Origin of the sequence: Mesorhizobium sp. M8A.F.Ca.ET.208.01.1.1 (genome assembly GCF_004791315.1) — a bacterium.
Lineage (GTDB): Bacteria > Pseudomonadota > Alphaproteobacteria > Rhizobiales > Rhizobiaceae > Mesorhizobium.
This window is the reverse complement of record NZ_SRUT01000002.1, coordinates 508,886-566,556: the sequence shown is the minus strand read 5'-3', so window position 1 is coordinate 566,556 and position 57,671 is coordinate 508,886. Positions and strand designations below refer to the sequence as shown.

Annotated in this window: 50 protein-coding genes (1 of these 50 cut by a window edge); 34 read left to right on the top strand and 16 right to left on the bottom strand. The window is 63.8% G+C overall.

Annotation, left to right across the window (positions count from 1 at the left end; genetic code table 11):
- The 5 genes from EN851_RS13230 to gndA form a co-directional block, all read left to right on the top strand.
- Positions 1–298 carry the 3' portion of a DUF2946 family protein gene (locus tag EN851_RS13230; RefSeq protein ID WP_135915244.1) on the top strand. 59 nt of this gene lie to the left of the window's left edge, so the window shows 298 of its 357 coding nt (coding positions 60–357); its start codon lies off the left edge, out of view; the stop codon is at positions 296–298.
- A 96-nt stretch (positions 299–394) separates the two neighbouring features.
- The gene (locus EN851_RS13225; protein ID WP_135914963.1) at positions 395–937 is read left to right on the top strand and encodes a copper chaperone PCu(A)C; all 543 of its coding nucleotides are present in this window, start codon (positions 395–397) and stop codon (positions 935–937) included.
- A 39-nt stretch (positions 938–976) separates the two neighbouring features.
- Positions 977–1,495 (top strand): YcnI family protein, encoded by a 519-nt coding sequence (locus EN851_RS13220; protein ID WP_135929388.1) that lies wholly within the window; start codon positions 977–979, stop codon positions 1,493–1,495.
- 127 nt (positions 1,496–1,622) lie between these two features.
- The gene (locus EN851_RS13215; protein WP_135929604.1) at positions 1,623–3,182 is read left to right on the top strand and encodes a copper resistance CopC/CopD family protein; all 1,560 of its coding nucleotides are present in this window, start codon (positions 1,623–1,625) and stop codon (positions 3,180–3,182) included.
- A gap of 151 nt (positions 3,183–3,333) precedes the next feature.
- Positions 3,334–4,761, top strand: a complete 1,428-nt coding sequence (gene gndA / locus EN851_RS13210) for an NADP-dependent phosphogluconate dehydrogenase (protein WP_135929387.1) — start codon at positions 3,334–3,336, stop codon at positions 4,759–4,761.
- Here the strand turns inward: gndA and EN851_RS13205 are convergent.
- Positions 4,758–5,810, bottom strand: a complete 1,053-nt coding sequence (locus tag EN851_RS13205) for a LacI family transcriptional regulator (protein WP_127872343.1) — start codon at positions 5,808–5,810, stop codon at positions 4,758–4,760. The two genes, gndA and EN851_RS13205, sit on opposite strands and share 4 nt — an antisense overlap.
- Before the next feature lie 409 nt (positions 5,811–6,219).
- Between EN851_RS13205 and EN851_RS13200 the strand changes: the two genes are divergently transcribed.
- The 7 genes from EN851_RS13200 to mgrA all read left to right on the top strand — a co-directional run bounded on the left by EN851_RS13200 (position 6,220) and on the right by mgrA (position 13,605).
- Positions 6,220–7,458, top strand: coding sequence for an ABC transporter substrate-binding protein (locus tag EN851_RS13200; RefSeq protein WP_135929386.1), 1,239 nt, complete (start codon positions 6,220–6,222; stop codon positions 7,456–7,458).
- An 86-nt stretch (positions 7,459–7,544) separates the two neighbouring features.
- Complete coding sequence (locus EN851_RS13195) at positions 7,545–8,438, top strand: sugar ABC transporter permease (protein ID WP_135929385.1); 894 nt, start codon at positions 7,545–7,547, stop codon at positions 8,436–8,438.
- Complete coding sequence (locus tag EN851_RS13190) at positions 8,431–9,366, top strand: carbohydrate ABC transporter permease (RefSeq protein WP_127277058.1); 936 nt, start codon at positions 8,431–8,433, stop codon at positions 9,364–9,366. Before EN851_RS13195 ends, EN851_RS13190 begins: the two co-directional genes overlap by 8 nt.
- 5 nt (positions 9,367–9,371) lie before the next feature.
- The gene (locus EN851_RS13185; RefSeq protein ID WP_135929603.1) at positions 9,372–10,469 is read left to right on the top strand and encodes an ABC transporter ATP-binding protein; all 1,098 of its coding nucleotides are present in this window, start codon (positions 9,372–9,374) and stop codon (positions 10,467–10,469) included.
- Between the two features lie 55 nt (positions 10,470–10,524).
- Positions 10,525–11,271, top strand: coding sequence for a sugar phosphate isomerase/epimerase (locus EN851_RS13180; RefSeq protein WP_127277060.1), 747 nt, complete (start codon positions 10,525–10,527; stop codon positions 11,269–11,271).
- 11 nt (positions 11,272–11,282) lie between these two features.
- Positions 11,283–12,425: a Gfo/Idh/MocA family oxidoreductase gene (locus EN851_RS13175; RefSeq protein WP_127872346.1), complete on the top strand. Its 1,143-nt coding sequence runs from the start codon at positions 11,283–11,285 to the stop codon at positions 12,423–12,425.
- A gap of 133 nt (positions 12,426–12,558) precedes the next feature.
- Positions 12,559–13,605, top strand: a complete 1,047-nt coding sequence (mgrA, locus tag EN851_RS13170) for an L-glyceraldehyde 3-phosphate reductase (RefSeq protein WP_135914973.1) — start codon at positions 12,559–12,561, stop codon at positions 13,603–13,605.
- Between the two features lie 75 nt (positions 13,606–13,680).
- Here the strand turns inward: mgrA and EN851_RS13165 are convergent, their stop codons facing one another.
- Entirely contained in the window at positions 13,681–14,778 is a 1,098-nt protein-coding gene (locus EN851_RS13165) for a trypsin-like serine protease (protein ID WP_127280604.1), read from the bottom strand.
- 401 nt (positions 14,779–15,179) lie between these two features.
- Here EN851_RS13165 and EN851_RS13160 point away from each other — a divergent pair, with 401 nt between their 5' ends.
- The gene (locus EN851_RS13160; RefSeq protein WP_135929384.1) at positions 15,180–16,268 is read left to right on the top strand and encodes a serine protease; all 1,089 of its coding nucleotides are present in this window, start codon (positions 15,180–15,182) and stop codon (positions 16,266–16,268) included.
- A 152-nt stretch (positions 16,269–16,420) separates the two neighbouring features.
- Positions 16,421–18,241, top strand: a complete 1,821-nt coding sequence (locus tag EN851_RS13155) for a hypothetical protein (RefSeq protein ID WP_135929383.1) — start codon at positions 16,421–16,423, stop codon at positions 18,239–18,241.
- A gap of 39 nt (positions 18,242–18,280) precedes the next feature.
- Here the strand turns inward: EN851_RS13155 and amrB are convergent, their stop codons facing one another.
- The 5 genes from amrB to EN851_RS13125 all read right to left on the bottom strand — a co-directional run bounded on the left by amrB (position 18,281) and on the right by EN851_RS13125 (position 26,569).
- On the bottom strand, positions 18,281–19,936 hold the full coding sequence (amrB, locus tag EN851_RS13150) for an AmmeMemoRadiSam system protein B (protein ID WP_245520739.1): 1,656 nt from the start codon (positions 19,934–19,936) through the stop codon (positions 18,281–18,283).
- Positions 19,937–20,145: 209 nt separating this feature from the next.
- The gene (locus EN851_RS13140; RefSeq protein WP_245520738.1) at positions 20,146–23,157 is read right to left on the bottom strand and encodes a caspase family protein; all 3,012 of its coding nucleotides are present in this window, start codon (positions 23,155–23,157) and stop codon (positions 20,146–20,148) included.
- 11 nt (positions 23,158–23,168) lie between these two features.
- The gene (locus tag EN851_RS13135) at positions 23,169–23,876 is read right to left on the bottom strand and encodes a hypothetical protein (RefSeq protein WP_127281257.1); all 708 of its coding nucleotides are present in this window, start codon (positions 23,874–23,876) and stop codon (positions 23,169–23,171) included.
- The gene (locus EN851_RS13130) at positions 23,873–24,253 is read right to left on the bottom strand and encodes a hypothetical protein (RefSeq protein ID WP_135929381.1); all 381 of its coding nucleotides are present in this window, start codon (positions 24,251–24,253) and stop codon (positions 23,873–23,875) included. The genes EN851_RS13135 and EN851_RS13130 overlap by 4 nt, the downstream gene beginning before the upstream one ends.
- Positions 24,254–24,367: 114 nt before the next feature.
- Positions 24,368–26,569 carry a caspase family protein gene (locus EN851_RS13125; RefSeq protein WP_135929380.1) on the bottom strand — a complete coding sequence of 734 codons (2,202 nt, stop codon included), beginning with the start codon at positions 26,567–26,569 and terminating at the stop codon, positions 24,368–24,370.
- 243 nt (positions 26,570–26,812) lie between these two features.
- Between EN851_RS13125 and EN851_RS13120 the strand changes: the two genes are divergently transcribed.
- Entirely contained in the window at positions 26,813–27,217 is a 405-nt protein-coding gene (locus EN851_RS13120; protein WP_135929379.1) for a Fur family transcriptional regulator, read from the top strand.
- A gap of 7 nt (positions 27,218–27,224) precedes the next feature.
- Here the strand turns inward: EN851_RS13120 and polA are convergent, their stop codons facing one another.
- Entirely contained in the window at positions 27,225–30,179 is a 2,955-nt protein-coding gene (gene polA, locus EN851_RS13115; protein WP_189521842.1) for a DNA polymerase I, read from the bottom strand.
- 432 nt (positions 30,180–30,611) lie between these two features.
- Between polA and EN851_RS13110 the strand changes: the two genes are divergently transcribed.
- The 6 genes from EN851_RS13110 to EN851_RS13085 all read left to right on the top strand — a co-directional run bounded on the left by EN851_RS13110 (position 30,612) and on the right by EN851_RS13085 (position 34,773).
- Entirely contained in the window at positions 30,612–32,003 is a 1,392-nt protein-coding gene (locus tag EN851_RS13110) for a M20/M25/M40 family metallo-hydrolase (protein ID WP_189521841.1), read from the top strand.
- Positions 32,004–32,153: 150 nt separating this feature from the next.
- Positions 32,154–32,774: a ribonuclease D gene (locus tag EN851_RS13105; protein ID WP_127277487.1), complete on the top strand. Its 621-nt coding sequence runs from the start codon at positions 32,154–32,156 to the stop codon at positions 32,772–32,774.
- 12 nt (positions 32,775–32,786) lie between these two features.
- Entirely contained in the window at positions 32,787–32,990 is a 204-nt protein-coding gene (locus tag EN851_RS13100; RefSeq protein WP_135881418.1) for a hypothetical protein, read from the top strand.
- A gap of 110 nt (positions 32,991–33,100) precedes the next feature.
- Positions 33,101–33,355 carry a GlsB/YeaQ/YmgE family stress response membrane protein gene (locus EN851_RS13095; RefSeq protein WP_127277483.1) on the top strand — a complete coding sequence of 85 codons (255 nt, stop codon included), beginning with the start codon at positions 33,101–33,103 and terminating at the stop codon, positions 33,353–33,355.
- A 25-nt stretch (positions 33,356–33,380) separates the two neighbouring features.
- On the top strand, positions 33,381–33,527 hold the full coding sequence (locus EN851_RS13090; protein WP_135914977.1) for a hypothetical protein: 147 nt from the start codon (positions 33,381–33,383) through the stop codon (positions 33,525–33,527).
- A gap of 238 nt (positions 33,528–33,765) precedes the next feature.
- Entirely contained in the window at positions 33,766–34,773 is a 1,008-nt protein-coding gene (locus EN851_RS13085) for a hypothetical protein (RefSeq protein WP_135929377.1), read from the top strand.
- 42 nt (positions 34,774–34,815) lie between these two features.
- On the opposite strand, the gene EN851_RS13080 is transcribed toward EN851_RS13085, so the two are convergent.
- Positions 34,816–35,355, bottom strand: a complete 540-nt coding sequence (locus EN851_RS13080; protein WP_135929376.1) for an inorganic diphosphatase — start codon at positions 35,353–35,355, stop codon at positions 34,816–34,818.
- 91 nt (positions 35,356–35,446) lie between these two features.
- Here EN851_RS13080 and EN851_RS13075 point away from each other — a divergent pair, with 91 nt between their 5' ends.
- The 3 genes from EN851_RS13075 to EN851_RS13065 all read left to right on the top strand — a co-directional run bounded on the left by EN851_RS13075 (position 35,447) and on the right by EN851_RS13065 (position 38,953).
- The gene (locus EN851_RS13075; RefSeq protein WP_127277475.1) at positions 35,447–35,656 is read left to right on the top strand and encodes a hypothetical protein; all 210 of its coding nucleotides are present in this window, start codon (positions 35,447–35,449) and stop codon (positions 35,654–35,656) included.
- Between the two features lie 207 nt (positions 35,657–35,863).
- Positions 35,864–38,137 (top strand): transglycosylase domain-containing protein, encoded by a 2,274-nt coding sequence (locus EN851_RS13070; RefSeq protein WP_135929375.1) that lies wholly within the window; start codon positions 35,864–35,866, stop codon positions 38,135–38,137.
- Positions 38,138–38,200: 63 nt separating this feature from the next.
- Positions 38,201–38,953 carry an SDR family oxidoreductase gene (locus tag EN851_RS13065; RefSeq protein WP_127870014.1) on the top strand — a complete coding sequence of 251 codons (753 nt, stop codon included), beginning with the start codon at positions 38,201–38,203 and terminating at the stop codon, positions 38,951–38,953.
- A 21-nt stretch (positions 38,954–38,974) separates the two neighbouring features.
- Here the strand turns inward: EN851_RS13065 and EN851_RS13060 are convergent, their stop codons facing one another.
- Positions 38,975–39,895, bottom strand: a complete 921-nt coding sequence (locus tag EN851_RS13060; RefSeq protein WP_127870013.1) for a zinc-binding dehydrogenase — start codon at positions 39,893–39,895, stop codon at positions 38,975–38,977.
- A gap of 96 nt (positions 39,896–39,991) precedes the next feature.
- Between EN851_RS13060 and EN851_RS13055 the strand changes: the two genes are divergently transcribed.
- Entirely contained in the window at positions 39,992–40,801 is an 810-nt protein-coding gene (locus EN851_RS13055; protein WP_135929374.1) for a helix-turn-helix transcriptional regulator, read from the top strand.
- A 24-nt stretch (positions 40,802–40,825) separates the two neighbouring features.
- Here the strand turns inward: EN851_RS13055 and EN851_RS13050 are convergent, their stop codons facing one another.
- On the bottom strand, positions 40,826–42,610 hold the full coding sequence (locus EN851_RS13050) for a cation:proton antiporter (protein ID WP_127870011.1): 1,785 nt from the start codon (positions 42,608–42,610) through the stop codon (positions 40,826–40,828).
- 205 nt (positions 42,611–42,815) lie between these two features.
- Entirely contained in the window at positions 42,816–43,265 is a 450-nt protein-coding gene (locus tag EN851_RS13045) for a host attachment protein (RefSeq protein ID WP_135865771.1), read from the bottom strand.
- A 380-nt stretch (positions 43,266–43,645) separates the two neighbouring features.
- On the opposite strand from EN851_RS13045, the gene cysG reads away from it, so the two are divergent.
- From cysG to EN851_RS13010, 7 genes are all read left to right on the top strand, one after another.
- Positions 43,646–45,088: a siroheme synthase CysG gene (gene cysG / locus EN851_RS13040; RefSeq protein WP_135865768.1), complete on the top strand. Its 1,443-nt coding sequence runs from the start codon at positions 43,646–43,648 to the stop codon at positions 45,086–45,088.
- Complete coding sequence (locus EN851_RS13035) at positions 45,085–45,378, top strand: DUF2849 domain-containing protein (RefSeq protein WP_135929373.1); 294 nt, start codon at positions 45,085–45,087, stop codon at positions 45,376–45,378. Before cysG ends, EN851_RS13035 begins: the two co-directional genes overlap by 4 nt.
- Before the next feature lie 47 nt (positions 45,379–45,425).
- Positions 45,426–47,096, top strand: coding sequence for a nitrite/sulfite reductase (locus EN851_RS13030; RefSeq protein ID WP_127870008.1), 1,671 nt, complete (start codon positions 45,426–45,428; stop codon positions 47,094–47,096).
- A complete protein-coding gene (locus EN851_RS13025; RefSeq protein ID WP_135929372.1) occupies positions 47,071–47,835 on the top strand; it encodes a phosphoadenylyl-sulfate reductase in 765 nt (254 codons plus the stop codon). Before EN851_RS13030 ends, EN851_RS13025 begins: the two co-directional genes overlap by 26 nt.
- Positions 47,836–48,005: 170 nt before the next feature.
- Positions 48,006–48,539, top strand: a complete 534-nt coding sequence (locus EN851_RS13020; protein WP_135929371.1) for a DUF934 domain-containing protein — start codon at positions 48,006–48,008, stop codon at positions 48,537–48,539.
- A 97-nt stretch (positions 48,540–48,636) separates the two neighbouring features.
- A complete protein-coding gene (locus tag EN851_RS13015) occupies positions 48,637–50,244 on the top strand; it encodes a GMC family oxidoreductase N-terminal domain-containing protein (protein WP_135929370.1) in 1,608 nt (535 codons plus the stop codon).
- A 192-nt stretch (positions 50,245–50,436) separates the two neighbouring features.
- A complete protein-coding gene (locus EN851_RS13010; protein ID WP_127280673.1) occupies positions 50,437–51,057 on the top strand; it encodes a DJ-1/PfpI family protein in 621 nt (206 codons plus the stop codon).
- A 185-nt stretch (positions 51,058–51,242) separates the two neighbouring features.
- Here EN851_RS13010 and EN851_RS13005 read toward each other — a convergent pair whose 3' ends face one another.
- Complete coding sequence (locus EN851_RS13005) at positions 51,243–52,265, bottom strand: fatty acid desaturase (protein WP_135929369.1); 1,023 nt, start codon at positions 52,263–52,265, stop codon at positions 51,243–51,245.
- Positions 52,266–52,356: 91 nt separating this feature from the next.
- Positions 52,357–52,554, bottom strand: coding sequence for a hypothetical protein (locus EN851_RS13000; protein WP_127280461.1), 198 nt, complete (start codon positions 52,552–52,554; stop codon positions 52,357–52,359).
- Between the two features lie 227 nt (positions 52,555–52,781).
- On the opposite strand from EN851_RS13000, the gene grpE reads away from it, so the two are divergent.
- Both grpE and EN851_RS12990 read left to right on the top strand, forming a co-directional pair.
- Positions 52,782–53,414 (top strand): nucleotide exchange factor GrpE, encoded by a 633-nt coding sequence (gene grpE / locus EN851_RS12995; protein WP_127280462.1) that lies wholly within the window; start codon positions 52,782–52,784, stop codon positions 53,412–53,414.
- Positions 53,415–53,519: 105 nt separating this feature from the next.
- Positions 53,520–54,152: a trimeric intracellular cation channel family protein gene (locus tag EN851_RS12990; RefSeq protein WP_135929368.1), complete on the top strand. Its 633-nt coding sequence runs from the start codon at positions 53,520–53,522 to the stop codon at positions 54,150–54,152.
- Positions 54,153–54,253: 101 nt separating this feature from the next.
- Here the strand turns inward: EN851_RS12990 and EN851_RS12985 are convergent, their stop codons facing one another.
- Entirely contained in the window at positions 54,254–55,129 is an 876-nt protein-coding gene (locus EN851_RS12985; RefSeq protein WP_167531310.1) for a GNAT family N-acetyltransferase, read from the bottom strand.
- 242 nt (positions 55,130–55,371) lie between these two features.
- Positions 55,372–57,663, bottom strand: a complete 2,292-nt coding sequence (locus tag EN851_RS12980; RefSeq protein ID WP_135929367.1) for a PAS domain-containing hybrid sensor histidine kinase/response regulator — start codon at positions 57,661–57,663, stop codon at positions 55,372–55,374.
- Positions 57,664–57,671: the final 8 nt, after the last annotated feature.

The following is a 57,671-nucleotide window of genomic DNA, read 5'->3' as shown; positions in this document are numbered from 1 at the left end:
CGCCCTCAGCACCGCGCCGAGTGCCGCGCAGCTCGATGCCTTCGGCAACGTCATCTGTACCCACGACGGCGCCTCCCAGCTTCCCGGCGGCGACCAGCATCCGTCCCACCTGCCGGCCTGCTGCACACTTGGCTGCGGCATGTTTTCGCCGGCCTATGCGCCGCCGCCCGATGCCGGGCTTGCACTTGCGTCCCTTTCCTTCGAGGCCGTCGCCTTCGTCTTCCCGGCGACCACGCATCTCGACTTCGCCCGCGAACGCTCCCCGTCGAACCCGCGCGCGCCGCCGCTGGCGGGTTAAGCCTGCTTGCTTGCGGAACCTTTCGCGAGCGTACTCATCCAAGATCAAAACCATTCGCGACCGGCGACGGCGCGATCATCACGTCATGGAGCAACCATGTCCCATTCTTTCCGTATGTCGGCGGGCATCGCGTTCGGCCGCACCCTGTCTCGCTTCAAAGCCGATCTTGGCATCATCACATTGGCCTTTTCCCTGTTGTTCGTTGGCGCCCAGGCCGTACCGGCGCATGAATTCAAGGTCGGCGATCTCGAAATCGTACACCCCTGGTCGCGCGCCACGCCGGCTGGCGCCAAGGTGGCCGGCGGCTATTTCACCATCGTCAACAAGGGCAGTACACCGGACCGGCTGCTGTCGATCTCCTCCGACGTCTCCGAAAAGGCCGAACTGCATCAAATGGGGGTCACGGACGGCGTCATGACCATGCGGCCAGTGGACGGTGGCTTGGAAATCCCGGCAGGCGGCAAGGTCGCGCTCGCGCCTGGAGGCTATCACCTAATGTTCATCGGCCTGAAGCGGCAACCCAAGCAGGGCGAAAAGTTCGCCGCCACGCTGACCTTCGAGAAGGCCGGTACGGTCAGCGTCGAGTTCGCCGTCGAGGGCATGGGCGAAATGGGTGGCATGGACGACCACGCCAATTGATCGTGCCGATCCACCTATTTTGACATCAGAGGGACCCTCATGATCAGATATCTTTTGGCGGCCGGCGCGTTTCTCGTGCTGGGGACAAATGCCGCCTTCGCGCACATCACGCTCGAGACCCAGGAGGCGGCGGTCGGCTCGACCTACAAGGCAGTGCTGCGCGTGCCGCATGGTTGCGACGGCAAGGCGACGACCGCCGTACGCGTGCAGATCCCGGAAGGGGTGATTGCGGTCAAGCCGATGCCCAAGCCTGGCTGGACACTGCAGACCAAGAAGGGCAAGTACGAGAAGTCGTACCTGCTCTTCGGCGAGGCGGTGGCCGACGGGGTGAAGGAAGTCGACTGGAGCGGCGGCAATCTGCCGGATGAATTTTACGACGAGTTCGCCTTCCGGGCGACGCTGACGGCGGATTTGCCCGCCGGCCAGAAACTCTACTTCCCGGTGGTGCAGGAATGCGGCGATGCCGCCGCCCGCTGGATCGAGATTCCGGCGGCCGGACAGGATGAGGACGCGCTTGAGAACCCGGCGCCCGGCATCAAGCTCACGCCGAAGAAATGATTTTCTGGCGGCGCGCCCTGTCGGCAAGGTGCGCCGTCAATTCCATGGCGACAGCATGAACGCGAGATCCCCACTTCAAAGGCCCGCAACGACCAGCAAGCGATTCGGCTGGCCCGGTCTTTTCGCGATGGTCATCGCGTTCATCGTCATGGCCTCGACAAGCCAGGCCTTTGCCCATGCGGCGCTGATCAAGACCGACCCGGCCGACGGCGCCGTGCTGGCACAGGCGCCGGCGCGGTTCTCGCTGACCTTCAGCGAGCCGGTTGCGCCGCTGGTGCTGACACTGGTGAGGCCCGACGGCACGCCAGTTGCGCTGACATCCTTCCGCCTCAGCGACCAGACGGTCGAGATCGACAATGCGCAGGCGCTCAAATCGGGCACGCATGTGCTGAGCTGGCGTGTCATTTCCGCCGACGGCCATCCGGTCGGCGGCTCGCTCTTGTTTTCCATCGGCGCGCCAAGCGAGCCGCCGGCCGTCTCCGAAGCGATCGACTGGCCGCTGCGGTCGGCGATCTGGATCGGCAAGGTCCTTCTCTATGCAGGGCTTTTCCTCGGCATTGGCGGCGCTTTCGCCCTTGCCTGGCTGGCTGGCGATGGCCGCGCCGGTCAGCGCTTTGTTGCCGGGACGATTCTGTGCGGACTGGTGGCGGCGCCGCTATCGCTGGGCTTGCAAGGCCTCGATGCGCTTGGAGCGCCGCTCTCCCATCTGGCGCAGCCGGTTGTCTGGCGCACCGGTCTCGGCACCAGCTTCGGCTGGACGGTGCTGATCGCTCTGATCGCGCTGGGTCTCGGCCTGCTTTCGCTGGCCGGACCGCGCGCGGCTGCCAGGCCGCTTGCCCTTGCCGGGCTGGCGGGTGTGGGCGCGGCACTTGCCGCAAGCGGCCACGCCAGTGCCGCTGAGCCGCAATGGCTGACACGGCCGCTGGTCTTCGTGCATGGCGCCGGTATCGCTTTTTGGGCCGGCGCTCTGGTGCCGCTCGGTCTCGCGCTGAAGCGTCAAGCGGCCGGTGCCGTCGAATTCCTGCGCCGCTTCTCATGGGCCATCCTGCCTGTGGTCGCCTTGCTTGCCGCGGCGGGCGTCGTGTTGGCCGTGATCCAGGTGCGGACGCCCTTGGCGCTGATCGACACCGCCTATGGCCGGCTGCTGCTGGTCAAGCTCGCGCTGTTGGTCTTCCTGTTCACGCTTGCCGCCGTCAATCGCTGGAAGCTCACCGCTTCGGCCGAGGCGGGCGCGACCGAGGTGCAACGCAGGCTCACCCGCTCGGTCGGCGTCGAAGTGCTGATCGTGCTGGCGATCTTCGGTGTCGCCGCGGGCTGGCGCTTTACACCGCCGCCGCGGGCGCTGGCGATCGCGGCGGCGCAACCGGTTTCGGTCCACATCCACGCGCTGCAGGCGATGGCCGATCTCAGCATCGCGCCTGGCCACGCCGGCCGGGTTTCCGCCTCGATGATCATCATGACCGGAGATTTCGGACCGCTCGATGCCAAGGAAGTGACGCTGGTGCTGTCGAAGCCCGACTCCGGCATCGAGCCGCTGAAGCGCGCGGCAACCAAGCCCGGCGACGGCAGCTGGCGTGTCGACAATCTCGTCATTCCAGTGCCCGGCCGCTGGACGGCGCGCATCGACATCCTGGTCTCGGACTTCGACGTGGTGAAGATCGAGGCGCCGATCGACATCAGGCCGTAACTCACGGATGTGATACCATTGTCGAACGGGAAACGTCTGCGTGCGGCTATAACACAATTCGGCGAGGCGGTTGACGCGGCCCGAAACGCTCGTCAATCATCGCCCGCAAAACACGGCCTCAACAAAGCGATCCGAAAGCAGGGAAGAAACGATGGAAAAAGCCGAAATCGGCCTGATCGGCCTTGGCACGATGGGTTCCAACCTGGCGCTGAACATCGCCGAACACGGGCACCGCATCGCCGTCTTCAACCGCACCAAGGCACGCACCGACGCCTTCGTGGAGAATGCCGGTGCGCTCAGGAACATGGTCGTCCCCTGTTACAGCCTGGAAGAGCTTGCCGCGGCGATCCGGCCACCGCGCCCGATCATCATCATGGTGCTGGCCGGCAAGCCGGTGGACGAGCAGATCGAGGCGCTGCGCGGCGTGCTGTCGGCCAACGACATCGTCATCGACGCCGGCAATGCCAACTTCCGCGACACGATGCGGCGCTTCTCGGAACTGTCCGGCTCGGGTTTGACCTTTATCGGCATGGGTGTCTCGGGCGGCGAGGAGGGCGCGCGCCATGGACCGTCGATCATGGTCGGCGGCACCGAGGACTCGTGGAAGCGCGTCGAGAAGGTACTGACCGCCATCTCCGCCAAGTTCAAGGACGAGCCCTGTGCCGCCTGGCTCGGCACCGACGGCGCCGGGCATTTCGTCAAGACCATCCACAACGGCATCGAATATGCCGACATGCAGATGATTGCCGAGATCTACGGCATCCTGCGCGATGGCCTGGGCATGGGGCCGAAGGATATCGGCACGGTATTTTCCAACTGGAACAAGGGCCGGCTCAATTCCTACCTGATCGAGATCACCGCCAAGGTGCTCGCCGCCGACGATCCGAAGACCGGCAAGCCGGTGGTCGACATCATCCTCGATCGCGCCGGCCAGAAGGGCACCGGCAAGTGGTCCGTCATCGAGGCGCAGCAGCTCGGCATTCCGGCGACCGCGATCGAGGCGGCGGTGGCGGCGCGCGTGCTGTCGTCGATCAAGGACGAAAGGCAGGCAGCCGAAAAGGCCTATGGCAATATCGGCGTGACGAAAATTTCGGGCGACAAGGACACGCTGCTGAAAGACCTCGAACTGGCGCTATTCGCCGGCAAGATTGCTGCTTACGCGCAGGGCTTTGCCGTGATGGCCGGCGCCTCGAAGGAGTTCAACTGGAACCTGCCGATGCCGACCATCGCCAAGATCTGGCGCGCCGGCTGCATCATCCGCTCGCAAATGCTCGACACAATGGCCGAGGCCTTCAGCAGTGGCGGCGCTTCGACCAACCTGCTGATGGCGCCGGCTTTCATCAGCTTGATGCAGGAGGCGCATCCGTCGCTGCGGCGCATCGTGGCGAGGGCTTCCGAAGCCGGGACGCCGGTGCCGGCGCTGTCTTCAGCGCTTGCCTATTTCGACAGCTATCGCCAGGGCCGCGGCACCTCGAACCTGATCCAGGCGCAGCGCGACTTCTTCGGTGCGCATGGTTTCGAGCGCATCGGCGAGCAGGGTGCGTTCCACGGCCCTTGGGGCAGCGGCGCGGCGCGTTAGTCGCCTGAGCGCCGATAGGCCACAACGCCCTTCGGCTCGCTCAGGCTCTGCAGCGAGCCGGGCGCGGTGCCGCCGATCCAGCCGAGCACCGAGCGCGCAAGCTCGGAGCCGGCCAGCCGGAAATCTTCGTTGACGACCAGCAATTCATGCCGGAACAGATGCAGCAGATCCGACGACTGCTTCGACACCACGTCGACGTCGCGGCCGAGCTTGAAGCCGGCATCCTCTATACCGGCGACGATGGCGAGCGTCGCGGCGGCGGCGCTGCTGATAATGCCGTCCGGTCTGATATCGCGCCGCATCAGCTGCGCGGTCCTCATCCTGATCTGTTCGATCGAATGGTCGATCGAGATGGTGTTGAACGGCACCTCGCTGGCGCCGACTTCGCTCAGCGCGTCGGCAAAGCCGTCGACCGTATGGCGGTAGTAGCTCAAACCGGCCGGCGGCGTCACCAAAGCGAGCCGGCGGCGGCCCATGCCGGCGAGATGGCGCACGGCCTCAGCCGCGAAGGCGTAGTTGTCGAAATCATGGTAGGGATGAACCAGCCCCATATCGGTGCGGCCATGCGTGGCGAAGGGTATGCCGCGCTCCAGCATGTAGCGGGCGCGGGGATCGTTCGGCTGCGTGCGCGAGATGATGACGCCGTCGGCCGAACCGGTCTCCACGAGATAGCGCACCGGATCCAGCGGATCCTGCGAGCGCGAATAGGGTGTGACGATCAGGTGATAGGGCGTATCGGCGATGACTTCGGTGACGCCATAGATGATGTCGGAGACGAAGCTCATGATCTCCTGCTCGGTGTTGAGCACGAGGCTGATGACATTGGTCTTGCCGGTCCTGAGGCGCACGCCGGCGCGGTTGGGCCGGTAGCCGATCTGCTTGGCGACGAGCTGGACGCGACGCCTGGTCTCGGCGCCGATCTCCGGGGCATCCTTCAGGGCGCGCGATACGGTGGTGACGCCGAGCCCGGTCATGAAGGCAAGCGTCTTCAGCGTCGGCCGTTCTTGCGCCGACGCCTCTTCGGTTTTTTTCGTCCGCTGTTTGTCCATTCTTCCCGCCCGTCAGGCGCATAGCAGCCGCAGGCCGGGTCGGCAATCGCCGCAATCCGCAATCCGGCGTGATTTCAGGCCTTGCGTGGCTGCAATATACTGAAACGTTACAGATTGCCAATCTCGGCTTGTCGTCCGCCAGTATGGCTGCGGATATCTGGCGGGCAAATTCTCTTGGGAATCCAAGGCGAAATGCCGTCTTCGCGGCGACTTTGCCGAGTTTTACAGGAAAATTGACCGTTTGGCACTGCAATCCCGGCGTGTTGCGATGCACCACACGCGGCGGGCTCCAAGAATTTATTCGCGCTTCGAAAAAATGTAAGGTCACCCGCACGGCCGGGGTTGCACCATCGGCGCAATTGCCGTATCGAAAATCTGTAACGTTTCAGATTTCTGGGAGGAAGCCGAAATGCGATACAAATTCCTGACCGCTGCCTTTGCCGCGACAGTTGCGCTCAACGTTGCCGGGCCGGCGGCCGCGACCGATCTGGAAGTCACCCATTGGTGGACCTCCGGTGGCGAGGCGGCGGCGGTCGCCGAACTCGCCAAGGCATTCGACGCCACAGGCAATCACTGGGTCGACGGTGCCATCGCCGGGTCCGGCGGTACGGCGCGGCCGATCATGATCAGCCGCATCACGGGCGGCGATCCGATGGGAGCCACCCAATTCAATCATGGCCGGCAGGCGGAAGAACTGGTGCAGGCCGGCCTGATGCGCGACCTCACCGATGTCGCCACCAAGGGCAAATGGACGGAAGTGGTGCGGCCCAAGAGCCTGCTCGACAGTTGCACGATCGGCGGCAAGATCTATTGCGTGCCGGTCAACATCCATTCCTGGCAATGGCTGTGGCTGTCGAACGCGGCCTTCGAGAAGGCCGGCGTGCCGGTGCCGAAGAACTGGAATGAATATGTGGCCGCGGCCCCGGCGCTGGAGAAGGCAGGCATCGTGCCGCTCGCGGTCGGTGGGCAGGCCTGGCAGGCATCGGGCGCCTTCGACGTGCTGCTTGCCGCGGTCGGCGGAACCGACACCTTCCTCAAGGTCTACAAGGACAAGGACGCCAAGTTCGCAGCCGGTCCCGAAGTCGCCAAGGTCTTCAAGGCGGCCGACGATGCGCGCAAGATGGCCAAGAACACCAATGTGCAGGACTGGAACCAGGCCACCAACATGGTCATCACCGGCAAGGCCGGCGGCCAGATCATGGGCGACTGGGCACAAGGCGAGTTCCAGGTCGCCGGCAAGACCGCCGGCAAGGACTATACCTGTCTTCCCGGCCTTGGCCTGAACGAGGTCATCGCCACGGGCGGCGACGCCTTCTATTTCCCGCTGCTCAAGGATGCCGACAAGGCCAAGGCGCAGGAAGTACTGGCCGAAACCCTGCTCGATCCCAAGACCCAGGTCGCCTTCAACCTCAAGAAGGGCTCGCTGCCGGTGCGCGGCGACGTCGACCTCGACGCGGCCAATGACTGCATGAAGAAGGGCCTCGCCATCCTGGCCAAGGGCGCGGTCATCCCGTGGACGGACCAGCTGCTCTCGCAGGACAGCCAGAAGCAGAAGGAGGACCTGTTCTCGGAGTTCTTCGCCAAGCCCGACATGACCCTCGAAGAGGCGCAGAAGCGCTTCGCCGACATCATCGCTTCCGCCGATTGATCTCAGGCGCCCCCCGCCAGCTCCCGGCCCCTGTCCATCGAGGGTCGGGAGCGTGAGGCTCTCATTGTCCCAGCGAGGCTGCCGAGATGAGCAACAGCGAACGCCCCAACCGGCTTTTCCGCAATCTCAACGCGAAAATCGCCTCGATCCCGATGGTGCTCACCGCCGTGGTGGTGTTCGTCGGCGGCACGGCATGGACGGTGCTTTATTCCTTCACCAATTCGAAGCTCCTGCCGCGGTTGAATTTCGTCGGGCTCGACCAGTATTACCGGCTTTGGGCGACGCCGCGCTGGCTGATCTCGATCGAGAATCTCTTGATCTACGGCGTGATCTCACTGGTGTTCTCGCTGGTGATCGGGTTTCTGCTGGCAGCCCTGCTCGACCAGAAGATCCGTTTCGAGGACACGTTCCGCACCATCTTCCTCTACCCCTTCGCACTGTCTTTCATCGTCACCGGCCTTGTCTGGCAGTGGCTGCTCAATCCGGATTTCGGCGTCCAGGGAGTGGTGCGAAGCCTGGGCTGGACCAGCTTCGACTTCAATCCGCTCTACAATTCCAGCATCGTCATCTACGGCATATCGATCGCCGCGCTTTGGCAAGGCACGGGACTGATCATGTGCCTGATGCTGGCGGGCCTGCGCGGCATCGACGAGGATATCTGGAAGGCCGCACGGGTGGACGGGATACCCATGTGGAAGACCTATCTCTTCATCATCATCCCGATGATGCGGCCGGTTTTCATCACCACGCTGGTGATCATCGCGTCCGGCATCGTCAAGGTCTACGACCTCGTCGTTGCGCAGACCAGCGGCGGTCCCGGCATCGCCTCCGAAGTGCCGGCAAAATATGTCTACGACTACATGTTCTTCGCCCAGAATCTCGGTCAGGGCTTTGCCGCCTCGACCATGATGCTGCTGTCGGTGATGATCGTCATCGTGCCGTGGGCCCATCTCGAATTCGGAGGCCGCAAGCGTGTCTGACCATGCCGTCTCCTTGTCCGCCACGTCGTCAAACCCGCAAGCCGGCGTCTCCGGACCGAGCGGACCGAAGCCGCGACACGTGTTCTCGCGCCGCAACATTTTCCTCTACGGTACGCTCATCGTCGTGGCGCTCTACTACCTCCTGCCGCTCTATGTGATGGTCGTCACCTCGCTCAAGGGCATGCCGGAAATCCGCCTCGGCAACATCTTCTCGCCGCCGCTCGAGATCACCTTCGAGCCCTGGGTCAAGGCGTGGTCGCAGGCCTGCACCGGCCTCAATTGCGACGGGCTTTCGCGCGGTTTCTGGAACTCGGTGCGCATCACCGTTCCCTCGGTGATCCTGTCGATCGCCATCGCCTCGGTGAACGGCTACGCGCTGGCCAACTGGCGCTTCAAGGGCGCCGACACATTCTTCGTCATCCTGATCGTCGGCGCCTTCATTCCCTATCAGGTGATGATCTATCCGATCGTCATCATCCTGCGCGAGATCGGCCTCTATGGCAGCCTTACAGGCCTGGTGATCGTGCATTCCATTTTCGGCATGCCGATCCTGACGCTTCTGTTCCGCAATTATTTCACCTCGATGCCGGAGGAGCTGTTCCGGGCGGCGCGCGTCGACGGCGCCGGCTTCTGGGGCATCTACCTGCGCATCATGCTGCCGATGTCGCTGCCGATCTTCGTCGTCGCCATCATCCTGCAGGTGACCGGCATCTGGAACGACTTCCTGTTCGGCGTCGTCTACACCCGTCCCGACACCTATCCGATGACGGTGCAGCTCAACAACATCGTCAACTCGGTGCAGGGCGTGAAGGAATACAACGTCAACATGGCCGCCACCATCCTGACCGGCCTGGTGCCGCTGGTCGTCTATTTCATTTCCGGCAAATTGTTCGTGCGCGGCATTGCCGCCGGCGCGGTGAAAGGGTGATGGCGATGGCGGCGAACGGCACCAGCGTTTCGATCCAGGACTTGTCGCTGAACTTCGGCGCGGTCTCGGTGCTGCAGACGCTCAACCTCGATGTCGCCGAAGGCGAGTTCATCGTGCTGCTCGGACCTTCCGGCTGCGGCAAGTCGACCTTGCTCAACTGCATTGCCGGCCTGCTCGACATTTCGGAAGGCCGCATCTTCATCAAGGGCAAGAACGTCACCTGGGAAGAGCCCAAGGACCGCGGCATCGGCATGGTTTTCCAGTCCTATGCGCTCTATCCGCAGATGACGGTGGAGAAGAACCTGTCCTTCGGGCTGCGTGTCGCCGGCATCGCCAAGGACGAAATCGCCAAGCGCATCGCGCGTGCCGCCGAGATCCTGCAGATCGAGCCGCTTTTGCAGCGCAAGCCGGCGGCACTCTCGGGCGGCCAGCGCCAGCGCGTGGCGATCGGGCGGGCGCTGGTGCGCGATGTCGATGTCTTCCTGTTCGACGAACCGCTGTCCAATCTCGATGCCAAGCTGCGTTCGGAGTTGCGCGTCGAGATCAAGCTTCTGCACCGCAAGCTGCAGAACACGATGATCTACGTCACCCACGACCAGATCGAGGCGATGACGCTGGCCGATCGCATCGCGGTGATGAAGGGCGGTGTCATCCAGCAGCTCGACGCGCCGCAGACCATCTACAACCGTCCGGTCAACCGGTTCGTTGCAGGGTTCCTCGGCTCGCCGGCGATGAATTTCGTCGAGGGGCAGCTGGAGGCTGGCACGACGGCGGTGTTCAAGACCGGGGATTTGACCATACCGCTCGATCGCTACGGCTTCGACGGCGCCGGCACCAAGAGCGGGCCTTGCGTGTTCGGGATCCGGCCGGAGCACGTTGCCTTTGGCGAGGCCGCGAACTCCATGCCCTTTGCCACCGATGCCGCCGTGGAAATCGTCGAGCCGATGGGCTCCGATACGCTGGTGTGGACGAAACTCGGCGTGCGCAATTTCTCCTTCCGGGTCGAGGCGGAAAAGACGCTGCGCAACGGCGATCCGATCCGGATCGGCTTTGATCCCGCTCGCGCCTCGCTGTTCGATACCCCCTCCGGCAACCGCATGTAGCTCCCAAGAAGACCATCCTCCCAAAGACAATCCCCAAGCAGAACGGACAGAGACGATGAACTGGTCATTCCAACTTTATAGCGCCCGCAATTTCTTGCCTTGGACCGATGTGCTCGAAATGCTCGGCAAGCTCGGTTACGCCGAGGTCGAAGGCTTCGGCGGCGTCTATGACGATCCCAAGGCCTTCCGCGCCGAACTCGACAAGAACGGCCTTGCCATGCCGACCGGGCATTTTTCCATCGATGCGCTGGAGAAGGATTTCGACGGCGTGCGCCGGATCGCCGAAACGCTCGGCGTCAAGCTCTTGATCTGCCCCTATCTGATGGCGGAGGACAGGCCATCCGATACCGCCGGCTGGCGCGGCTTCGGCGAGCGCCTGGCCAAGGTCGGCGAGGTGGCCTCGAAGGCCGGCTATGGTTTTGCCTGGCACAACCATGATTTCGAGTTCAAGGCGCTCGCCGACGGCTCGCTGCCGCAGGATCATATCCTGTCCTCCGCCCCCGACATTGGCTGGGAAATGGACGTTGCCTGGGTGGTGCGCGGCGGCGCCGACCCGCTGCCCTGGATCGAAAAGCACGGCAAGCGCATCGTCGCCGTGCATGTCAAGGACATGGCGAAGCCGGGTGAGGGGCTGGATGAGGATGGCTGGTCGGATGTCGGCCACGGCACGATCGACTGGGCGGACCTGATCAAGGTGTTGCGGGCCAAGAGCGCGGCGAAATACTTTGTCATGGAACAGGACAATCCCAACGACATCGAGCGCTTCGCCCGCCGCTCGATCGCAACCGTCAAGAGCTACTAGGAACAACCACCATGGCAAAGAAACTGGGTATTGGCGTCATCGGCTGCGGCAACATCTCGAAGGCGTATTTCTCGCTGGCGCCGCTGTTTCGCGGCATCGAGATGCGCGCCTGCGCCGACATCAACATGGACGCGGCCAGGGCACGGGCGAAGGAATTCAAGCTCCGTGCCGAAACCGTCGAGGATCTGCTCAAGGCCGACGATATCGACATCATCGTCAACCTGACCATTCCGGCCGTGCACTACGAGGTGTCGAAGCAGGTGCTCGATGCCGGCAAGCACGTCTATTCGGAAAAGCCGTTCGTGCTGTCGCTCAAGGAGGGCCAGGACCTCAAGACGCGGGCCGAGAAGAAGGGGCTGCGCATCGGCTCGGCGCCGGACACGTTTCTCGGCGGCGCGCACCAGTTGGTGCGTGAGCTGATCGACGAGGGAAAGCTCGGCAGGATCACCAGCGGCACCTGCCATGTCATGGGCCATGGCATGGAACACTGGCACCCCAATCCGGACTTCTTCTTCCAGCCGGGTGCCGGGCCGGTGCTCGACATCGGACCGTACTACATCACCAATCTCATCCAGCTGATCGGGCCGGTGAAGCAGGTGGCGGCTTTCGCGACGACCCCCGCCAAGGAGCGGACCATCAGTTCCAAGCCGCGAGCGGGTGAAAAGATCCCTGTCAACACGCCGACCACCATTCACGGCCTGCTCGAATTCGAGAACGGCGCCGTGGTGACACTGAACACAAGCTGGGACGTCTGGGCTCACGGCCACGCACCGATGGAGCTTTATGGCGAGGCCGGAACGGTGTTCGTGCCGGATCCGAACTTCTTCGGCGGCGACGTGCGCTTCACCGAAGAGGGCAAACCGGTCAAGAAGCAGCCGAAATGGAAGCATCCGCTGGGCATCCCCAATGAGATGCACGGCCAAGGCATGATGGCCAATTACCGCACGGCGGGCTTGGCCGACATGGCGCTGGCGATCGCCGAAGGGCGGCCGCACCGCTGCTCGATGGAACTCGCGCTGCATGCCGTCGATGTCATGACCGGCCTCCTGCGCTCCGGCGAAACCGGCAAGTTCGTCGCCATGCAGACCACATGCGAGCGTCCGGCCGCGCTTGGCGTCAAGCAAGCCAAGGATCTCCTGGCCAAGAAGAAGTAGTCGCGGAGATTATCGATAATTTTGCTTGCCCCCTCTCCCCGTTCCTCCGGGGAGGGGGTAAAGGATGGCGTACGGGCACGTTCATCGCCTCTGCGATGACGGTGCCCTGTCCGTTCAGATTCGAGGATTTCCCATGCCCTATATCGCCGCTGAAAACCGCTACGAAAACATGATCTACAACCGCTGCGGGCGGTCCGGCCTCAAGCTGCCGGCGATCTCGCTCGGGCTGTGGCACAATTTCGGCGACGACACGCCGCATCGGACCAAGCAGGCCATCGTCCGCAAGGCTTTCGACCTCGGCATCACCCATTTCGACCTCGCCAACAATTATGGTCCGCCGCCCGGCTCGGCGGAGACCGCTTTCGGCGAGATACTGCGCACCGATTTTTCCGCCTATCGCGACGAGCTGATCATCTCGACCAAGGCCGGCTACGAGATGTGGGCCGGTCCCTACGGCGAATGGGGCGGGCGCAAATACGTACTGGCCAGCCTCGACCAGAGCCTGAAGCGGATGGGGCTCGACTATGTCGACATCTTTTATTCGCACCGTTTCGATCCCGACACGCCGCTCGAAGAAACCATGGGCGCGCTCGACCATGCGGTGCGTTCGGGCAAGGCGCTCTATGCCGGCATCTCGTCCTACAATTCGCAGCGCACCCGCGAGGCCGCCGACATATTGAGGCAATTGGGCACGCCCTGTGTCATCCACCAGCCGAGCTATTCGATGTTGAACCGCTGGGTCGAGGAAGACGGGCTGCTCGACACGCTCGAAGGGCTCGGCGTCGGCTCCATCGTGTTTTCGCCGCTGGCGCAAGGCATGCTGACCGATAAATATCTCGGCGGCATTCCCGATGGCAGCCGGGCCTCCCAGGGCAAGTCGCTGAAGACGGCTTTCATCAACGACCGCACCATTGCGAACATCAAGTCGCTCAACGCGATCGCCGGCAAACGCGGCCAGACGCTGGCGCAGATGGCGCTGGCATGGGTGTTGCGCAAGGGCAAGGTGACGTCGGCGCTGATAGGCGCCAGCCGGCCCGAGCAGGTCGAGGATTGCGTCGGCGCGCTCAAGGTGCTCGATTTCAGCGACGCCGAATTGGCCGAGATCGATACTTACGCGCGCGAGTCCGACATCAATCTGTGGGCGGCCTCCGCCGAGCGCAAAGGTCCGCCAAGGAAATAGGCTCGCTCGGTAAGCCGGCAAACAAAAACGGCGGGATGTTCCCGCCGTTTCCCGTGGCAATCCGAAGCGGTCGCTTCAGGGCGACTTTGGCTTCTGGGCGGTACCGAGCCCAGCCTTGGGCTTTTCGGGCGCCGGGGCGGATGTCTTCATCTTGGCCTCGATCCAGCCGGTGTAGTTGGCCAGCCGCGTGTAGATGCCATAGGCGTCCTTGTGGCCGCAGGCAGCGCTGCCATCGGCCGGGCCTTCGCCCCAACTGACGACGCCGACCTGGATCGGGCCGCCGGCGCCGGTCATGAACAGCGGTCCGCCGCTGTCGCCATTGCAGGCGTCACGCACGCCGCTCGTGGTGCCGGCACAGATCATGTTGCTGGTCAGCGGATCGGTCATGTCGGCGGCAATCGCATTGGCCGCGGCATCGATGCCCTTTTCCGAATAGCGCATGCGGTGCGACAGGTCTCCGAGAGCCGCTTTCAGGTCATGCGCATAGATGGCCTTGATGCCGCTGTTGCAGGCGCTGTTTGGCTGCAGATCGAGATCGGCGACCATCAGCGTGGTCGGGAAGGTGCCGTCCTGCATCTTGCCCCAGCCGGTGACGGTGGTCTTGCCGGTGTCTGGTGTCGCGTCATGGGTAAGCTTGATGGTCGGCGCATCGGCCGGGTCGGCGAGCCGAAGCAGGCCGAGATCGTTGTCGAGCGTCTGTTCGCTGTAGCCTTCGTTGACGATGACTTCGACAACCTTGTGCCGCTTGCCTTCGCTGAGATCCGTGGCACCGGTCAGCACGGTGACGGAATCGGGCGAGATCGGGCGACCCTTGTCGTTGAGGCAGTGCGCAGCCGTCAGCACCCATTGCGGCGCGATCAGGCTGCCGCCGCAAAACTGCGCGTTGGCCTGAGAGGCCGGATTCTCGTCCAGCCTGGCGGTGGTGAGGAGTGCCACCTGGAAAGGATAGGCGCCCTTTTCAGCCTGATTGCCGCCATAGACGCGATCGGTGCCGTCGGGGTTCTCCGCCGCTGCCTTGGCCCTGGCATCGGTCACCCGCTGCATCGGCGAAACGGCCGCTTCCGGCCGGACGGCGGCCTCGTCCGCCTGGCCGGCGTTGATGAATGCAACGGCAGCGGCGATGCCAAGCAGCGATGCGGCAACGACCTGCCCGAACCGATTTGTGATGTGCACCCGAACCCCCTCCTGAGACAATTCTCCCGCGCGGATCGACGCCGGGCATTGTGCAACCAGAGGCCGCCGGTTCGGCGATCCGGACACGCACCCTATCGAACGGCGCGCGATCGGTCACAAAACCGAATCCCACTTTTGCTAACCGTGCCCGCGAGCAGAACCCGCACAAAACTCTATAGCCCCCCACGGGCTACGTGGAACCGATTTATCATTGCCAATCTTGGATTATTTTAGGCAGTATGTCGCGGCAGGGTCTTAGGCGGGGGCTTTAGATTGACCGAGGCAAACAACGATCCGGTACGTTCGCCGATAGCCTTTGCCGATTTTTCAGCACCACCACGATCTCGACAATATTTCTGTATTTTGATCCAGTCCTTGCTGACTTTTGGGAGAGTCTCACCATGACAAAACTGACAAAGCTTATGATTGCGTCTGCATTGCTTTCCACCGCAATGTCGGCAGTCCCTGCTTTCGCCGCCGATCCTGGCTCCGCCAGTGCCGGCAATGGCGAAAGCATGCGGGACGTGACTTCGGGCGACTACAAGCCCGGGCGGGCCAAGCCGATCGCGCCGCCGACGCTGACTGACGAAGACAACCGCGCCGCGCCGATCACCGACGAGAAAGCGGCTGTCAAATCCTATGGCATCGTCGGACGTTCAGCCGATGGCAAGGAGATCAAGATCGAACCGAGCGAAGCGCTGCGGGAGATCATCATCAAGGAACTGAATGCGCCGGCCAATGGCGCCGAGGGCGGCCCGCGCAAGACCGAGGATCCTGACCTTGGCGAAGGCGAAGCCGGACGTCAGGTTTTCGGCACCGACGATCGTGAGCAGGTCAAGAACACCAAGACCTATCCGTTCTCGGCAATCGGCTATCTCGAAGCCAAGTCGAAGACCGGCTATGGCAGCTGTTCGGCAACGTTGATCGGCCCGCGCACCGTGCTCACCGCCGCGCACTGTCTCTACAGCCACGAGGACAAGGACTGGCTGTCCGACTACCTGTTCGTGCCGGGCCTCAATGGCAGCACCGCCGATGACGCTCCGTTCGGCGCCTTCGAATACGAAAGCGCCTATGTGCTGCAGGGCTTCATCGACAACTACCAGGGCTATTACGGTTCGGTGATCCCGTGGGATCTCGGCATCATCACGCTGAAGCAGGATGTCGGCACCAATCTCGGCTGGCTGGGCTACGCCAACTATGACGATCTCGGCGACTTCACCGCCAACCTCGTCGGCTATCCCGGCGACAAGCCGATGGGTACGATGTGGAAGGCGAGCTGCGAAGTCCATGCCGAAAACATCGCTCCGGAGTATTTCCAGTACGACTGCGATACGTTCCCGGGGTCGAGCGGCAGCTCGGTCTATGCGTATGACAACAACTCCAAGCAGCGCATCATCACCGGCGTCAACGTGGCGGAAAGCCCCGAAGCGAACACGGCGGTACGCCTGAACGCCGCCAACATCCAGTGGATCAACAGCCTGTACAAATAACACTCGTACTCGCAGTTACCGGTAAAGGCGGCGGATCAATCCCGCCGCCTTTTTTTCATGCCGACCCTCCGCGCGGCTTCTCTTGCGCGAGGCAGGCGCCCCGACTACGCTTGATCCCCCAAGGGGTTGGGCATCCAAAGGGGGCTTGGAGCATGGCGCGGGCAAGGGCAGTGCTGGGGATCGCGGCCGCGTTGATGCTGGCCACGCCGATGCTTTCACCGGCTTTCGCCGACACGGCCCCCGGTGCCTGGGCAGAGCGCGTGCAGATCCTCTACCAGAGCGACACGCGCTCGGTGCTGCGCAGGGCGGTGCGAGTATGGGATTTCCATCCGGAGAAGAATCTCGATTTCACCTGGGAGCCGGCGGCGGGCCAGTCTCCCGACCGGACGATCGCGCAGGACGGGACGATCAACGGCAAGGGCAGGCTGGTCTGGCACGTGCGTGGCTCGGCGAGCTACGACCCAAAGACCGTTTATTCCAGTTATTTCGGCGATATCAGAAACGGCAGGCCCGACGGGCAGGGCCGGCTCGAATTGCGCTCGGGTGAGGCTTTCGAGGGGCATTGGTTCGCTGGAGACCTCGACGGAAAGGGCATCCATGTCGATGCCGAGGGCAACCGCTATGAAGGGCAATTCGTCAGGGGCGTTCCGAGCGGCGAAGGCAGGTTGCTGTCGAAGACGGGCGAAATATTCGTCGGCTCATTTGTTGATGGCCTGAAGGATGGCAAGGGCCAGACCCGGCTCGCCGGCGGCACGGTCTACAGCTCTCAATGGGTGATGGGCAAGGAGGTTGGCGGCTCGCGTCCCGACGTGTTGGCCGACGCCAGGGTGGGCGGCCTGCTCAAGGCACAGGCCGGCGGCGGCGATGCCGACAGGGTGGAGATCGGCGTGGTGGTCGACCAGCGCATGACGCAGCAGGCCGACATGAGATACCAGCATCTGGTGCGCGACGAGGACATCGCGATCTATCCGGAGGACAACCTCTACAATGATGCCTGGAACGGCACAGGGCAGGTCAACACGACCAATGTCTATGAGGGCCGGGATTGGGAGGATACGCCGGCCTTTGCCGAGGTCGATCTCAACACCACGGACAAGTCCAAGATCAAGCTCGACAGCCTGGAAATGAAGGTAGCGGCCAGCGACGCCTATCGCAAGCCGATGCTGTCGATCTCGGAACATTTCGGCTGCATCGGTTTCCGGCCGGATTTCTCGATCGTCAACAATGGCTGGGGCGACGCCAAGGACATGAAGATGTCGATCCAGTTCACCACTGTGGACGAGGAAGGCAACCCGACCGGTCAGCCGAGCCGCATGTTCACAAAAGATGTCGGCGGCTTCGGCGACGGCGTCGACGTGTCGATCAAGAGCGTGCTCGACGAGGCCGGCGTCGATACGGCCAGTCTGGAAACGGGACGTTTCCCCTGTCCCTCGGTCGACAGTCTCAATGTCTGCCGCAGCCAGCTCACCAACAAGATCAAGTTCGGCGAGGTCGGCGATTATCTCGGCAATTTCAACCAGGCGATGACGCTGAACGCGATCGGCAAGTTCGACTATTCCTGGACCGACGATCAGGGCAATGTCACCCGGCAGAGCGAGCCGTTTCGCGCCCAGATGACAATGGCGGTTTTCGAGGTTCCCGAATCGATGGCCGAATGCGGCGACGGCGGTGGCGGCAGCCCCGAAGCGATGCGCTACCAGAACATCGAGTTCCCGATCGGCAAGCACGACTACACTTTTCCCATGCCGGTGCGCGGCAACAAGACTATCAGTGCCTACACTGCGCGGCTGAAAATGTGGTCGGCGATGTCGTCGATCCACCGCTTCAGCATCGCCGCGCACTTCGCCGACGGCAGCGTGCGCGAGAGCAAGCCGGTGAGCTTCTTCTATTTCCGGCCGCAGCAGTCGCTGTTCGAAACCAAGACCGAACCGACGGCGTGCTATCTGCCGCGTAGCATGGCCGGCTGCGGCTAGAGGGGTATATGTCGATATTCAGGTGAGGGCCTAGGGCGGCTACTTGCGTCCCATCTCGAAATAGTTGGGCAGCGGGATGAGCCTTGTGAAGACCGTGCCTTGCGGGAAGACGCGCAGTTCCAGCATCGACCCCGACGAGCGCTCGGCGCCCTGGTCGAACAGGAAATTGCCGAGCGAATAGACCTCCGCCACGTCGCCGCCGGCAAGCGGGGCGATTGTCTCGCTCGACACATGCGGATGGCCGCCGACGATGACTGACGCGCCGCGCAATCGCATCTCGTCGGCGAGCCTGTCTTCGCGCGGCGACGGCTCGGTCTTGTACTCGCGGCCCCAGTGGACGAAAGCGGCCACCGGGCGTTCAGCATTCTCGTGCAGCAGCCGGTCGAGCAGGGCAGGGGTGAGCAGGTCGGTGTTCTTCGAGCCGTTGGTGTCGATGTCGGTCAGGCCGACGAGGTCGAGATCGGCAAGCGCCAGCGTCTCGCCCTGGGCGACATGGGGGATGCCGGCTTCGTCCAGCGCCTGCAGCGTCTCGGCATAGCCGGACGGGCCGAGATCGTAGGCATGGTTGTTGGCGAGGCTCACGCCGGCGACATGCAGCCGCTTCAGCATGTCGACAGCGAGGCCCTCCGGCATCGCCAGCGTCATATCGTCGATCGCCTCCGGCACGTTGGGCAGGATGACGCCTTCGAGATTGACGATCAGCGGCCGCGAGTTGGTCAGCGACAGGATGCTGTCGACGATGCGGTCGGCAACACCGTCGCGGACCAAAATCTTCTTCATGGCGCGGCCGAAATTCACGTCGCCGGCGAGATAATAGATTTTGTCCTTGGGCCGTGTGGGGTTGTTGAAGTCGGGGCGGAAAGCGCCGAACAGCGCCACCACATAGCTGGTGGTGCGCTCGACATAATCCGATGTGTGTTCCTGCGAGTTCTCGTTGGCGACGACCAGCGGCAGGGCGCCGAACAATTCGCGCTGCAGCCTGGTCTGGATGTAGAGCGCGCCGACGGAATCGGCATGATCGGGCTGGCGCAGTGCCGCGATGCCGTCGAGCGAGCTGGCGGCCAGCATGTTGAGCGACTGCTGGTCGAAACGGCGTGCCTCATGCTGCGGCAGATAGTGCGAGAAGTCGGTGGATTCGACGATCAGCGTGTCGTGGTCGACAATTGTCTTAAGTGCCTCGGCAAGCCTGTCCCAGTCGCGGCGCCGCGCCTTCACCGACATCGCCACCGGCACGATTTTCGCCTCGGGGAAATAGTGGTGCAGGAAAGGCAGCATGGCACGTACGCCATGCTCCTTGTCGAACAGGCAGGACTCCTCGACCATGTCGCTGTTCTTCTCCAGAAGCCGCACGGCATCGGTGTCGGCTTCCACCGGACCAAGCACGGTGTCGAAGCCGCGCATGGAAGTGGCGTAGAGCTTGCGCGTCTTGTGGAAATGGTCCGGCGACAAGATGACGATGCGTTTGTAGCGGAAGCCCGAAGCGGCATGGAAACCCAGCGCCACCAGGTCGGCGGCCAGCAGATGATGCGGCACGGTGATGCCGGTCAGTCGCTGATTGGATGGCTGGACCTCGGCCGCGCTGGCGATGGCATTCTCGAACAGCTTGGCGTCGTCGTAGAAGGGCGGGAAATTCTCGGCGCCGGGCGGGCAGACGACAGGGGCGGCGAAGGCTGGGAGAGGGAGGAAGAACAGCATTGCCATAGCCGGCCAGATTCGCGCGAGGCGACCCCCCTCTGTCCTGCCGGACATCTCCCCCTCAAGGGGGGAGATTGAACGCTTCGGCCTTGGTACCAGTCTTGCTGCATTGAAGATTGGCGAAAGCAGCAATGTCAGCCAATCTCCCCCCTTGAGGGGGAGGTGTCCGGCAGGACAGAGGGGGGTCCCTTGGCGCCGACGTTTGATGGTCACGGCTCGGCCAGCACGATGTTTTCCACGCCGCCGACATAATAGAACGGCTTCTGCTTCGAAGCGGTCAGCCGCACCACTTCGCGCGAGATGAAATCGGCAAGCCCGAACAATGTGACGCCGCCATCCGAGGTTCTCGCCTTGCCGCGCAGGCCCTCGAGAATCGAATAGGTGAAGACGCCGTGGCCGAGTTCGGGCAATTCGGCGGCGGTGTTGTTGGCGGCGGTGGCCGAGAAAACGACGATGCGCGCGTCCTCAGCGTCCTTCTCCAGGCGCGGATTGAAGGCGTTGGCGGCGTGGCAGGTGTCGAGCAGCATGAAGCGCATGCCCTTGGCCCGCTCGACCGATTTCTGGATGTCGGACCAATCCACCAGCGAGGAGCGCTTCCAACGCTCGGCGTCCTGTTTGCGGCCATCGGTCGGGATGAAATAGTAATCCTCGTCGATGTTGATGCCGTGGCCGGCGACGAAGACGATGGTGGTGTCGTGCTCACCGGGTCTGTCGAGGAAATCCGCGAGCTGGTCGTCGATCGTGTGCGAATCCGGCTCCATGACGGTGTCGGCGCTGGCGACGGTGTAGGTCTGCCGCGCCTTGTCGGGGCTGAGCGCTTCGCGATTGACCAGCACCAGTGTCTCCATCGATGAGAACAGGGGCGCCGATTTTTGCGCAACCACCTTGAGGAATTCGGTGGCGTCGTCGACGGGGTAGCGCAGGTCGCAGGCATGGCCCGAACAGGCGTCGGTCAGGAACGGATATTTGTCGACACCGACGACCGCGACATAGAGCTTGCCCCTGGCCTCGGCCTTCTCGGTCTTCCTCGCCAGCGCGGTCACGCTGCGCTCGGTCAGATAGCCATATTCATTGGTGCCGGTGATGCGGATGGTGTTTTGGCCATCCTCGACCGGAACCTCGACGATGGTGTTGTCGCCATCCGCCGAGCGCGTGGTGACGTCGCCGACATTGCGGCTGTTCGACAGGATCGAGAAGCCGGCGGCATCAGTGCCGGCCTCCCTGGCGCCCGTGATTTCGACCGCGACGTAGCCGTCTCGCACCTTGCTCTGATCGTCGGCGAGGCGGATGCCGAACTCCGGCGGCTTGCGCTGGAGAAGCTTCCGCAGCTCGTCGTCGACGCCGGGCCGCATCTCCTTGACCGCCTGCCTGGCACTGCGCAGGATGATGGCGCGGCGCACCATTTCCGGGCTCCAGAGATATTTCTTCAGCTGGCCGGCGCGGATGAAGCGGCCTTCATGGTCGCGGCCCTGGTTGACGTGCCAGCCGATCAGCTTGTCGCCCTCGTCGGAGGAATAGTAATAGCCCTGCGGCATCCAGGCGATCCATTGCGACCCGGCAAAGAACATCGACACGATCAGTTCGTGCGTCTTCAGGTTCCAGAGCCGGAGCGTCTGGTCGGCACTGCCGGTGACCAGCAGGCCGGCCTTTTCCGAGGCGACCATGGCGTTGACCTCGCCGGTATGGCCGGTGAATTCACCTGATACCCTGGCGGTCGCGGATTTGTACTCCAGCAGCGTGCCGTCATTGCCGCCGGTGATCAGGCCAAGCCCGTTGTCGATCAGCGTGAAGGCGGAATGGGCAAAGCCGTTCGTGGCGTCATTCTCGATCGTACGCACGACCTTGCCGCCATTGGCGATTTCCAACACGGCGTTTTCCAGCGCGTCCTTGCCGCCGACCGTGGCGTGCAGCGACCACTGGCCGCTGGTCAGCGTGGCGCGGGCAAACGCGTTTGGCTCCGCCAGCGGCTGGGGGTCGTCGAAGAACCGCTCGGCGGTCGGCAGTTCCAGCTTCCTGTCGAGCGTGCCCAGTTGCTCCGGGCAGGCGACGCGCTCGGGGCAGGGGTTGGCGTCGCCCCAGCCGATGATGCCGTTCGCCGCGTCGATGCCGACCGCGGTCACCGGCTCCCCCGATCCTTGCAGCAGGGCCTTGCGTTCACCCGTCGCCGGGTCCCAGACCTGGATGGCGTTGCGGGTACCGCCGGCCGTCGCCACCAGCGACCCGTCGGCATTGGCGGCGCTGGCGTAGACTGTGCCGTCATGGCCGGCATAGTCGAGCAGCTTGTCTCCAGTGTCGGTGTTCCAGACGATGGAGCGGTGCTTGTTGGCGCAGCGGTAGCCGCAGGAAGCGATCAGACGTGACCCCTTGGCGAAGGTCAGCGAGCCGATGAGGAAATCCTGCTTCGGCATGGCGCGCACCAGAGTGCCGTCAGCCGCACGCCAGATTTGGACCTGCCCGTCCTTGCTGCCGGTGCCAAACTGGCTGCCGTCCTGCGAAACGGCCAGCGCCATGACGCTGACGTCCCGCAGCTGCTCCGCTTCGGCCGGTAAGGCGATCTGCTCGCCCTTCGTGATGTCCCAGAGCCGGATGCCATTGTCCGTCGTTGTCGCCGCCAGTCGGGTTCCCACCGCGGCGAAAGCCAGTTTGTCGATATGCCAGGAATCGGCGTCGAGCTTTTTGTCCAGCGTCCATCCGGCCATGGATTTGTCGTCCAGCCTCCAGAGATAGACGACGCCATCGGCGCCACCGCCGGCCAGCATCTTTCCATCGGGAGAGAAGGCAAGGTCATAGGTCGCGTAGTCGGCTGCCTTGAGTACGGCCTTCATCTTGCCGGTGGCGAAGTCGAACAGCCTGATGTCGCCATAGGGCGGCCTGTCGCCGAGACCAGCGCCGAAATAGCCGCCGGCGGCGATCGTCTTGCCGTCCGGCGAGACCGCGACCGCGAAGATCTTGCCGTCGTTGCCGTTGCCGAGATAGCCACGGATGGTGCGCAGGCTGACGCCGTTTTGCCAGTCCCAGATACGGATGGTCTTGTCGTCGGAGGCCGAGACGAGGTTCTCGCCATCGGGCGTGAAGGCGAGATCGGTGACCCGCGCGCTGTGGCCGCCAGTGTCGAGATCGAGGTGGAAATCCGGGGCGTCCTCGGCACGGGCGACCGACGCGGCGACCAAGGCTCCAGCCACGGCGAGCCAGCGGAAGGCACGCATGAGGCGGAGGCTCATCCTTGTCATCGTTATTTGGCTTCAGCCGACGGTCGCCCGCTGCGCACATAGGCTTCGATCGCCGTGGCGAAAGTGGGGGAGCCGGCCTTGCGCTGTTTGTCGACATAGCCGGCAAAGTAACTCCAGAAGGAGACGGCATAGTCGCGGAAATAGGCGTCGGTCACCTTGCGCGAACACAGGTCGCCATCGACGCAGAAGGACAGCCGGTTGAGGAAATAGACGATGCGGTCGAAATTCTCGCCGAAGTCGGCGAGCGGCATGTCGCCACCGGAAGCGCTCATCGCCTCGATGCCGATACGTTGCCGGAATACCTGCTCCTCGGTCGGCGAAGGGTTGGCGCTGAGCAGATTGTCGTATTTGGAATTGAGGGCCGCGAGGCGATCCTTGAGCGCTCGTTGCGCCTGCTGATAATCCTTTGTCTCCCAAAGCTCGACCAGGGACATGGTCTGCTCGACGCGCTTCTGCTCCTGATTGGCCAGGAACTGATAGACCGAGAATGCCAAGGTGAAGATGATGGCGAAGCGCACCAGCATGCCCGACCAGGCATAGACCAGCATGCGCCAGTCGCGGTCGGTGAAGGGGTTGCTTTCCTTCTTGATCTCATGGCTGCTCGGCCACGGGAAGCCTTCGGTGGTTTCCGGCAGCGCCTGCTTCGCAGCCGCGTCCTTTGCCGGTGTCACTGCTGCTGCCTGCTTCGTCGTGCCCCCCGGCTTCTTCATTTGCAGCTATCCAGTTCGATGGTGGCGGAGGGATCGAGCACGACGCCCGGCGCTTCGAGCTGCTTCTTCAGGCACGCCAGTTGCGGGCGCGAGACAATGAACTGCACGTCCGGTTCCGCCGGCGCCTTGTTCGGCGACGGCAAGGCCTCGACGATGCCGCGCGAGGCGCAGCCCGAGAGATCGACGACGATCGCGTCGCTGCTGGCCTTGGCGATCTGGTCGTACTGGTCGAGAAAGCAGGTCGCCAGTTCCGAATTGATGACCACCTGCTTGGCGCAGAGGCCGCAGGGGTCCTGTGCCGACGCGTCGGCAACCAGCAGCAGGCCGGCGGCGATGCCGCCAACCGTGGCACTCCAGGAAAATAGGCTATAGCTCACGAACCACCCCATCCATTCCGCCGGCCGTGTCACGTCCCAACGCGTCGGCCAAAAGTTTTCACCCCATCGTGCCGGCAGTGCAAGGCCCGGCCATGAACACCCGCGCCTGAATTCTCAGGCGCGGGGCACCGTCTCCATCGGGAAGATCATCACCGCTCCCTTCGGGCCGCTCTTGTCGGCAAGCCGCATCACCGATCGCGTCGACGGCGCCATGCCGATATCGGCGAGCATGTCGGAGAAGCTGGCGGGACCTATCCCGCGCGTCATCGACGCGACACCGTCCTGCGCCAGGAAGCTCAGATCCTCCTTTTCGCTTTCCGGCGGCGCCTCGGTCAGCACCGCGATCATCCGCTCCATGCCGAAGCTGGTGTCGGTGAAGGCGAGCAACCCTTCCTCCAGCGTGGCCTGCGGGGCGAGGCGCTCGGCAACGATGTGGGTGATCGAATAATCGCTGCCGACGTAGAGCACATTGATGTCGACCAGCTGGTCCGAGCTGTTCTTTGCCAGCACATGCATCTCGTCGCCAGGCGAAACGCGTGGCACCACCGAGGCCTGCAACGGCTCCAGCCCGTCCTTGTCACGACGCTTGACCTGGAATTGCACGTCGACGTCCTCCGGCTTGTAGTCGGAGGCGGCCGCCAGCCTGGAAAGCCCGGTGGCGCGGAAGATGGTGCGCAAATTCCTGGCCGTCGCATCGACAAGCTTCTGGCGGTCGTCGGGGTGGATGATGATCAGGGGCGGCCTCCCGCCATCCTTCAAGGTCACGTCGCCCGAAGCCGGCAGGAACCACAGGGCCGGCTTGCCGGTTGCGTTCCCGTCGGGGCCGGCAATGGCATTCTCGCGCATCACCGCGAAGCGAAGTTCGGCGCTCTTGCCCGGATCGACCAGTTCGATGTTGAAGCCCGTCTCCTTGGCCGCCGCCAATTCGTCGAGAACCGAGTTCACGAGCGCCGTTTCCGTCTCCAATCCCTTGGTCGCGGCCGGCCGTGCAACGGCGAGCTTGTAGTCGACGGCGATCTCCGCCACCCGGGCATAGGCATTGGAGGGGATATCAGCCACCTTGAGCGCGGGCTTCTTGTCGAACTCGACCGGCTTGACCCGGCTCTCCAGGTTCTTGGCCGATTCCACTTCGAGATAGCCGACCGCGTCGGACAGCGAAGACAGCGCCGACGGCAGGATGGCGAGCTTGCTGCCGGGGGTGAGGCGGTGCAGCAGGCCGGTGCCGATCGACGCCTCGCCGTCCTTGACGATAACGGGCCATTGCATGACCGCATCCGTCTTGTCGGTGCCGAACACGCGCGCATCGAGTTCGCCTTCGAACAGCGGCGTCGGCCGGGTACGGCTGTCGGCCGAATATTGCTGCAGCACGGCCTGGCCGAGCTGCCGGTAGGTGACGTTGGGGTTTTCGGCGAGCTTCGACAGGATGGTGAACGTGAAGAGGCCGAAGCGTGGCGCATCGGCCGTGCCCTTGGGCAGCGGCATCTCCGGTGTCGTCTCGACCGTCTGCGCGGCATAGAAGGCGACCAACTTGCCCTTGGTGATCGGCTCGCCGCCAGTCGGCGACAGGTTGAAGGCCGGCTTGCGCTGGCCATTCTCGTCGAGGCCGCGCGATGCGCTTGCGACGGTGTTCTCATACGCCTTGATGGCTGCCGCCCTGGCCGCCTCGTCGCCACCGACCAGGTCGGCGAACTCGACCTTGCGATCCAGCTCGTCATCGACATCGACGGCGCGGGTGGCGGTGCCGGAATGGCAGCAGTCGAACACCGCCCAGACGAAGGCGCCCTTGTCGCGGATGGCATCGAGCGCGTCGCCGATCTCATTGTCGACCAGCGCATTCGGCACGCCGGCATCCCTGTTGATCCACTTCTCGATGTCGACGGGCAGGAAAATTTCGTCGAGTCCGTCGGTCTCGTCGCCCTTGACCCTCTCGGGCTGCTGGGCGCCGTGGCCGGACAGATGCAGGTAGACAAAGTCGTCGCGCTGAACCTTGGCGCCGAGGTCGGCCAGTGCCGTCATGATCGCGGCATGGGTCGGCAAGCCCTTGGCGCCGGGCACGTCCTTGGCCAGCAGCGTGACGTTTTCCGGCGCGAATCGCACCGGATCGGGCACGTTCTTCAGCAGGTATTCGTGCACCAGGGCGGCATCGTTCTTCGGCCCGATAAGCCAGTTTCTCTGCGGCAAGGCCGGATATTCGGTGCAGGCGACGAGCAGCGCATGGTAGGTGCGCGACGCGGCCGACGCCCGGAACGAAATCGTGCCGGCAGCCATCAGCGCGGACGTGCCGACAAGCAGCGTCCGGCGTGTCAATTTGATCATATTGCTTCCCCAAGCCCGATCGAATTCCCAAGCGAAACCATCCTCGTCGAGGATTTTGGCAGTATTTTGAATGTCGCTCCGTCATCAAGCCTGCCATCACCAATGTGCCGGCATGTCATCGATCGGCTCGGGACAGCAACAGAAGAGTAGCAAAGAAGGCGGTTCGTCGCTATCTGAATGGGATCAGGCCGTTTGCGTGAGCAAACAGCCTTGGGATGGCGCAGGGCAGGCTGGAACAGAACCATGGCGGCAAGGGATGTGCTGACGAAAAACCAGTTGTGCGTGCTCGAGAAACTCGAGACCGCCAGCGGGCCGCTCAGCGCCTACACCTTGCTCGATCAGCTGCGCGAGCGCGGTTTTCGGGCGCCGCTACAAGTCTATCGGGCGCTCGACACGCTGGTGAAATCAGGCTTCGTGCATCGGCTGGAGAGCATCAACTCCTTCGTCGCTTGCGCCGAGCCGCACGACCACAGCCACTCGATGACCGCCTTCGCCATTTGCGACAGCTGCGGGCACGTGACCGAAATGTCCGATCACGACGTCGACCACCGGCTGAACGAATGGGTCAACTCGACCGGCTTCGCCGCCAGGAAGGCGGTGATCGAATTTCGCGGGACCTGCGCGAAATGCCGCGCTGAGGCCGCCTAACGCAGCCTCAATGCGCCTCGTCCCAGTTGTTGGCGGCCCGCGCATCGACATGCAGCGGCACCGACATCGAGACCGCGGGCATCGCTGCGTTTTCCATGACGTGGCGTACGACCGGGATCGTCGCCTCGACTTCCGCCTCGCCCGTCTCGAAGATCAGTTCGTCATGCACCTGCAAGAGCATGCGGGCGGACAGCTTGGCCTTGTCCAAGGCTTCCTCCATGCGGATCATGGCGCGGCGGATGATGTCGGCGGCGGTGCCTTGCAGGCGGGCGTTGATCGAGGCGCGCTCGTTGAACGCGCGCAGCGACGGGTTCGACGACCTGATGTCGGGATAGTGGATGCGGCGGCCGAAGATCGTTTCGACAAAGCCGTGCTCGCGGGCATAGGCCTTGGTCTCCTCGATATAGTCGCGGATGCCGGGAAAGCGCTCGAAATATTTCTTGATGTAAGCGCTTGCCTCCTCGCGCGGGATCGACAGCTGGTTGGCGAGGCCAAAGGCCGAGATGCCGTAGATAATGCCGAAATTGATCGCCTTGGCGCGGCGGCGCACTTCCGACGGCATGCCCTCCACGGGCACGTTGAACATTTCAGACGCGGTGATGGCGTGGATGTCCGCGCCATCCGCAAAGGCCTGCCGCAATTGCGGGATTTCGGCGACGTGGGCGAGCACGCGCAGTTCGATCTGGCTGTAGTCGGCTGACACCAGCCGGTGGCTCTTGTCGGTGATGAAGGCGGTCCTGATCTTGCGCCCTTCAGCCGTGCGCACCGGAATGTTCTGCAGGTTGGGGTCGGAGGACGACAGACGGCCGGTCGTCGTCGCGGCCAGCGCGTAGGAGGTGTGGACCCGCTTGGTGTCGGGATTGACGAAGCCGGGCAGAGCATCGGTGTAGGTCGATTTCAGCTTGGTCAACTGGCGCCAGTCGACGATCTTGCGCGGCAGTTCGTGACCTTCGGCGGCAAGGTCTTCGAGCAGTTGCGCCGAGGTCGACCACTGGCCGGTCTTGGTCTTGGAGCCGCCGGGCAGCCCCATGCGGCCGAACAGGATGTCGCCGAGCTGCTTGGGCGAGCCGATGTTGATGCGCTCGCCGATGAGCTGGTAGATTTCCTCTTCGAGCCGGGCCGCACCTTGCGCCAGCTCGCCCGACAGCCGGGACAGGATCTGCCGGTCGACCGAGATACCGCGCTGTTCCATGCGCGCCAGCACCGGCACCAGCGGCCGCTCCAGGCGTTCATAGACCGAGACCAGGCCCTTGGCGGCAAGCCGCGGCTTCAGCACCAGCCACAGCCGCAACGTCACATCGGCATCCTCGGCGGCGTGAGCGGTCGCCCTGTCGACGTCGACCTGGTCGAAACCGACAGAGCTCTTGCCGGAACCGGTCACGTCCTTGAGCTGAAGGGGGGTATGGCCAAGCCATTTGTCGGCAAGGGCATCCATGCCGTGGCCATGGGGGGTGCCGGCGTCGAGCACGTAGGAGATCAGCATGGTGTCGTCGAAGGGCGCGACATCGACGCCGTAGCGGCTCATGATGACCAGGTCATATTTCAGGTTCTGCGCGACCTTGAGGACCGATCTGTCCTCAAGCAGTGGTTTGAGCACCGCCAGCGCCTCGCGAAGCGGGATCTGGTTTTCGAGCATGCCGCCGCCGAGCAGGTCGCCATTGCCGCTCTTGTGGGCGAAGGGGATGTAGGCGGCGCGGCCGGGCGCCGTGGCCATTGCCATGCCGATCAGTTCGGCCTGCATCGGATCGGTCGAGGTGGCCCTGACGTCGAAGGCAGCGATACCGGCCTCCCGCGCCTCGGCCACCCAGGCTTTCAGCGTCGCGATATCGCGGATGCACTGATAGGCCGAGGTATCGATCTTGGCGGTCGCCGCGCCCTCCAGCCGCAATGCGGCCAGGAGGGAAGGGGTGTCACCTTGTTTTGGCGTCTCCGTCTCTGCTTCAGCGGCCTGGCCCGGCTCGGTGGCCGCCCCGTTTCGGGCGACGGGCGGTGTTCCGGCCCCGACGTCGGGGCCATGTGCGTTGTCGGCGCGTTCGACGGTTACCGCGACGGCCTGGACATCGCCGGCCTCGGTGCCGGTCGCTTCCGCCACGCGGCGGGTGAGCGAGGTGAATTCCATGGTCTTGAGGAAGCCGATCAGCTTCGGCCCATCGGGAGCATGCAGCACGAAATCGTCCAGCCCCTCGGCCACCGGCACGTCGTTCTTCAGCGTCACCAGTTGGCGCGAAATGCGCGCCTTGTCGGCGTTGGCGATGATCGATTCCCGCCTTTTCTCCTGCTTGATCTCGCCGGCGCGGGCGAGCAATCCGTCGAGATCGCCAAACTGCTCGAGCAGTTGCGCCGCGGTCTTTGGCCCGATGCCGGGCACGCCAGGCACATTGTCGACGGAGTCGCCGGTCAGCGCCTGCATGTCGATCATCTTTTCGGGCGGCACGCCCCATTTCTCGATGACTTCGGGGATGCCGATCTGGCGATCCTTCATCGGGTCGTACATGCCCACCGTGTCGCCTACCAGCTGCATCAGGTCCTTGTCGGAGGAGATGATGGTGGTGTCGCCGCCGGCCTCGCAAGCCAGCCGGCAGTAAGTGGCGATGAGGTCGTCGGCCTCGAAGCCTTCCATCTCGACGCAAGGCAGGTTGAACGCCCTGGTTGCCTGGCGGATCAGGCCGAATTGCGGGATCAGATCCTCGGGCGGCGCCGAACGGTTGGCCTTGTATTCGGGATAGAGGTCGTTGCGGAAGGTTTTCGAGGAATAATCGAAGATGACTGCGAAATGCGTCGGCACAATGCCCACATCGGTGTTGCGGGCATCCTGCATCAGCTTCCACAGCATGTTGCAGAAGCCGGAAACGGCACCGACCGGCAGGCCGTCGGACTTGCGGGTCAGCGGCGGCAGTGCGTGATAGGCCCGGAAGATGTAGCCAGAGCCGTCAATGAGGAAGAGATGATCGCCTTTTTTCATGCCGGCAGGGATAGCGCGGCGCGATGGCTTGGTCCATGCCAAAGACATCGCCAGACATAGGTTCCGTCAACACCTTGACAGATCGGGAACCCTGACAGATCGGGGTTATACAGGGCCGCTCACGGGTACGTTACAAAAGTGTAACGTTAACGCCCTTGAATCGCCATCTTCACAGACCCAAATACACGTCATCGGCAGTTTTCGCCGAAGTCCGGAGCAAGGCCCGTCCCCCGCCTATACCGGACAACTGCGGCAGCCTATCCCCCCTCTCCGGGCTGCCGCATCGTTTCGAGTACAAGACCGCCGTGGTTCCCCCTCCACCACGGCGGTCTTTTTTTGCCCGCGGCCGCCGGCGCGGGCCGTGGTCCAATTGTCCCGGGCTTTTCGTTTCGCCGCTCTGCCTTTACGGTTCCGGCACTGAATCGAAAGGCTATGCACATGTCCGCAGTTTCCCCTGTCCTCGACCGCCTCGACAAGAATCTCGATCAAAGCCTGGAACGGCTCTTCGGCCTGCTCGGGATCAAGTCGATCTCCACCGATCCAGCCTATGCCGCCGACTGCCGCAAGGCGGCGGAATGGCTGGTGGCGGAACTCAAGCTGATCGGCTTCGACGCCAGCGTGCGCGACACGCCTGGACACCCGATGGTGGTTGCGCATCATGACGGGCCGGCGGGCGCGCCGCATGTGCTGTTCTACGGCCATTACGACGTGCAGCCGGTCGACCCGATCGAACTGTGGGAAAACGACCCCTTCGCCCCCGCGATCAAGGAGATCGGACCTGGTCACAAGGTCATCACCGGGCGCGGCTCGGCCGACGACAAGGGCCAGCTGATGACCTTCGTCGAAGCCTGCCGTGCGTGGAAACAGGTGCACGGCAGTCTGCCGTGCCGCGTCACCATCCTGTTCGAAGGCGAGGAGGAATCCGGGTCGCCCTCGCTGAAGCCGTTCCTCGAGGCCAATGCCGAGGAACTCAAGGCCGACTTCGCGCTGGTCTGCGATACCAGCATGTGGGACCAGGACACGCCGTCGATCTGCGTCGGGCTGCGCGGTCTGGTCGGCGAGGAGATCACGGTGAAGGCCGCCGACCGCGACCTGCATTCGGGCCTCTATGGCGGGGCTGCAGCCAACCCGATCCGCATCCTGGCCAAGGTGTTGGCCGACATCCACGACAAGGACGGTCATATCACCATTCCGGGTTTTTATGACGGTGTCGAGGAAACGCCCTCGCAGGTGCTGAAATCATGGGAGACACTGGGCGAGACGGCCGAGACATTCCTCGGACCTGTCGGCCTGTCGATCCCGTCGGGCGAAAAAGGCCGCTCGGTGCTGGAACTGACCTGGGCACGGCCGACCGCCGAGTTCAACGGCATCATCGGCGGCTACACCGGCAAGGGGTTCAAGACTGTCATCGCCGCGGAAGCCTCGGCCAAGGTTTCGTTCCGCCTCGTTCACAAGCAGGATCCAAAGAAGATCCGCGCGGCTTTCCAGAAATTCGTCGAGGAGCGTATCCCGGCCGATTGTTCGGTCGAATTCCACGCCCATGGCGGTTCACCGGCAATCCAGCTTTCCTATGACTCGCCTTTCCTGGCCAAGGCCAAGATCGCGCTCTCGGACGAATGGCCAAAGCCCGCGGTGACGACCGGCAGCGGCGGCTCCATTCCGGTGGTGGGCGACTTCCAGACCTATCTCGGCATGGAATCGCTGCTGGTCGGCTTCGGCCTCGATGACGACCGCATCCATTCGCCCAACGAGAAATACGAGCTCAGCTCCTTCCACAAGGGGCAGCGCTCATGGGCGCGCATTCTGGATGCTCTGACACGGTAAGGCGGACAACCCTGGACAGCGGAAAAATCAACTTTCTGTTGATTTTTCCGCCGATCACGGCGAGGACGGGTCGACAGCGCAATGTGTTGGAGCGCGTGTGCGCTTCTTCGATGGAGGCGCGACGCCGAAGGCCGCGACCCGGAGAAGACGATGAGCGATATCCGCTTCCATAAAAACGATCTGCCTGACCTCTCACACTACAATGTCGCGGCGGTGGCCATCGATACGGAAACGCTCGGCCTCAACCCGCACCGCGATCGGCTCTGCGTGGTGCAGATTTCGCCTGGCGACGGCAGCGCCGATGTCATCCAGATCGCGCCGGGCCAGAAGAAGGCGCCGAACCTTGTCAGCCTGTTGAGAAACCGAACCATCACCAAGCTGTTCCACTACGGTCGCTTCGATCTCGCCGTGCTCTACAATGCGTTTGGCGTAATGCCCGAGCCGGTGTTCTGCACCAAGATCGCCTCGCGGCTGACGCGCACCTACACCGACCGGCACGGGCTGAAGGACATCTGCTTCGAGCTTCTCGGCGTAGGCTTGTCCAAGGCGCAGCAATCGTCGGATTGGGCGGCCGAAACGCTGTCGCCCGAGCAACTCGAATACGCCGCCTCGGACGTCCTCTATCTGCATCGGTTGCGCGACGTGCTGGCCGGGCGGCTGGCGCGCGAGGGGCGCACGAAGGAGGCGGACGCCTGTTTCCGCTTTCTGCCGACCCGGTCCAAGCTTGACCTGATGGGCTGGGCCGAAGAGGATATCTTCGCCCACAGCTGAAAAAGGGATGAGATGGCTGACAGAAAGCCGATATCGACCGCGCCGACCGACGGCTCCAAGGTCACCGTCACCTGGAAGGACAGCGACGGCGTCCTCAATGAATCCATAGCGCAATACCGCGACGGCGGCTGGTGGGTCTACACCGACAGCCACACCCAGAAGAAGGTCGAGCCGACCAGCTGGCGGCCCACTGCCGGCGACGACGACGACCAGTGAGCGCGCCGCTGGCTAGGCCGGGTGCTTTCGCATAGCCTGAAGCCATTGATATCGGGGCCGATTCGGAGCCTTCCGCTCCGCGCTCGCCCTCTTGCTCGGAGGAAACCGCTATGGGTGTCGAAAGTCTTCTCGTCTTCATCATCATTGGTGCCATCGCCGGCTGGCTCGCCGGTCTCATCGTTTCGGGTTTCGGCTTCGGCCTGATCGGCAACATCATCATTGGCATCGTCGGCGCGTTCATCGCCGGCTGGCTGTTCCCACGGATCGGCTTCTCGATCGGCGGCGGCATCATCGCCTCCATCATCCACGCCACGATCGGCGCCATCATCCTTCTGGTTCTGGTCAAGGTTCTGAAACGAGCCTGAGGCTCGGCACGACAAAGGGCGCGCCATGAAGCAGAACACACTCTATCTCATCATTGGCGCGCTCATCGTCGTGGTCATCGCGCTGGGCGTCTACGTCTACCGCGAGCAGACCAGGCCGAAAGGCGTCGAACTCAAGATCGACGACAAGGGTATTTCGATCCAGCAGAACTGAGCCTGCCGCCGATTGGGCGGCGACATCAACCATATGGCGGATCGGGCACCAGCGTCAGCGCAAAGGCGGCGGATATCCAACCGTTATGGCCTGGAACCCCTGCATTGCGCTTGACCGTCGAGCGCGCGATCGGGCTTAGTCGGCGACATCAAAGCGGGGCAGACAGCCGTCAATGGACAGCGAGCAGTTGGACGGTTCTCGATCCCTTCCAGCGTTCGATCCGCTGGGCGGGTCGCAAATGATCCCGGGGATCGCTTTCAAGGCCAGCGCGGCGGTGAGGGCGGCGCTTTCGGCGATCGGACGTACGGAGGACCTGCGCTTTTCACCGGACAATCGATTGCTGGCAATCGCCGGCTATGCGCGCAAGCGCCTGCTGGTCCTGCGCATCGACGTCGAGGCCGGATCGGATGGTCCCGATGTCACGATCCATGGTTTCATGGAGCTGACATCAGGCGACATGGGCGAAATCCATGGCCTGGATTTCATCGATGACCGCACCCTGGCGATTGGCAACCGCGATGGACTGGTCGCCATATTCAACCTGCCTCGAGAGCAACCAGCCGGCCAGAGTCGCGAGATATCGGCCATTCGGCGGGTAAAGGGCCGGCGGCCTTGCAAACTGAATTCGCCGGGCTCGATTGCCGTCAGGCCGGAGTCGCGCGGCCGCGTCAGCCTGCTGGTCTGCAACAACTATACGCATCTGGTCACCCAGCATGTGGTCAACCGGTGGCTCGGCTATCGCACGACGAGCAACCAGCGGCTGCTCGAACGTGGTCTCGACATACCCGACGGCATTGCGCTCAGCCATGACGGAGGCTGGATCGCCGTCAGCAGCCACGGCACCCAGGATGTAAAACTCTACCGCATGTCCTCCTCGCTTGGGCCTGACAGCGAACCCGCCGGCGTCCTGCAGCACGCCGGCTATCCGCACGGCGTGCGCTTTACAGCGGATGATCGGCACATCCTCGTCGCCGACGCGGGCAGCCGTATGGTGCATGTCTATGGCGGCGACGGCGATTGGAGGGGCCAGCAAGCACCCGCGGCCTCGGTGACCGTGCTCGACGAGGAGACCTTTCTGCGGGGCAGGGCCAGTGTCGAGGAAGGCGGCCCCAAGGGTCTCGACATCGACCGCTCGAACAGTGTCATTGCGGTCACTTGCGAGGAGCAGGCGCTGACCTTCTATCCGCTGGCGTCGATTATCGGGAAGACGAGGTCGGGGATCGAGCCGGGCGTGGCGCGCCGTTAAGCGCCTGATCGATCGGAACAACGCACCAGAAAATGGCCATGCTTACTTGCGCAGCTTGGCGGCAAAGGCCTTCATGCCCTTCTTGATTGCCCTGCGCGCTTCACCGGCATCTTGCCAGCCTTTGAACTTGATGGTTTTGCCGGTGCCAAGCACCGATGACAGAAAGAACTGTTCGATCTCGCGCCTGAGATGCTCGGGCACGCGGTCGGCGGCCACGGGCTCGTCCTCAGCGTCCTCCTTGTGAGGACAGAAGACGTAACGGTCGTTGCGCAGGGCCTCGCCGCCCTGATCCTTCTGCTTGACCCGCAGCGCACCCAAAAGGTTGCATTTGATGACGGTGCCGGGACCCGTGGCGGCCTGATGGATGACTAACCCATCCAATGGATCGCCGTCGTCCCCCAATGTGGAGGGAATAAAACCCCAATCGTAGGGGTAGGTCATTCCGACCGGTAAAGGGCGGACATAGCCGAATACCTGGATAGCCGGCTCATAGGCCACCTTGGCAGCGGCACCGCGCGGGGTTTCGATGACGACCCTGACAAGGCCCTTCGTCGTCGTCGGCAGCTTGAGGTAGTCGGGCATGAGGCGCCTCTGTCGCGTTCCGGGTTGATCCGGGATGGAACTCCAAGGCGCAATGAATGTTCCCAAGAGCAGGCCGAGGAGATTTCAGGGCATGACAAAAGCTTCTTTGCACTTGCTCAAGGGCGTGGGTTATCTGATCTCAACCCTGAGCGTTGTGCTGCTGGCCATCGTCAGTTGGTCGAGCGCTTCCAAAAGCCCGCTGCTGACCACATGTCTGCTTGTCGGCGCGGCGGCTTCGATTGCCGGCATGTTCTGCCGATGGCTGACCTATGAGATCGAAAAACGTAGGGAAGGCAAATAAGGCGCGCGTTGCGGCCAAGAGGTCCAGCAGAGGCTTCGCATCGCATAAGCCGGCTGTCATCCGGCCACCAAGACCGGCGGCAACAGGATTAACAAATTCCTAACGAAATTCAAAGGCTTGGCCGAAGGCCTGCTTAACCCGCCCTTAAATCGCCGCATCTACTCTTCAACCCGAGCGCCATTGGCACCGGGGATATCAGCGCAGCGCATGGCGAACCGCAGAGACAGCCGCATCGAGCCCAGCTTCGAGGGACCGCCACGGGCGAAATCCCAGACGGGTCTTTCGGTGAGCGAGGAGGACCGCGTCGTGCCGAGCAACCGCAAAGCCTCCGCCAAACGCAAATCATCGAAGGGGAAATCGGCCCGGGGGAGGCGCGGTGGAAGCGGGCGCGGCCTGTTCGGCGTGCTCGGCCGGCTGGTCTACTGGTGCTTCGTGCTCGCCATATGGGGCGGCATCGCGGTCGCGGGCGTCGTTGTCTACTACGGCGCCAAGATGCCCGCGGCCACGACCTGGTCGATCCCGGACCGCGCGCCCAATATCAAGATCGTCTCGGCCGACGGGCAGCTGCTGGCCAATCGCGGCATGAGTGGCGGCGAAGCGGTCGGCCTGCACGAAATGTCGCCCTATATTCCCGAGGCGGTGATCGCCATCGAGGACCGCCGTTTCTATTCGCATTTCGGCGTCGATCCGATCGGCCTGTCGCGCGCCATGGTCACCAATCTCGCCGGCGGGCACTTCTCGCAAGGTGGTTCGACGCTGACGCAGCAATTGGCCAAGAACCTGTTCCTGAAGCCCGACCGCACGCTGGAACGCAAGGTGCAGGAAGTGCTGCTGGCGCTGTGGCTGGAGCACAAACACACCAAGGACCAGATCCTCGAAATGTACCTCAACCGGGTCTATTTCGGCTCCGGTGCCTTTGGTGTCGAGGCGGCCTCGCGGCGTTATTTCGGCAAGAGCGCGCGCGACGTCACCCTGTCGGAAGCCGCACTCCTGGCTGGCCTGCTGAAGGCGCCCTCGCGGCTGTCGCCGGCGCGCGATCCCAAGGCCGCCGAGGAGCGCTCGCAACTGGTGCTCGCCGCCATGCGCGAGGAGGGCAAGATCAGCGAGAAGGAGCTGAAGACGGCGCTGAGCGCGCCGGCGACGCGCTCGCCGTCCTACTGGACCGGCTCGGAAAACTATGTCGCCGACACCATCATGGAAGAACTGCCCGACCTGATCGGCGACGTGCGCGGCGATATCGTCATCGACTCCACCGTCGACCTGAACCTGCAGAAGCTTGCCGAACAGTCGATCCGCCGGCTGATCGACGACAGCGGCAAGAAGCTCAACGTCACCCAGGGCGCGCTGGTATCGATCGACTATTCCGGCGCGGTGCGCGCCATGGTCGGCGGCTATGACTATTCGACCAGCCAGTTCGACCGCGCCTCCGAGGCGCGCCGGCAGCCTGGCTCGGCGTTCAAGCCGTTCGTCTACATGGCGGCGCTCGAGGCCGGCCGTACGCCCGACAGCGTGCGCAACGACGCGCCGATCAAGATCGGCAACTGGACGCCCGACAATTACGGCGGCAAGTACTTTGGCAAAGTCACCTTGGCGACGGCGCTGGCCAAGTCGCTGAACTCGGTGGCGGCGCAGCTGACCATGGAGGTCGGGCCGAACGCGGTGGTGGAAGCCGCGCACCGCATGGGCATCCAGTCCGATCTGCTGGCCAACACCTCGATCGCGCTTGGCACCTCGGAAGTGACGCCGCTGGAGCTGACCTCGGCCTATGTGCCCTTCGCCAATGGCGGCTACAAGCCCGACATCCACTTCATCCGCCGCGTGACGACAGCCGACGGCAAGGTGCTCTATGACAGCGCCGGCGGCAGCGCGCCGCGTGTGATCAAGCCCGAGATCGTCGGCATGATGAACTCGATGATGACCGGTACGGTCGAGGTCGGCACCGCCAAGAAGGCGGCCTTCGCCTGGCCGTCGGCCGGCAAGACCGGCACCAGCCAGAATTCGCGCGACGCCTGGTTCGTCGGCTACACCGCCAATCTCACCACCGGCGTGTGGTTCGGCAATGATGACGGCACGGCGATGAAGAAGGTCACCGGCGGCGCGCTGCCGGCGCAGGCCTGGCACGAATTCATGGTCGCGGCGCATGAGGGCGTGCCGGTGCGGCCGCTGCCCGGCACCTGGAAGTCGACGCCGCCGGATACCATTGTGCCCGACGACATTCCCTCGGCCGACAACAACCAGCCGGCACCGGTTCCGTCGGCTTCGGTCGGACAGCAAGCGCCGATCGCGCAGGCGACGGCACCGGCCAGGCCAGCGCCGGTCCGCGCGGCGCGACCCGCCCAGACCGTCGATGCCGATGGTTTTGACATGCCGGCTGACAATGGCACGACCGCCTCGGTCGGGCATCCGGTCCCTCCGGGCAGCGTTGGCGGTCCGTTGAAGAAGAAGCGGACCTCGATCCTCGACATTCTCGGTGGCGGCTGAGCGTCAATCCGCCTCTCGCCAGCGCCACGGTGTTCGGCTACACCTCCGGCCGGAGACCGCGACATGGCTGAACTCGACACCAGAAAAACCATCGTGCTGACCGGCGCCAGCCGAGGCATCGGCCATGCCACGGTCAAGCGCTTTTCGCGCGAGGGCTGGCGCGTCATCACCTGCTCGCGCCAGGCCTTCGCCGAGGATTGCCCGTGGCCTGCCGGTCCCGAGGACCACATCAAGGTCGATCTCGCCGATCAGGAAGATGTCGGTATTGCCGTGTCGGAGATCCGTCATCGGCTCGAAGCGCATGGCGGCCAGCTCAATGCGCTGGTCAACAATGCCGGGATTTCGCCCAAGCTCAGGGATGGCAACAGCCGCATGAACTCGATCGACACGCCGATGCATGTCTGGCGCGACGTGTTCCAGGTCAATTTCTTCGCGCCGATCATGCTGGCGCGCGGCCTGTTCAAGGAACTGGCGGCCGCGAAAGGCTCGATCGTCAACGTCACCTCGATCGCCGGCACCCGCGTGCATCCCTTCGCCGGCACCGCCTACGCGACGTCGAAGGCCGCACTTGGCTCGCTGACGCGCGAGATGGCGCATGATTTCGGCCCGCACGGCATCCGCGTCAACGCCATCGCACCGGGCGAGATCGACACGGCGATCCTGTCGCCGGGCACGGACAAGATCGTCGAGACCATCCCGCTCAGGCGCCTGGGTACCACGGCGGAAGTCGCCGACATCATCTTCTTCCTGTGCTCGGCCCAGTCCTCCTATGTGTCCGGCTCGGAAATCCACATCAATGGCGGCCAGCACGTTTGAACTGGTCGAGCCAAGGCCTGCTCATCCGGCCAGGGTGAGAACGGCCTTGCCGCTGAAGCTGCGCTGGCGCAGCGCGTCCAGGGCTTGTCCGATCTCCGTCCACCGCGCGGTCATAGCCACGCGGGTTTCCAGCCGTCCGGCGGCGACCAGGGCGAGCAGCGCGGCGATGTCAGCGCCGATGGCGGAACCGGACGTGTAGTAGGCGAACGTCTGAAGCCTCGCCCCTTCGTGACCCGGAACGAACTGGCGGAATCCAACCGGCGTGAGTTCGCCGCTGCTCGAACCGAAGATGACGATTGTCCCACCGGGCGCGACGCGTTCGATCGCATGTGCGAGGCTTTTGCCGCCGACCGACTCGGTGATCAGCGAAAACGGCCCCTTGGCCTGCTCGATCGACTCGACGATCTGCTCGGCTCCCAGCCCACGCAGATCCTCGTGGTGCCGGCCGGCGGCGATGGCGGTCACTGAAGCACCCTGCTCGCGGGCGATCTGGATCTGGAAGCGACCGACGGCACCGCTTGCACCGGTGACCAGGACCTGTAGGCCGGCCAGGTCACCGCCATGGCGCAAAGTCCTGAGCGCCGTCGTGCCCGCCACGGGGAGCGTGGCTGCCGAGACGAAGCCGACCTCATCCGGCAGGACGGCGAGACGGTCGGTTGAAACGGCGACCCGTTCGGCCCAGCCGGCCTGGTCGACCAAGGCCGCGACCCGGGTGCCCGCAGCCGGCCCGGAGCCATCGGCGGCCGCGCGCTCGACAATTCCAACGATGTCCTGGCCGGGTCTCCAGCCGTTCGGACGGATGGTGAGCAGGCGCAATTCACCCCGGTTCAACGAGGTTGCGTGGACGGAGACGAGCGCTTCGTCCGCGAGGGGCCGAGGTTCTTCCACCTCGGCCAGCCTGAGCCGCGTGGCGCTGTCGGAAGATATGACTAAGGCGAGCATGGCTACGCACCCTTCTTGCTGGACGCCGGACCTTACCGGCTTCGCAGCTCGAGGAATTTAGCTATCATGGCATTTAATCGCTAAAAGCAATCGATCATGAGACAGCCTCTTCGCTACCCATGGCTCAATTTCGATGTCGATGACGTGCTGGCGCCAGCCATCGCCGTTCGTGTCGACGTCACCGAACCCAGTGCAGAGGTTCCCGCTCATTGGCATCGCAAGGGCCAGCTCGTCTTTGCGCTCGGAGGCGGCGTCACATGCCGCGTTCCGAGCGGCCTGTGGATGGTGCCGCCGCATTGCGGGGTATGGATCCCCGGTTCCATGGAGCACAGCAACATCGCGACGGCCAATGCCCGGATCTTCTTCGTCTATATCGAGCCGGGAGCCGCCGAATTGCCGGACCGGTGCTGCACGCTTTCAATTTCGCCGCTGCTGCGCGAACTGATCGTCGAGCTGTCCGACAGCGTGCAGGACGACAAGGCAAGGGATGACCTCCTGACCAGGACCCTGCTTGCCGAACTGCCGCGCATGCCTGTCCAGCAACTGCATCTGCCGATTTCAGCCGAGCCGCGATTGAGGCGGATCGCCGAGGCGTTGGCGCAGGACCCCGCCGATCGCAGCACGCTGGCACAATGGGCCAGCCGCGTTGCGCTCAGCGAAAGCAGTCTGGCGCGTCTCGTCGTCAAGGAGACTGGCTTGAGCTTCGGGCGCTGGCGCCAGCAATTGCACCTGATCGTCGCCATTCGGGAGCTGGCCTCGGGTGCGAGTGTGCAGCAGGTCTCGGGCGATCTCGGCTATGGCTCGGTCACCGCCTTCATCACCATGTTCAAGAAGGCGCTTGGCAAGCCTCCGGCAAAATACCTCGGCAGCGTCGCGCAAAACGGCGGTTCGGCATTCGTGGCATGATCAGCGCGCCTGTGGCACGTCGGTTCAGGCAGCGGACGGTTCAGCGGCCCGCGGCTTGTGGCCAAGCACCTCTTCGACAATGCCGCGCGCGATCTCGCGTTCGCCCATGATCACCGTGTCGGCGCCTAATCCCTTCAGATGCTCGACCTCGGCATCGGAATGGGCGCGGGCGACGACGTTGATGTTGGGATTGGCGGTGCGTGCCCGCAGCACGATCTGGCCGGCCTCGAAGGCATTGGGGATGGCAAGGATCAACCGCTTTGCACCTTCAGGATTGGCGGCGGCGAACACTTCGGCATTGGCGGCATTGCCGGCGATGGTTTCGATGCCGTCGGCTTTCAGTCTGGCCAGCGTCTTGTCGGCATCCTCGATGGCGAGGAAGGGCAGGGAGGCTTGTTTCAGTGCGGCACCAACAAGGCCGCCGACCCGTCCGTAGCCGATCAGGATTGTGTGGTTGGTGAGGCTCGTCTTCGGCGGCGGACCGTCTTCGGCTTTCGCCATTGCGGCAACGGAGGCCACCTGACCCGGTTCCGTCGCCGGACCAACCGGCTTGGCGTCCACCGGCGGTGCCGTCCTGGTGGCGCGGGCCTCCAGCCAAGGCTTCATCCAGTCGATGACCAGGAACATCAGCGGGTTGAGCACGATCGACAGGATGGCCCCCGCAAGGATGAGGTCGCGGCCCTGTTCGGGCAGAAGTTTCAGCCCGACGCCGAGTTCGGCCAGGATGAAGGAGAATTCGCCGATCTGGGCAAGGCTGGCCGAAATCATCAAGGCCGTGGCCAGGGGATAGCCGAAGGCGACGACGATGACGAACGCCGCCAGCGACTTGCCGATGACGATGATGGCCAGCGTCGCCAGGATCGGCAGGCCGTTGCTGATCAGGCTGAACGGGTCGAACAGCATGCCGACGGAGACGAAGAACAGCACCGAGAAGGCATCGCGCAGCGGCAGCGATTCTTCCGCCGCTCGGTGGCTGAGCTCGGATTCGCTCATGATCATGCCGGCGAAGAAGGCGCCCAGCGCCAGCGAGACGCCGAACAATTTTGCCGCGCCGAAGGCGACGCCGAGGGCAATGGCGAGCACCGAGAGACGGAACAGCTCGCGCGACCCGGTATGGGCGACGTAGTGCAGGATCCACGGAATGACCCGGCGGCCGACCACCAGCATGACGACGACGAAGGCGGCAACCTTGGCCAGCGTGATGCCGACGACACCCCAGATGCCATAGCTGGCCGGCAGCGTCAGCAGGCCGCTCGAATGGGCATCGGCCTGTTCCTGGCCGCCGAGCACGCCGGCAAGCGCCGGCAGCAGCACCAGCGCCAGCACCATGGCCAGGTCCTCGACGATCAGCCAGCCGACGGCGATGCGGCCGCGCTCGGTCTCGATCAGCCGGCGTTCCTGAAGTGCGCGCAGCAGCACCACGGTCGAGGCGACCGACAGCGCCAGGCCGAACACCAGGCCCGCGCCCATCGACCAGCCGAGCATCCAGGACAGCCCGGCGCCGAGTGCGGTGGCAAAGCCGATCTGGACGATGGCGCCAGGCACGGCGATGGCGCGGACCGACAGCAGGTCCTTGAGCGAAAAATGCAGGCCAACGCCGAACATCAGGAGGATGACGCCGATTTCGGCCAATTCGTTGGCAAGCCCGGCGTCGGCGACGAAACCGGGCGTGTTCGGCCCGACCAGCACGCCGGCTACGAGATAGCCGACCAGTGGCGGAATGCGGAAACGATTGGCGAGAGCGCCGAAGACGAAAGCCAGCCCCAGACCGGCGACGATGGTGGCGATAAGGGGCGTGTCATGCGGCATTGTCTATGGAGCGCCTTTCAAGCTAGCGATGTCGGATATGCGCCGCCCGAAGCCGTCGCCTGGCTTGCAATATGGTGGAAGCGGTAACGATGATGCAACCCGCAAGGGTACGAAAAGCGACGCCGCGGCGACAAAATGCCGGACCGGCGAACGGATGCCGCCGATTTGTTCCAGCTCGCGATGGTATTCGTCCTGTTGCCGGCGATCAGGCTGCCTGCAGCAAGGCCTCGATCTCGGAGATGCCGTGATTTGTCATGGTCTTCGGGATCTCGGCCGTCACCTTGTCACCAACCTCCTTATGCAGCTTCTTGCGCATGGCACCGAGCACCACCGGTGGGGCGACAAGCACGATGCTGTCGAACTCGCCGTCATGGGCAAGCTTGTAGAGCCGGGCGGCAATCTCCTGGGCGAAGCGTTCCTTGCCGATACGGTGCCAGTCGGTCTCCTCGACCGCGCTGCGGTGTACGGATGGGCCATCATTGTATCGGCCCGGGCTGTCGCTTCCCTGTTCGCGGGTGGGCGGGTTTTCCTGTTCCATCACCTGCACCACTTCAAGGTTGGGAAATTTGGTGTCGCCGGCATTCTTGAGCAGGAGCGCCTTTTCACCGTCGGCCACCAGAACCCAAATGCCATGCTTCAAATTGATCGTGTTCATGAAAACGCTCCTCGTTGAGTGGTGGCTATTCCGGGAACGCGTTCTGGCCGGTCACGTTCCAACTGAAACGGCGGACCGAGCGGTCGCGAAGACGGGCGGCGAACATGAAATCGCCTCTGCACGACTTTAATCTACTGAATTGGTAGAATTTAGAAAAAACTATTTTGCGAGATAAGTCGCCGGCAGCTAAAAGTGCCTGAAATCAAGGCCTGTTTCGACGGCCCCGGTGTGCTCAGGGCATGGGCGTGGAATATTTTTCTCCTGCTCTTCGCGGTTGCGAAAAAGCGATTGCCTGCCATCACCGGATGAGCGAGTGCTTTGCTTCTGCTTTTTTATGCCTGGGCGTAAAACTGCGAAACTGTTCCCGGATTGCTTTTCTGATGCCGCAAGCCACCACCAAGCTCAATGCCTTTCCCGTCTTCGTGCGGGTCGAGGGCGAAGCCGTGGCCATTGTCGGCGGCGGCGAGCAGGCGCTGGCCAAGGCGCGGCTGATCGCCCAGTCGAGCGCGGTTCTGTACATCATCGCCGCAAATGCCGAACCGGAGCTGTTGGCCTTCATCGCCGAGACCGGCGCGAACCATGTGGCCGCCGGGTATGACGCCTCACGGCTCGAAGGCGCCGTGATGGTGTTTGCCGCCAGCGGCGACGAGACGCTCGATCGTCGCGTGGCCGCCGACGCGCGCCGGCTGGGCATTCCGGTCAATGCGGTCGATCGGCCGGACCTCTGCGATTTCTTCACGCCTGCGCTGGTCAACCGCGCGCCGGTCGCCATTGCCATCGGCACCGAAGGCGCAGGCCCGGTGCTGGCGCAGATGCTGCGCGGCCGCATCGACCGCATGCTGTCGCCGTCGCTTGGCGCGCTGGCGGCGCTTGCCGCCTCGTTCCGCAATGCCGCCGAGAGATTGCCCAGGGGCAATATACGTCGCCGTTTCTGGAGCGACTTCTTCGGTGGAGCGCCGGCGCGCGCGGTCGAGGCTGGCGAATTTTCGCGGGCGCGCGAAGCCGCCGCCGATCTGCTGACGTCCGACGCGCCCGTTCGCGGCCACATCGCCCTGGTGGGCGCCGGTCCCGGCGCCGAGGATCTCCTGACCCTGCGGGCGCATCGTCTCCTGATGGAAGCCGACGTCATCGTCCATGACGCGCTGGTGCCGGAGGCGGTCGTCGCCATGGGGCGCCGCGATGCCGAGCGTCTGCCGGTGGGAAAGCGCAAGGGCTGCCACACCAAGAGCCAGGCCGAAATCAATGCATTGCTGGTGGAGCTCGGCCGTGCGGGCAAGCGCGTCGTGCGGCTGAAGTCGGGTGATCCGCTGGTGTTCGGGCGCGCCGGCGAGGAGATGGCGGCGCTGCGCGATGCCGGCATCGCCTATGAGGTGGTTCCGGGTGTCACCGCGGCCTTCGCCGCTGCCGCCGATTTCGAGCTGCCGCTGACGCTGCGCGGCGTTTCCTCCTCGATGGTGTTCACCACCGGCCACGATCTCAAGGGCAATTCATTGCCAGACTGGGCCAAGCTCGCCATTTCCGGTGCTACCGTCGCCGTCTATATGGGCCGCTCGGTCGCGGCCGAAGTTGCCGGCCGGCTGATCGAGGCCGGCCTATCGCCGGACACGGCGGTCGCCGTGGTCGAGAATGCCAGCCTGACCAATCGCCGACGCTTCCACGGCACACTCGCCGACCTGCCGTCGCTGGAAGCGCGCGCCGATCTGTCGGGACCGGTCATGACCATCATCGGCGACGCTGTCGCCGGGGCCAATTTCGAGCGGTCCGAGCCGCTCGCGGCTCACAGGCATGCGCCCGTAGCGGCCACCGAGGGAGTTCAGCCATGAAGATACTGACCGCCAATCGCCTCGGCGACGGCATCGCCGTCTGGTACGCCGATGGCGGCTGGGTCGAGACGGTGGACCATGCAGACCTTGCCCATGACAAGGCGGCCGAGGATCGGCTGGAGGCGATCGGCGCCAAGGCCTATGCCGACAATGAAGTGGTCGACGTCAATCTGATCGACGCGGAAGTCGTCGACGGCGTCGTCGAGCCGGTGCGGTTGCGCGAGAAGATCCGCGCCGCCGGTCCCACTATTCGTGGCGATCTCGGCAAGCAGGCTATACGGGCGGCGTAAGCCAGACTGAAAGTGAAAGTGGGCGGACGCGCCCTGAAAGACGAAGCATGTACCGTTACGATGAGTTCGACCACGATTTTGTCCAGGCCCGCGTCGCCGAGTTCAGCGACCAGGTCCAGCGCCGGCTGTCCGGCGAGATCACCGAGGACCAGTTCCGGCCGCTCAGGCTGATGAACGGCGTTTACCTGCAGCTGCACGCCTATATGCTTCGCATCGCCGTGCCCTACGGCACGCTGAACGGCAAGCAGTTGCGCATGCTCGGCCACATCGCCCGCAAATACGACAAGGGCTACGGCCATTTCACCACGCGCCAGAACATCCAGTTCAACTGGCCGGCGCTGTCGGACATTCCGGCGATCCTGGCGGACCTGGCCAGCGTCGAGATGCACGCCATCCAGACCAGTGGCAACTGCATCCGCAATGTCACCGCGGACCATTTTGCCGGCGCTGCCGCCGACGAGGTTGCCGATCCGCGCCCCTATGCGGAAATCCTGCGGCAGTGGTCGTCGGTGCATCCGGAATTCTCGTTCCTGCCGCGTAAGTTCAAGATCGCGGTGACGGGAGCCGAGCGTGACCGCGCCGCCATCCAGACGCATGACATCGGCCTGCACCTGAAGAAGAACGCCGCCGGCGAACTCGGCTTCGCCGTCTATGTCGGCGGTGGCCAGGGCCGCACGCCGATGGTGGCGCGCAAGATCCGCGACTTCCTTCCGGAAGCCGATCTTCTGTCCTACTGCACGGCGATCCTGCGCGTTTACAACCTCTATGGCCGCCGCGACAACAAGTACAAGGCGCGCATCAAGATCCTGGTGCACGAGACCGGCGCCGAGGAAATCACCCGCCAGGTCGAGGCCGAGTGGCAGGAGTTGAAGGACGCGGAGCTGAAGCTGCCTGAGGCGGACATCCGCGCCATCGAGGCCTATTTCGCGCCGCCGGCGCTGGCCGGACGTCCGGAAGGCGACGAGGCCGTCAAGCTCGCGCGGTTGGATTCCAAGGGCTTCTCGGACTGGCTCGACCAGAACGTGGTGACGCACCGCCATCCCGATTATGCCGCGGTGACGATTTCGCTCAAGGGCATCGGCGAGGTACCGGGCGACGCATCGGACAGCCAGATGGAAGCCGTCGCCGATATCGCCGAAAGATACGCCTTCGACGAGTTGCGCGTCAGCCACGAGCAGAACCTGATCCTGCCGCATGTGGCGCGCGCCGACCTGAAGGCCGTCTATGACGCGCTGGTCGACATCGGGCTGGCAACGGCCAATTCCAACCTGATCTCGGACATCATCTCGTGCCCGGGCCTCGATTATTGCGCGCTGGCGACGGCGCGTTCGATCCCGATCGCGCAGGAAATCTCGCAACGCTTCGCCTCGCTGGAGCGGCAGCGCGAGATCGGCGAATTGAAGCTCAAGATCTCCGGCTGCATCAATGCCTGCGGCCACCACCATGTCGGCCATATCGGCATCCTCGGTGTCGAGAAGAAAGGCTCCGAGCTCTACCAGGTGACGCTCGGCGGTTCGGCCGACGAAAACACCTCCGTCGGCGAGATCATCGGCCGCGGCTTCTCGTCGGAAGAGATCACCGACGCCATCGAGACGATCGTCGATACCTATCTCGGCCTTCGGCTCAACCCACAGGAAATATTCATCGACGCCTACCGCCGTGTCGGTCCCGCGCCGTTCAAGGAGGCGCTCTATGCTGGCGAAGCCAAGGCCGCTTGACCGTATTGCCGACGTCGAGGACGGCGCCGCCGCCAAGGCGGCGGGCCTCGATGCGCTCTATGGCCATTTGAAGCCGCTTGAGATCATCGAACGTGCGGCCAGGGACCTGTTCCACGACGAGATCGCCGCCGTGTCTTCGTTCGGCGCGGATTCGGCGGTGCTGCTGCACATGATCGCGGAGATCGACCGCACGCTACCGGTCATCTTCCTCGATACCGGCAAGCATTTCGAGGAGACGCTCGGCTATCGCGACGCGCTGGTCGCCGATTTCGGGCTGACCAACATCCGGGTGATCAAGCCCGACGAGGCGGCGCTCGAACGGATCGACCCGACCGGCAATCTGCATCAGAACAACACCGATGCCTGCTGCGACGTGCGCAAGGTCGAGCCGCTGGCACGTGGCGTCGCCCCCTTCCGTGCCTGGTTCACAGGTCGCAAGCGCTTCCAGGCCTCGACACGGGCCGCACTTCCGGTGTTCGAGGCGGTCGGCCCGCGCATCCGCATCAATCCGCTGGCGCACTGGACGACGTCGGATCAGGCCGACTACATGCGTTCGCATGCGCTGCGCGAAAATCCACTGGTCGCCTATGGCTATCTGTCGATCGGCTGCTTTCCGTGCACGCAGCCGGTGCAGCCGGGCGAGGACGCGCGCAGCGGCCGCTGGGCCGGTCACGCCAAGACCGAGTGCGGCATTCACCTGTCGGGACTGGAAGTGTCGCTGACCGACGCATCACTATAGGGTATGTTGCAATTCAGGTGAGGCCGGCCTGCAAACGGCAGCTTCCTGCGCTTCCGGGGCTCACGTACTTCAAGTACGCTCCGCTCCGGTTCTCGGAAGCAGCCGTTTTCGAAGCGGCCTGACCTGAATTTCAGCACACCCTTGAGCTCTTTGAATTTTTAGGAATTTTGATGACTGAACCGACGACACCGGAGACCCGGCTCTGGACCCCTGAAGGGTTTCGCGAGGACGAGTGGACCCATGCCGAAAGCGCCGACGCGCTGGCAGGCAATGGCCGCTTCATCCTGCCGTTGCAGGCATTCCTCGATCTTGACCCGGAGGTGCGCCGCTCGGCAAAGGAGCGGCTTGGCGTCATGCTGCAGCCCGGCGATCAACTCGAGAAGATCGCCGACCTGCTCGACCAGCTGTCGCTGGTGGCGCTGGCCTTCCCGGCTTTCGGCGACGGCCGGTCTTTCACCAAGGGCGAACTGCTGCGCAACCGCTATCATTTCACGGGCGCGCTGCGTGCCACCGGGCAGATCCTGGTCGACCCGTTGCCGCATATGCTGCGGCTTGGTTTCGACGAGTTCGAGATCTCGAATCCGGTGCTGTTGAAGCGGCTGGAGGAAGGCCGGACCGGCGGCCTGGGGCTTTACTACCAGCCGGCCGCCATATCGGAGCCCAAGGGTCCGAGATATTCCTGGCGGCGGGCCCGCGGCAACTGACGCGGCGGTAGGTCCACGCGTCTTTACATCGCCCGCGATCGGGCCTTCTCTGATCGTCCGGATAGAAATATCCGCCTGACGATCTGGGAGGGGTCTCATGCGCTACGACTATGTCATCGCCGGTGGCGGGTCCGCCGGCTGCACGCTTGCCGCGCGGCTCTCCGAAGATACCTCGAAAACAGTTTGCCTGATCGAGGCGGGAGGAGCCGGCAAGGATCTGCTGATCCGCGCACCCGCCGGCGTCATCGCGCTGCTGCCGGGCCGGCCGAAGATCAACAACTGGGCGTTCGAGACGGTGCCGCAGACTGGGCTTGGCGGCCGCAAGGGTTACCAGCCGCGCGGCAAGACGCTCGGCGGCTCCAGTGCCATCAACGCCATGCTTTACACGCGCGGGCACCGTGGCGACTATGACGAATGGGCCGATCTCGGCTGCCAGGGCTGGTCGTGGGACGACGTGCTGCCCTATTTCCGGCGCGCCGAAGGCAATCAGCGCGGTGCAGACGCACTACATGGCAGCGAAGGACCGCTGCGGGTCGGCGAACAGCAGGAGCCGCGTGCGCTCTCAAGGGCCTTTGTCGAGGCCTGCGGCGAAAACCAGATACGCCGCAACGACGATTTCAACGGACCGGAGCAGGAAGGGGCGGGGCTCTATCAGGTAACGCAATTCTGGGACGAGCGCCGCAATGGCGAACGATGCTCGGCGGCTGCCGCATATCTGCATCCGGTCATGAGCCGGCCCAACCTTACCGTCATCACCGGAGCACAAGCCACGGGCATCGTGCTTGACGGCAAGCGGTCGACCGGCATTCGCTATCGCAAGGGCAACAGCGAAGCGATTGCACAAGCCTGGCGCGAGGTCATTGTCTGCGGCGGCGCTTTCGGTTCGCCGCAACTGCTGTTGCTATCGGGCATTGGCCCCGCCGCCGAACTTGCCGTGCACGGTATTCCGGTTGCTCACGAACTGCCCGGAGTGGGCAAGAACCTGCAGGATCATCTCGATTTCATCCTGGGCTGGACGTCGAAGGACGCCGACATGATGGGCATCGGTGTGCGCGGTCTGCCTGGCCTGCTGCGGCATATGCTGCGCTGGCGCAGGGATGGCGGCGGCATGATCGCTACGCCCTACGCGGAAGGCGGCGCCTTCCTCAAATCCGACCCAGCGATCGACCGGCCCGACCTGCAACTGCATTTCTGCATCGCCATCGTCGACGATCACGGCCGCAAGCTGCATATGGGTTACGGCTTTTCCTGCCACGTCTGCGTGCTGCGGCCATATTCGCGGGGCGAGGTCGGGCTGTCGAGCGCGGATCCGCTGGCGGCACCGCGCATCGACCCGCGCTTTCTATCGGACGAACGTGACGGCGAGCTTCTGCTGAGGGGTGTTCGAATGATGCGCGGTGTCCTGGAGGCGCCGGCACTGGCCAAATACCGCCACAAGGAAATCTACACTGCCGGCGTGTCGAGCGACGCGGAGCTTATGTCCCATATCCGTGCCCGCGCCGACACGATTTATCACCCGGCCGGCACCTGCAAGATGGGCATCGACGATATGGCGGTGGTTGATCCGGAACTGCGTGTCCACGGCATGCAAGCCTTGCGCGTCGTCGACGCCTCGGTGATGCCGAGGCTGATCGGCGGCAACACCAATGCGCCGACCATCATGATCGCCGAGAAGGCCGCGGACATGATCAAGGCGGTTGCCTGACCGTAGTCTGGTCGAACCAATGATTCCATTTTGGCCTTTTTAACGACTCGAATTTGCTGATGATCGTGCCCGTCTCCGAAAACTGGTCTTACCAATAGGGCGATTTCCGCTTCCCCTTTCACCGTCCTGCCCTTAGGATAAGTCGATTATTTCGTCATCCGAAATAAATGGCCACAAAGGGAGGAACCGGGAATGGCTGGTAAGAAAATATTGATGCTCGTTGGCGAGTTCAGCGAGGAATATGAGATTTTCGTCTTTGAGCAGGCCATGCATGCCGTCGGCCACACCGTGCATGTCGTGTGCCCGGACAAGAAGGCGGGCGATGTGTTGAAGACATCGCTGCACGATTTCGAGGGCCACCAGACCTACACCGAAAAGCTCGGCCACGATTACATCCTCAACAAGACGTTTTCCGAGGTGGATCCGGGCCAGTACGATGCCGTCTACGCGGCGGGCGGGCGCGGTCCCGAATACATCCGCATCGACAAGCGCGTGCAGGCGCTGGTGCGGCACTTCCATGAGACCGGCAAGCCGATCTTCACCATCTGCCACGGCGTGCAGATCCTGATCGCGGTCGACGGCGTGGTGCGGGGCAGGGAAGTGGCGGCGCTTCACTATTGCGAGCCGGAAGTGACGCTGGCCGGCGGTATCTATATCGACGTCGCGCCGAACGGAGCCCATGTCGACGGCAATCTCGTATCTGCCAAGGGCTGGCCGGGCCTGTCCAATTTCATTCGCGAATGCCTGAAGGTGCTGGGCACGGAGATCCGCCATGGCGAGATCCTGATGCGCGACGAGCGGCAGGCGGCCTGAGGCTCTGAGAACCGGCTGCTCTTCTACGCTTTCAACTCAGGTTGGAAAGCTTTGCGCAGCTTCCTCATGCGGCCCTTGGGCATTGTTCGAAAAGCCAGGCAATTGGCTTTTCGTCCGCTGCGCGGACCACACTTCACCTCTCCGTTGATGGGGAGCAAGACAAGTGATGGGGAGCAAGACAAGCGCTACAGCGCCGCGTGTGCCTCTCGGAACGATATCAGCTTGCTGCGGCTTTCGTCCCACAAGGCCAGTTTGACGCAGCGCAGGCTGTCGAGCAGCGTGACGCGGCCGATACCGCGCAGTTCCGGATAATCACGCAGCACTTCCTGCAACCGGTAGCCGGGCACCTTGGCGGAGAGGTGGTGGACGTGGTGGACGCCGATATTGCCGGTGAACCAGTTCAGCAGCGGCGGCAGGTCGTAGTAGGACGAGCCGTGCAGGGCTGCGTGCTGGAACTGCCATTCCTCGTCCTTCGCCCATTCGGTCTCCTCGAACTGATGCTGGACGTAGAACAACCAGATGCCGGCCGAACCGGCGAGAATGACGATCGGCAGATGGACGATCAGGAACGCGCGGGGACCGACGGCCCAGATAAGCAATGCCGCCGCAAGCGCAATGGCGAGATTGGTGGTCATCGACGACACCCAGGGCGTAAAGCCGCCGCGCATCATGCCGATGGGCAGTCTTTGCGAGAAGATGAACAACCAGATCGGCCCGAGCCCGAACATCACCAGCGGATGGCGATAGAGGCGATAGGCCAGGCGCCCGCGCCAGGACAGGCGCCGGTACTCGGCGACGGTCAACGTCCTGATGTCACCCATGCCGCGCTCATCGAGATTGCCGGCGCTGGCATGATGCACGGCGTGGGCACGCCGCCAGCAATCGTAGGGCGTCAGCGTCAGGACACCGAGCGCTCGGCCGATCCAGTCGTCGGCAATGCGATTGGCGAAGAACGAGCCATGGCCGCAATCGTGCTGGATCATGAAGATCCGCACCAGGAACCCTGCCGCGGGCAGGATGAGGATCAGCCCCCACCAATGGCCGTAGGCATAGGCGGCGGAAGACAGAGCCCACAGCGAGGCGAAAGGAATGAGGGTAATGGCGAGTTCGAGTGCGCTGCGCCGCCTGTCGGGCTTCTTGTAGCGTGCCAGAATCTTGAGCCAGGCGCGCTTGCTACTGGCCGCCATTTCGGGGGAAATCATGTTCATCAGGAAGCATAGGCAGGGTGCGCCGCCGCCGCAAGCCGGCCTTCACGTAAAGTTACTGTGCGTAATTGTCGCGTAAGGCCGGACGAGGCGCCTACTGCCGCCGCCAGGCGTCGCCATTCTCGACCCGGTCAAGGCGGTCGAGCAATTGCCTGAAACGATCGGGGATGTCGGTCTCCGTGTGGAAGGCTGGCAAGGTGCGCAGAAAGCGCGCCATCGTCTCGGCGCCGAGCTGGCGCCGGACCTCCGCGGCGAGCCTTTCGCCCTTTTCAAGCTTTTTGCGGGTCATCATCTCAAAAATCCTGCGTCGGCTCCGAAACTCCTCCAGCAAGGGAATGGTTCCCCCATCACGCCCCTGAGGCAAGCAAAGCCGGCAAGTACGGTAAAATTTGAATTAAAATCGCAGCATCGTCCCGGCGTCTTCAAAGGGCCTTGCGGTTGCTTTCCCCTTGATTTTTGGCCTGCGAACCTCGATATCGGGCACAAAATCCACACCATTCAAGATGACGGGAAACGGCGATGAGCGACCAGGCAAAAGACGAACGCGCGCCCAGTGAAGCCGAGGCGGCCGAGGCCAATGCCGAGCGCACGGAAGGCAGCATCGATGGCGACTATGAAGCGCTTGTGCGACTGCTGAAGGAAAACGAAGAACTGAAGGACCGCGCGCTGCGCGTAGCGGCCGAGATGGAGAACCTGCGCCGCCGCACCGCGCGCGACGTGCATGACGCGCGAACCTATGCGGTGGCGAATTTCGCCCGCGACATGCTGTCGGTGTCGGACAATCTGCGCCGCGCGCTGGATGCCATTCCCGCCGAGGCCAAGGCGTCGGGGGACGCCGGCTTCAAGGCACTGATCGAAGGCGTCGACCTGACCGAGCGCGCCATGCTGTCTGCGCTGGAACGGCACGGGGTCAAGAAACTCGCGCCGGAAGGCGAAAAGTTCGATCCCAATTTCCACCAGGCAATGTTCGAAGTGCCCAATCCCGATGTGCCGGCCAACACCGTGGTCCAGGTCGTGCAGCCGGGCTATTCGATCGGCGAGCGGGTGCTGCGCCCGGCCATGGTCGGCGTCGCCAAGGGCGGCCCGAAAATTGCCGCCGACGCGCCGGTCGAGCCAGGGCCGGTCAATGAGCAGGCCGAAAAGGATGCGTGATTAGGGAATAGGGGAGTAGGGCAGGAAAACAGGAAGCCGTATGAATCATGCGGCTTCGTGCTAAACATACTCCCCTACTCCCCTGCTCCCTTAACCGCATAATTCATGAACCCCATCGCCCTCCTCGACTATGCCGGCGTTGCCGTCTTCGCGGCGACCGGGGCGTTGGCGGCGTCGCGCAAGCAGCTCGACATTATCGGCTTTCTGTTCCTGGCCAGCGTCACCGGTATCGGCGGCGGCACGCTTCGCGACGTTATCCTCAATCTGCCGGTTTTCTGGGTCGCCAACTCCAGCTATGTGCTGATCTGCGCGGCGGTTGCGGTGCTGGTGTTCTTTGGTGCGCACCGTGTCGAATCCCGCTGGAAATGGCTGCTCTGGCTCGACGCCATCGGGTTGGCCGCTTTTTCGGTGATGGGGGCGGCCAAGGGGCTGGCCATTACCGGTTCGCCGGTCGTCTCCGTCATCACCGGCGTGCTCACCGCCACGTCAGGCGGCATCCTGCGTGATCTGCTGGCCGGCGAGCCCTCGGTGCTGCTGAGGCCGGAAATCTACGTTACGGCCGCTCTCGCAGGTGCTGCAATCTACACGGCTGGCGACGTCACAGGATTGCCGCCGATCGTTTCAGAACTGGCCGGCTTCGCCGCGGCGTTCGCGGTGCGCGGCGGTGCGCTCCGTTTCGGCTGGACGTTTCCAGCCTACAAAAGCCGGCCCGGCCGGCGGCCTGAAGACATTCCCTGAAGAGAGGGAGTAGGGAGTAGGGAAATTGTCAGTAGTCGCCGAAGCGTGAATCGTGGCGTCTTCACCACTGCCTACTCGCTCACTGCCCACTGTCTACTCGCTCACGCCGCGAAGCGCTGCGCTTCGCCGCCATAATAGTTGACGTAGCGGGCCCCGATCTCCTTGACCGGCATCACCACGAAAATGTCGACGGTCGAGAATTCGCGGTCGATGACGCAACCATCGCCGATGCGGGCGCCGACCCGCAGATAGCCCTTGACCAGTGGTGGCATCGCCGCGATCGCCGCCTTGGTGTTGACCGCCTCGATCGGCATCAGGTCCATGGAGCAGTAGCGTCCGGACACAGCGCGCACGTCCCAGGCCGAGTTGGTGCGGCAGTGATGGGCGAGATAGGTGAGCGCCTCGGCGTGCGCGGCCGGCACGGTGCCGTGGAAGGAGGCACAGCCGGTCATCACGCCGATCTCGTAGTGATTGATGTAAGCCCAGATGCCTTGCCACAGCGCCTCGATGGTGCGCTTCGAACGGTATTCCGGCAACACACAGGAGCGGCCGAGTTCCAGGAAACGCTGGCCGGGATGACGGGCGATGAGCTTGGTCAGCTCGAATTCGCCTTCGGAATAGAAGCCTCCGGCGGTTGCCGCGATTTCTTGCCGCAGCAAGCGATAGGTGCCGACGATGCGGCGGTGCTCAGGGCCGGAAAGCGAGGTATCGAGGACGAGGAGATGGTCGCAGAGCGGGTCGAAGCGATCGGCGTCGCGGCGGTCCTGCGCCTGGAACAGATCCTTCCTGGCGCCAAGCTCGTCATAAAATACACGGTAGCGCACTTCCTGCGCGGCCGCGATCTCGGCCTCGTTGCGGGCGAGCCGCACTTCGAGATTGCCGATACGGCCGAGCGCTGCGCCTTTTATGACGGAATCGACATTACGTCCGGCGAGCAAGGCGCTGCTGGCGTTCGGCCGAGTGTCACATTCCGGCATAACTGTATGCACGAGTGATTCTCCTTCGAGCCATCCCTCTTGGCACGGGGATACGGTGTAGGTGCAACAGGATTGTGACAGTACCGTGATACAGCGTCGCGGGCAATACTTCGTCGGCTGGCGAAAACGGTCAACCGGCTATGTTGCGGCACAAGAGCCTACGCGCGTTGGCTTCGCGGGCGCCCGAAACCGGGCTGCTTTTTTTGGCGGGCTTCGTCTGCCATGCACCGTGAAAAGGCGGCTCAAGCGGCGACCTGGCCCTCGACGGCGCTGACCAGCGCGTCGGGGTCGAGCGGCTTGGTGACGAAGCCGCTGGCGCCGTGGGCGAGCACCGCATGGCGGGTCTTTTCCTGGCTGTCGGCCGACAGCACCATGATCGGCACCGGCGGTACGGAGGCTTCCTCCTCGTGGCGGCGGATCGCGGCAATGGCGTCCAATCCGTCCATGACCGGCATATGCAGATCCATCAGCACCACGTCGAAGCGGTGCTTGTGCCCGCCGGCGGTGACCGCCTCGACGGCAGCCTTGCCGTTGCCGACCACCTTGACGCGATGCCCGGCCTTCAACAGCGTTGCGCGGGCCAGCATGGCATTGATGTCGTTGTCCTCGGCGATCAGCACGGACAGGCCCTGTTGGCGTTCGCCTGAGGCACGAAGCGCCGGTGCGCGGCGTTTTTCCGGCCGCGGCGGGGCGAGGACCGGCGTCTGGCTGCTCAAAAGGACACGCAAAAGTGTTCCTCCGCGCACCGGCCGGGCAAGGAATGTCGCGTAGCCGCTGGCACGAAACTCGCCAAGCATGCCGCGGTCGGTGGGTGCGATCAGCGTGACGGCTTCGCAATCGGTGAACCCATGCTGGCGAAGCCGCTTGAGCAGCTTCCCGTCACTCTCTTCCAGGGCCGCGTCGACCAGAAGCACGTCACAGCCGTCGGCAAAGGATGCGGCCTGGGCCACGGTGGTGGCGATGCCGGCCGCGCCGCCATTGGCGCGGATGGTGCGGGCGATGGCGTCGGCCTCGACGGTGTTCTTGGACAGGATCACGGCGCGTCGGCCGGCAAGCGCGTTCAGCCGGCCCTGCGGCGGCTCGGTAGCCGATATGGCCGGAATCTCGAAGACGAATTCCGATCCCTGGCCGAGCCGGCTGGATACCGAAATCGTGCCGCCCATGGCGGTGACAAGACGCTTGGAGATGGCAAGCCCCAGTCCGGCACCGCCATGCGTGCGCGTCGAGGTGCCGTCGGCCTGCTCGAACTCCTCGAAGATGCGCTCCATGTCCTCGTCGCGCAGGCCGGGGCCGGTATCGGCGATGGTGAAGCAGATGCGGTCGCTGGTCTCGGTGCGGGCGCGCGCGACGCTGACCAGCACGCCGCCGCTGTCGGTGAACTTGATGGCGTTGCCGATGAGGTTGAGCAGCACCTGCCTGACCCGGCCCGGATCGGCGGTGATCAATTGCGGCACATCCGGTTCGACATGGCAGCCGAGGCCGATATTCTTGGCGAAGGCGCGCGCGGCCATCAATTCGATGATGTTGTCGGCGATCTCGCGCACGGACATGGGCTGCGGTTCGGGATCGAAGCGTCCGGCCTCGATCTTGGAATAGTCGAGCAGATCCTCGATCAGGGCAAGCAAGGCGCTGGCCGAGGTCGAGATGGCGCCGACATAGGTCTGCTGTTCCGGCGACAGGCTGGTGTCGGCGAGCAGCTTGGCCATGCCCATGATGCCGTTCATCGGCGTACGGATCTCATGGCTGACAGTGGCGAGGAAACGCGACTTGGCCTGGCTTGCGAACTCGGCCCGCTCGCGCGCCGTGATCATGGACGATTCGGCGCGCTTGCGTGCGGTGATGTCGCGGGCGATGGCGCGATGCGAGACGGCATCGCTGTCCTTGTCGCGCACGGACAGCTCGATCCAGGAGAACCAGCGCGGCCCGGTGGGCGTGCGGATGGCGACGTCGGTGGAACTCAGGCATTCATGGTCGGAGAAAGCGGCATCGGGAACGATGCCGACCTCGATGCCGAGTTCGGCCAGCGTCTTGCCGGCAAGGTCGCGCTGATCGGTTTCGACAAGGTCGGCGAACACCTTGTTGGCATAGACGATGTAACCGTCGCGGTCGCGATGGATGACGAGATCGCCGAGCGCGTCGATGAGACCGCGAAAGCGCTCCTCGCTTTCCTGCATCTCCCACATGCGGTCGGCCAGCGTCTCGATCTCGGCGCGGTTGCGGGCGGTGGTTTCGTCGAGCAGGACCGTACTGCGGCGTACGCTGCGCCTGGCGTGCAGGTGCATGGCCAGGCCGGCAAGGCCTGTTGCCAGCAACGCAAGGCTGATGAAGACCGGCGCTCCGGTCAGGTAGGAGAGGCCGGCCAGCACCATGACAACGAAGGTCAGGATCGGCAGGCCTTCGCGCTTGGCCGGTTGCTGATCGGGCACCAGCGGCGGCGCGGCGATAAACCGCCGCGCCATTGCCGGCGCTTGCGCCGGTGCCGCAACGATGTCGTCGCCAGGGTCGGCCCGTTGGCTGTCGGATTCCGCGATCATGCGAAATC

Coding starts and splice junctions, on each gene's coding strand:
- EN851_RS13225 (WP_135914963.1), top strand. CDS start 395: ATGTCCCATTCTTTCCGTATGTCGGCGGGCATCGCGTTCGGCCGCACC.
- EN851_RS13220 (WP_135929388.1), top strand. CDS start 977: ATGATCAGATATCTTTTGGCGGCCGGCGCGTTTCTCGTGCTGGGGACA.
- EN851_RS13215 (WP_135929604.1), top strand. CDS start 1,623: ATGGTCATCGCGTTCATCGTCATGGCCTCGACAAGCCAGGCCTTTGCC.
- gndA (WP_135929387.1), top strand. CDS start 3,334: ATGGAAAAAGCCGAAATCGGCCTGATCGGCCTTGGCACGATGGGTTCC.
- EN851_RS13205 (WP_127872343.1), bottom strand. CDS start 5,810: ATGGACAAACAGCGGACGAAAAAAACCGAAGAGGCGTCGGCGCAAGAA.
- EN851_RS13200 (WP_135929386.1), top strand. CDS start 6,220: ATGCGATACAAATTCCTGACCGCTGCCTTTGCCGCGACAGTTGCGCTC.
- EN851_RS13195 (WP_135929385.1), top strand. CDS start 7,545: ATGAGCAACAGCGAACGCCCCAACCGGCTTTTCCGCAATCTCAACGCG.
- EN851_RS13185 (WP_135929603.1), top strand. CDS start 9,372: ATGGCGGCGAACGGCACCAGCGTTTCGATCCAGGACTTGTCGCTGAAC.
- EN851_RS13180 (WP_127277060.1), top strand. CDS start 10,525: ATGAACTGGTCATTCCAACTTTATAGCGCCCGCAATTTCTTGCCTTGG.
- EN851_RS13175 (WP_127872346.1), top strand. CDS start 11,283: ATGGCAAAGAAACTGGGTATTGGCGTCATCGGCTGCGGCAACATCTCG.
- mgrA (WP_135914973.1), top strand. CDS start 12,559: ATGCCCTATATCGCCGCTGAAAACCGCTACGAAAACATGATCTACAAC.
- EN851_RS13160 (WP_135929384.1), top strand. CDS start 15,180: ATGACAAAACTGACAAAGCTTATGATTGCGTCTGCATTGCTTTCCACC.
- EN851_RS13155 (WP_135929383.1), top strand. CDS start 16,421: ATGGCGCGGGCAAGGGCAGTGCTGGGGATCGCGGCCGCGTTGATGCTG.
- amrB (WP_245520739.1), bottom strand. CDS start 19,936: ATGCTGTTCTTCCTCCCTCTCCCAGCCTTCGCCGCCCCTGTCGTCTGC.
- EN851_RS13140 (WP_245520738.1), bottom strand. CDS start 23,157: ATGAGCCTCCGCCTCATGCGTGCCTTCCGCTGGCTCGCCGTGGCTGGA.
- EN851_RS13135 (WP_127281257.1), bottom strand. CDS start 23,876: ATGAAGAAGCCGGGGGGCACGACGAAGCAGGCAGCAGCAGTGACACCG.
- EN851_RS13125 (WP_135929380.1), bottom strand. CDS start 26,569: ATGATCAAATTGACACGCCGGACGCTGCTTGTCGGCACGTCCGCGCTG.
- EN851_RS13120 (WP_135929379.1), top strand. CDS start 26,813: ATGGCGGCAAGGGATGTGCTGACGAAAAACCAGTTGTGCGTGCTCGAG.
- polA (WP_189521842.1), bottom strand. CDS start 30,179: ATGAAAAAAGGCGATCATCTCTTCCTCATTGACGGCTCTGGCTACATC.
- EN851_RS13110 (WP_189521841.1), top strand. CDS start 30,612: ATGCACATGTCCGCAGTTTCCCCTGTCCTCGACCGCCTCGACAAGAAT.
- EN851_RS13105 (WP_127277487.1), top strand. CDS start 32,154: ATGAGCGATATCCGCTTCCATAAAAACGATCTGCCTGACCTCTCACAC.
- EN851_RS13100 (WP_135881418.1), top strand. CDS start 32,787: ATGGCTGACAGAAAGCCGATATCGACCGCGCCGACCGACGGCTCCAAG.
- EN851_RS13095 (WP_127277483.1), top strand. CDS start 33,101: ATGGGTGTCGAAAGTCTTCTCGTCTTCATCATCATTGGTGCCATCGCC.
- EN851_RS13090 (WP_135914977.1), top strand. CDS start 33,381: ATGAAGCAGAACACACTCTATCTCATCATTGGCGCGCTCATCGTCGTG.
- EN851_RS13085 (WP_135929377.1), top strand. CDS start 33,766: ATGATCCCGGGGATCGCTTTCAAGGCCAGCGCGGCGGTGAGGGCGGCG.
- EN851_RS13080 (WP_135929376.1), bottom strand. CDS start 35,355: ATGCCCGACTACCTCAAGCTGCCGACGACGACGAAGGGCCTTGTCAGG.
- EN851_RS13075 (WP_127277475.1), top strand. CDS start 35,447: ATGACAAAAGCTTCTTTGCACTTGCTCAAGGGCGTGGGTTATCTGATC.
- EN851_RS13070 (WP_135929375.1), top strand. CDS start 35,864: ATGGCGAACCGCAGAGACAGCCGCATCGAGCCCAGCTTCGAGGGACCG.
- EN851_RS13065 (WP_127870014.1), top strand. CDS start 38,201: ATGGCTGAACTCGACACCAGAAAAACCATCGTGCTGACCGGCGCCAGC.
- EN851_RS13060 (WP_127870013.1), bottom strand. CDS start 39,895: ATGCTCGCCTTAGTCATATCTTCCGACAGCGCCACGCGGCTCAGGCTG.
- EN851_RS13055 (WP_135929374.1), top strand. CDS start 39,992: ATGAGACAGCCTCTTCGCTACCCATGGCTCAATTTCGATGTCGATGAC.
- EN851_RS13050 (WP_127870011.1), bottom strand. CDS start 42,610: ATGCCGCATGACACGCCCCTTATCGCCACCATCGTCGCCGGTCTGGGG.
- EN851_RS13045 (WP_135865771.1), bottom strand. CDS start 43,265: ATGAACACGATCAATTTGAAGCATGGCATTTGGGTTCTGGTGGCCGAC.
- cysG (WP_135865768.1), top strand. CDS start 43,646: ATGCCGCAAGCCACCACCAAGCTCAATGCCTTTCCCGTCTTCGTGCGG.
- EN851_RS13035 (WP_135929373.1), top strand. CDS start 45,085: ATGAAGATACTGACCGCCAATCGCCTCGGCGACGGCATCGCCGTCTGG.
- EN851_RS13030 (WP_127870008.1), top strand. CDS start 45,426: ATGTACCGTTACGATGAGTTCGACCACGATTTTGTCCAGGCCCGCGTC.
- EN851_RS13025 (WP_135929372.1), top strand. CDS start 47,071: ATGCTGGCGAAGCCAAGGCCGCTTGACCGTATTGCCGACGTCGAGGAC.
- EN851_RS13020 (WP_135929371.1), top strand. CDS start 48,006: ATGACTGAACCGACGACACCGGAGACCCGGCTCTGGACCCCTGAAGGG.
- EN851_RS13015 (WP_135929370.1), top strand. CDS start 48,637: ATGCGCTACGACTATGTCATCGCCGGTGGCGGGTCCGCCGGCTGCACG.
- EN851_RS13010 (WP_127280673.1), top strand. CDS start 50,437: ATGGCTGGTAAGAAAATATTGATGCTCGTTGGCGAGTTCAGCGAGGAA.
- EN851_RS13005 (WP_135929369.1), bottom strand. CDS start 52,265: ATGAACATGATTTCCCCCGAAATGGCGGCCAGTAGCAAGCGCGCCTGG.
- EN851_RS13000 (WP_127280461.1), bottom strand. CDS start 52,554: ATGATGACCCGCAAAAAGCTTGAAAAGGGCGAAAGGCTCGCCGCGGAG.
- grpE (WP_127280462.1), top strand. CDS start 52,782: ATGAGCGACCAGGCAAAAGACGAACGCGCGCCCAGTGAAGCCGAGGCG.
- EN851_RS12990 (WP_135929368.1), top strand. CDS start 53,520: ATGAACCCCATCGCCCTCCTCGACTATGCCGGCGTTGCCGTCTTCGCG.
- EN851_RS12985 (WP_167531310.1), bottom strand. CDS start 55,129: ATGCCGGAATGTGACACTCGGCCGAACGCCAGCAGCGCCTTGCTCGCC.
- EN851_RS12980 (WP_135929367.1), bottom strand. CDS start 57,663: ATGATCGCGGAATCCGACAGCCAACGGGCCGACCCTGGCGACGACATC.